The organism is Geomonas silvestris (genome assembly GCF_014193515.1).
Lineage (GTDB): Bacteria > Desulfobacterota > Desulfuromonadia > Geobacterales > Geobacteraceae > Geomonas > Geomonas silvestris.
In genome coordinates, this window is sequence record NZ_BLXX01000004.1 from 287788 (window position 1) to 345458 (window position 57671).

Annotated in this window: 37 protein-coding genes and 1 riboswitch (2 of these 38 only partly in view); of the genes, 13 read left to right on the top strand and 24 right to left on the bottom strand. The window is 64.0% G+C overall.

The genetic code is table 11. The features are described 5' to 3' along the window. Positions 1-304 carry the 3' portion of a bacteriohemerythrin gene (locus tag GMST_RS09310; RefSeq protein WP_246399364.1) on the top strand. 107 nt of this gene lie to the left of the window's left edge, so 304 of the gene's 411 nt are visible here — the last part of the coding sequence; its start codon lies off the left edge, out of view; it ends in the stop codon at positions 302-304. 93 nt (positions 305-397) lie between these two features. Here GMST_RS09310 and GMST_RS09315 read toward each other — a convergent pair whose 3' ends face one another. Continuing rightward, entirely contained in the window at positions 398-826 is a 429-nt protein-coding gene (locus GMST_RS09315; protein ID WP_183354361.1) for a DUF2141 domain-containing protein, read from the bottom strand. 144 nt (positions 827-970) lie between these two features. Then, positions 971-2998 carry a penicillin-binding protein 1A gene (locus GMST_RS09320; RefSeq protein ID WP_371873114.1) on the bottom strand — a complete coding sequence of 676 codons (2028 nt, stop codon included), beginning with the start codon at positions 2996-2998 and terminating at the stop codon, positions 971-973. A 417-nt stretch (positions 2999-3415) separates the two neighbouring features. Here GMST_RS09320 and GMST_RS09325 point away from each other — a divergent pair, with 417 nt between their 5' ends. From GMST_RS09325 to GMST_RS09340, 4 genes are all read left to right on the top strand, one after another. Then, on the top strand, positions 3416-3907 hold the full coding sequence (locus GMST_RS09325; RefSeq protein ID WP_183354362.1) for a hypothetical protein: 492 nt from the start codon (positions 3416-3418) through the stop codon (positions 3905-3907). Between the two features lie 238 nt (positions 3908-4145). Continuing rightward, positions 4146-4430, top strand: a complete 285-nt coding sequence (locus GMST_RS09330; protein WP_183354363.1) for a metal-sensitive transcriptional regulator — start codon at positions 4146-4148, stop codon at positions 4428-4430. A gap of 12 nt (positions 4431-4442) precedes the next feature. Further along, entirely contained in the window at positions 4443-6734 is a 2292-nt protein-coding gene (locus GMST_RS09335) for a heavy metal translocating P-type ATPase (protein WP_183354364.1), read from the top strand. 3 nt (positions 6735-6737) lie between these two features. Beyond that, positions 6738-6947: a heavy metal-binding domain-containing protein gene (locus GMST_RS09340; RefSeq protein WP_183354365.1), complete on the top strand. Its 210-nt coding sequence runs from the start codon at positions 6738-6740 to the stop codon at positions 6945-6947. A gap of 208 nt (positions 6948-7155) precedes the next feature. On the opposite strand, the gene GMST_RS09345 is transcribed toward GMST_RS09340, so the two are convergent. Further along, positions 7156-8340 (bottom strand): MFS transporter, encoded by a 1185-nt coding sequence (locus tag GMST_RS09345; RefSeq protein ID WP_183354366.1) that lies wholly within the window; start codon positions 8338-8340, stop codon positions 7156-7158. Between the two features lie 410 nt (positions 8341-8750). Between GMST_RS09345 and GMST_RS09350 the strand changes: the two genes are divergently transcribed. Continuing rightward, entirely contained in the window at positions 8751-10718 is a 1968-nt protein-coding gene (locus GMST_RS09350; protein WP_183354367.1) for a multicopper oxidase family protein, read from the top strand. A gap of 117 nt (positions 10719-10835) precedes the next feature. Here GMST_RS09350 and GMST_RS09355 read toward each other — a convergent pair whose 3' ends face one another. Then, positions 10836-11309 (bottom strand): SRPBCC family protein, encoded by a 474-nt coding sequence (locus tag GMST_RS09355; RefSeq protein ID WP_183354368.1) that lies wholly within the window; start codon positions 11307-11309, stop codon positions 10836-10838. Between the two features lie 322 nt (positions 11310-11631). On the opposite strand from GMST_RS09355, the gene GMST_RS22575 reads away from it, so the two are divergent. Next, positions 11632-11742 (top strand): rubredoxin-like domain-containing protein, encoded by a 111-nt coding sequence (locus tag GMST_RS22575; protein WP_371873115.1) that lies wholly within the window; start codon positions 11632-11634, stop codon positions 11740-11742. 200 nt (positions 11743-11942) lie between these two features. On the opposite strand, the gene GMST_RS09360 is transcribed toward GMST_RS22575, so the two are convergent. The 8 genes from GMST_RS09360 to GMST_RS09395 all read right to left on the bottom strand — a co-directional run bounded on the left by GMST_RS09360 (position 11943) and on the right by GMST_RS09395 (position 23728). Next, the gene (locus GMST_RS09360; RefSeq protein WP_183354369.1) at positions 11943-12959 is read right to left on the bottom strand and encodes a GGDEF domain-containing protein; all 1017 of its coding nucleotides are present in this window, start codon (positions 12957-12959) and stop codon (positions 11943-11945) included. Positions 12960-13421: 462 nt separating this feature from the next. Continuing rightward, the gene (locus GMST_RS09365; protein ID WP_183354370.1) at positions 13422-14687 is read right to left on the bottom strand and encodes a DUF3108 domain-containing protein; all 1266 of its coding nucleotides are present in this window, start codon (positions 14685-14687) and stop codon (positions 13422-13424) included. Positions 14688-14837: 150 nt separating this feature from the next. Further along, positions 14838-15038 carry a GSU3473 family protein gene (locus GMST_RS09370; protein WP_183354371.1) on the bottom strand — a complete coding sequence of 67 codons (201 nt, stop codon included), beginning with the start codon at positions 15036-15038 and terminating at the stop codon, positions 14838-14840. A 454-nt stretch (positions 15039-15492) separates the two neighbouring features. Continuing rightward, positions 15493-17148: a hydroxylamine reductase gene (gene hcp / locus GMST_RS09375; protein ID WP_183354372.1), complete on the bottom strand. Its 1656-nt coding sequence runs from the start codon at positions 17146-17148 to the stop codon at positions 15493-15495. Between the two features lie 305 nt (positions 17149-17453). Next, positions 17454-18398 carry an HD domain-containing phosphohydrolase gene (locus GMST_RS09380; protein ID WP_183354373.1) on the bottom strand — a complete coding sequence of 315 codons (945 nt, stop codon included), beginning with the start codon at positions 18396-18398 and terminating at the stop codon, positions 17454-17456. 300 nt (positions 18399-18698) lie between these two features. Beyond that, positions 18699-21041, bottom strand: a complete 2343-nt coding sequence (locus tag GMST_RS09385) for a hybrid sensor histidine kinase/response regulator (RefSeq protein WP_183354374.1) — start codon at positions 21039-21041, stop codon at positions 18699-18701. Positions 21042-21059: 18 nt separating this feature from the next. Continuing rightward, on the bottom strand, positions 21060-21923 hold the full coding sequence (locus GMST_RS09390) for an ABC transporter substrate-binding protein (RefSeq protein WP_183354375.1): 864 nt from the start codon (positions 21921-21923) through the stop codon (positions 21060-21062). Next, the gene (locus GMST_RS09395) at positions 21920-23728 is read right to left on the bottom strand and encodes a TonB-dependent receptor plug domain-containing protein (RefSeq protein WP_183354376.1); all 1809 of its coding nucleotides are present in this window, start codon (positions 23726-23728) and stop codon (positions 21920-21922) included. Before GMST_RS09395 ends, GMST_RS09390 begins: the two co-directional genes overlap by 4 nt. A 567-nt stretch (positions 23729-24295) precedes the next feature. On the opposite strand from GMST_RS09395, the gene gptM reads away from it, so the two are divergent. The 3 genes from gptM (at position 24296) to GMST_RS09410 (ending at position 29159) form a co-directional block, all read left to right on the top strand. Further along, positions 24296-25633: a geopeptide radical SAM maturase gene (gene gptM / locus GMST_RS09400; RefSeq protein ID WP_281380013.1), complete on the top strand. Its 1338-nt coding sequence runs from the start codon at positions 24296-24298 to the stop codon at positions 25631-25633. A 344-nt stretch (positions 25634-25977) separates the two neighbouring features. After that, on the top strand, positions 25978-27591 hold the full coding sequence (locus tag GMST_RS09405) for a methyl-accepting chemotaxis protein (protein ID WP_183354377.1): 1614 nt from the start codon (positions 25978-25980) through the stop codon (positions 27589-27591). A gap of 560 nt (positions 27592-28151) precedes the next feature. Next, the gene (locus tag GMST_RS09410; RefSeq protein WP_183354378.1) at positions 28152-29159 is read left to right on the top strand and encodes an aldo/keto reductase; all 1008 of its coding nucleotides are present in this window, start codon (positions 28152-28154) and stop codon (positions 29157-29159) included. Positions 29160-29305: 146 nt separating this feature from the next. On the opposite strand, the gene GMST_RS09415 is transcribed toward GMST_RS09410, so the two are convergent. From GMST_RS09415 to GMST_RS09460, 10 genes are all read right to left on the bottom strand, one after another. Then, positions 29306-29602 carry a P-II family nitrogen regulator gene (locus GMST_RS09415; protein ID WP_183354379.1) on the bottom strand — a complete coding sequence of 99 codons (297 nt, stop codon included), beginning with the start codon at positions 29600-29602 and terminating at the stop codon, positions 29306-29308. A gap of 180 nt (positions 29603-29782) precedes the next feature. After that, positions 29783-31192 (bottom strand): alginate export family protein, encoded by a 1410-nt coding sequence (locus GMST_RS09420; RefSeq protein WP_183354380.1) that lies wholly within the window; start codon positions 31190-31192, stop codon positions 29783-29785. 154 nt (positions 31193-31346) lie between these two features. Continuing rightward, positions 31347-33164, bottom strand: coding sequence for an amidohydrolase (locus GMST_RS09425; RefSeq protein ID WP_183354381.1), 1818 nt, complete (start codon positions 33162-33164; stop codon positions 31347-31349). 146 nt (positions 33165-33310) lie between these two features. Next, positions 33311-33991, bottom strand: coding sequence for a hydrolase (locus tag GMST_RS09430; RefSeq protein ID WP_183354382.1), 681 nt, complete (start codon positions 33989-33991; stop codon positions 33311-33313). Positions 33992-34245: 254 nt separating this feature from the next. Next, positions 34246-35067, bottom strand: coding sequence for an AraC family transcriptional regulator (locus tag GMST_RS09435; protein WP_183354383.1), 822 nt, complete (start codon positions 35065-35067; stop codon positions 34246-34248). 249 nt (positions 35068-35316) lie between these two features. After that, positions 35317-36552 carry a hypothetical protein gene (locus tag GMST_RS09440; protein WP_183354384.1) on the bottom strand — a complete coding sequence of 412 codons (1236 nt, stop codon included), beginning with the start codon at positions 36550-36552 and terminating at the stop codon, positions 35317-35319. 63 nt (positions 36553-36615) lie between these two features. Then, complete coding sequence (locus GMST_RS09445; protein ID WP_183354385.1) at positions 36616-41019, bottom strand: chitobiase/beta-hexosaminidase C-terminal domain-containing protein; 4404 nt, start codon at positions 41017-41019, stop codon at positions 36616-36618. Between the two features lie 486 nt (positions 41020-41505). Then, positions 41506-42063, bottom strand: coding sequence for a cohesin domain-containing protein (locus GMST_RS09450; protein WP_183354386.1), 558 nt, complete (start codon positions 42061-42063; stop codon positions 41506-41508). 12 nt (positions 42064-42075) lie between these two features. Continuing rightward, entirely contained in the window at positions 42076-44508 is a 2433-nt protein-coding gene (locus GMST_RS09455; protein WP_183354387.1) for a dockerin type I repeat-containing protein, read from the bottom strand. Between the two features lie 593 nt (positions 44509-45101). Next, positions 45102-45344 (bottom strand): hypothetical protein, encoded by a 243-nt coding sequence (locus GMST_RS09460; RefSeq protein ID WP_183354388.1) that lies wholly within the window; start codon positions 45342-45344, stop codon positions 45102-45104. Between the two features lie 522 nt (positions 45345-45866). Here GMST_RS09460 and gltB point away from each other — a divergent pair. Further along, positions 45867-50450, top strand: coding sequence for a glutamate synthase large subunit (gltB, locus tag GMST_RS09465; protein ID WP_183354389.1), 4584 nt, complete (start codon positions 45867-45869; stop codon positions 50448-50450). 137 nt (positions 50451-50587) lie between these two features. Further along, complete coding sequence (locus tag GMST_RS09470) at positions 50588-52069, top strand: glutamate synthase subunit beta (RefSeq protein ID WP_183354390.1); 1482 nt, start codon at positions 50588-50590, stop codon at positions 52067-52069. A 497-nt stretch (positions 52070-52566) separates the two neighbouring features. Here GMST_RS09470 and GMST_RS09475 read toward each other — a convergent pair whose 3' ends face one another. Then, positions 52567-53355 carry a PTS sugar transporter subunit IIA gene (locus tag GMST_RS09475; RefSeq protein WP_183354391.1) on the bottom strand — a complete coding sequence of 263 codons (789 nt, stop codon included), beginning with the start codon at positions 53353-53355 and terminating at the stop codon, positions 52567-52569. A 2-nt stretch (positions 53356-53357) separates the two neighbouring features. Continuing rightward, the gene (gene mgtA, locus GMST_RS09480) at positions 53358-56024 is read right to left on the bottom strand and encodes a magnesium-translocating P-type ATPase (protein WP_198424545.1); all 2667 of its coding nucleotides are present in this window, start codon (positions 56022-56024) and stop codon (positions 53358-53360) included. A gap of 441 nt (positions 56025-56465) precedes the next feature. Next, a riboswitch (M-box (ykoK) riboswitch) is annotated at positions 56466-56636 on the bottom strand. Between the two features lie 398 nt (positions 56637-57034). Between mgtA and GMST_RS09485 the strand changes: the two genes are divergently transcribed. Next, positions 57035-57671, top strand: the 5' end (the start) of a protein-coding gene (locus GMST_RS09485) for a sensor histidine kinase (RefSeq protein ID WP_183354392.1). Its footprint extends 773 nt past the window's final position; 637 of the gene's 1410 nt are visible here — the first part of the coding sequence; it begins with the start codon at positions 57035-57037; its stop codon lies off the right edge, out of view.

Sequence of the window (57671 nt, forward strand, 5' to 3'; positions counted from 1 at the left end):
ATCGGAGGCCGACCAGGACAAGGTGCACCGTCTGTTCTGGTTTCTGGAGGCCTACGCGGTAACCCACTTCACCGAGGAGGAGAAGCTCATGCAGGCCTCGGGGTTCCCAGATCTCCCGATGCACCGCAAACAGCACGCGGAGTTCGCTGCCGAGATCGCCAGGATCAAGGAGCGGCTGCGCTGCGAGGGGCCCTCCCCCACCCTGGTGAGCAGCCTCACCACCTTCATCAGCGACTGGCTCACCAGGCACATCTCCCAGATGGACCGGGCCATCGGCAACCACCTGCAGCGCAGCGCCCCCTAGGCTACCGTCACCGTGCGCCGCGCGGGCCTAGGCTGCTGCGGCAACGAAAAAAAAGGGACCGACCACTTAGCTGGTCAGGTCCCTTTTTCGCGTCTACTTGAAGATGAGCTGGATGGTCTGCACCGCCTGCTTCAGGTCGAAGGCGGCGTCCGAGAAACTCGGCGGGCCGACCAGGCCGCGGGCCCCGTTGGAGGCCGCGGTCGGCTCCACCGGCCACCCGAGCAGGCTGCGGTCCAGGGAGCCGTTGTTGTTCTGGTCGTGGTAGGCAGCCGCGGCGTAGTTCCCGCGTGAAAGGCCGGTAAAGCTCAGTTCCACTTCGGGTCCGCTGACCGGCGCGGACTTCTGGGCCACAGCCTTATCGGGCTGGGTGGGAAAACCGGCCGCCTCCTTCCAGAGCATGATCCGGACCGTGCCGAAAGGCTTGTGCAGACCGGAGATTTTGACGATGAGGGTTTCGGCTGCGGCGGTGTGTTGCCAGCCGAAGATAACCGCGAGGACCAGCCAGGAGACGGATCGCTTCATGTATCCCCTTCCGGAAGATGGAGTGGCTGCCGGCCCCGGTCGGGAGCGGAAGCCCGATTCTTGTAGCACAACTTCCCCCGCGGCGCGACCATTTTTCGGCTGCCGCGGCGCAGGTCATAGGTAGTGCGGCGCCGCGGCCGTTTCTTAGCGCAGCTGCGGCGCTCCGGCATCAGGCGGCGTGGCGGGTTCCTGCGTCTGCAGCTCCTGTTCCGGCGCAAGCTCCTGACCGGCAGGGGGTGCCGGGGCGCTGCCGTGTTTCGGGCAGTACTCGGTCGGCTCGGTCCCCGGGAGGAAGAACTCCTCGCGCGGGTGCGGGCACTCCGGCGTGGCGAGCTTCCCGGTCGACGGGTCGATGGTCGCCGTGACGACCGTCTCCGGTTTGGCGAAGTCGGGCGCGGGCTTGCCGGCCAGTGCCCCCTTCATGAAGCGTCCCCAAATCGGTGCGGCGACGGCGCCGCCGGTGAAGCCGCGCCCGCCGGGCTTCGGCTTGTCCTGGCCGACCCAGACCCCGGTGACGAGCTGCGGGGTGTACCCCACGAACCAGGCGTCGCGGTAGTCGTCGGTGGTGCCGGTCTTGCCGGCGGCAGGGCGCTCCTGGCTGAACTTCTTGAGCCCCTTGGCGGTCCCGTAGGTAAGGACGTCCTTCAGCATCTGGGTGGTCACGTAGGCGGTGGCCGGGGCCAGCACCGGGGTGACCGCGGGGGGGATCTCGGTCCAGGTGCGGCGCCTCTGGTCGTAGATCCGGATGATGGTGCGCGGCTCGGAGCGCAGCCCACCGCTGGCGAGCGGCGAGTAGGCCGAGACCAGCTGGCTCAAGGTCACCTCGTCGGTACCCAGGGCAAGCGAGAGCCCGTTTTGGGGGTGCAAGGAGAGCCCGAGGGTGCCGGCGAATCCCGAGAAATAGGGGACCCCGATGGCGTCCAGAAGCTTCACGGCGATCACGTTGTTCGAGTGCGCCAGCGCCTCGCGCAGCGGGAGCTCCCCGAACCCCTTGCGCTCGTAGTTCACCGGCGTCCAGCTCTGGCCGTTGCCCCGGTCGTAGGCGACGGGCGTGTCGTTCATGAGGGTAGCGGCGGTGAAGCCTTTCTCGAGCGCCGCGGCGTAGATGAGCGGCTTCACCGAGGAGCCGGGCTGGCGCTTGGCCAGGAAGGCGCGGTCGTAGGGGCTGGCGGCGAAGTCGACCCCGCCCGCGGCGGCAAGGACGTCGCCGGTGGCCGGATCCTGGCAGAGGAGCGCCCCCTGCAACTTGGGCGAGAGTTTTCTCACCCCGTCGCGCAGGGTATCCTCGGCCAGCTTCTGCAGGTTGAGGTCCATGGCGGCGATGACGTCGAGTCCCCCCTGTTCGAGGACTCCGGCGCCGAAGCGCTCGATGAGCTTCGCCTTGACGTGCGCCAGGTAGTAGGAGGCTTTGCCCGGCTTGATCACGGTCGCCGGGTGGGCCATCAGGTTCTGGCGCTCCCGCTCGCTGATCATCTTCATGTCGACCATGCGCTTGAGCACCACCGAGCGGCGCAGTGCCACCTTCTGGGGATCCCCCAGCGGGTTGTAGCGTCCCGGCGCCTTCGGGATGCCGGCCAAAAGCGAGCACTCCGCGTCGGTGAGTTCCTGGGGCTGCTTGTCGAAGTACAGGCGCGCCGCCTGAGCGATCCCCCAGGCGCCGTTACCGAAGTTGATCTCGTTGAAGTACATCTCGAGGATCTGTGCCTTCGAGTACTTCTTCTCGAAGTCCATGGCGAGCTGGGCTTCCTTCACCTTGCGGTCCAGGGTCTTCTCGCCGGTTAAGAACTTGTTCTTGATGAGCTGCTGGGTGATGGTCGAGCCCCCCTCGGCCATGCGCCCCTTGGCGACGTCCTTCACGAGGGCGCGCGCGATCCCCTTGAAGTCGATGCCGTTGTGCTCGTAGAAGCGGGAATCCTCCACGGCCACGAGGGCATCCTGCAGGAATTTGGGGATCTGGTTGATGGGGGTCCAGTAGCGGCCGGTGGGGAGGATGCGCCCGGCGAAGCGGCCGTCCCGGTCGAAGACCCGGATCGATCCGGTGCCGGCAGGGAGCAGGGGGAAGTTGGCGATCTTTTCCGCAAACGCGGAGGAAAGCGGAAGCACGATGAGAAAGGCCGCCAGGGCAAGACCCTTGAGCAGCCTCGAGGACAGCGGGGTAACGGGAGACGACAAGAGATGTTCTCCTTTTTAAGCGGGATGCGCTCGGTAATTTTTACTCCTTCCGGACAAGCCGCGTCAAGCTGCAAATCTCCCCGAAGCTCGCAGCCCCCCTCCCCCTTGACCCGGGAGTGCACCTGCACCGGATGCCGGGTGGTCCGATCCATCCCGCCTCCCCACTGCTCGCTCCCCGGTCCGGAAGCGAAGCTCGCTCCACATCCATCCCATCCCTGGGTAAAAGCCACAAGACGATCCAAAAGATGGCTTTGTAAAAGCAGCCAGTTAAGAGGAACCTTCAACAAGCTTTTTAGCCCCTAGAGGAGTCAAAAATCTTTGAACGTGGCATAAGAGGACACGATTTTTTTGGATGTAAGTCACCACATGGCCGATAAGAGCATTAAAGACGATACTCAACATCCATGAGGAGGCATCATGTCCGAACCAGTAACTGAAGAATCCCTTCGTGCGCGGGCTATAAAGATTTGTAACGATTTCATGGTCGACAAATATGTAGAAAGCGTAAAAGCATCAAAATGCCCTTGTCTGGATGAACCTGGCTATTTGATCTTTTCTCCGAATGATAATAACCAGATGGTATATATCTCCAGTGACACGATTTTTAGGGGTATGCTTGAGAGTCCCGAGAGCAAATTGCAGGCAGTTCCATTTTCAAACAGGGACGACATTGTTGAATTTATTAGATGGTTCTATGTAGCCAGAAAAAACAGTGGCATCATGGAAAGCCTCAAAGAAAATTGCTCTTTTGACGATTCTTGTATTGAGGATCTGTCCGATGAGGATATTGATGAATTTCTTTTCAATACATTTATCGGACCATCCAGCATGAACGGTTTATATTGTCAAAAGCAAGGGCTTACGGGCTGTTGTTTTTATACTACAGGGTGTGATGTACAAGGCGTTTGATCGCCTGTACCTTAATGGGGTAGCGTTGTCTCACCTTGGCATGCTGCCCCAGTTCTCGACCCCACCAGTTTGGCCGCTTAATTCTCCCTCATTTTGATCCTCTTGTATCCTCTGGGATTCACTTATACCTTTTACCCATCCCCCAGGTTGCGTCTCTCCAATTCCCCTTGACTCAAATACCCGCCAGGGGTATGTTTGATCTTACTGCATACCCCTACCGGGTATCCAAGGAGTCGTTATGGAAGAGAGTCAGAAAAAACTGCTGGCCCGGGTCAAGCGCATCGGCGGCCAGGTGGCGGGCGTCGAGCGGATGTTGAACGAGAAGCGCTACTGCGTCGATATCCTGAACCAGATCGCGGCGGTACGCTCGGCACTGGACGCGCTCGGGGTGGAGCTCTTGACGCGGCACCTGGAGAGCTGCGTCCTTGGTCACGGCAGCGACAACGAGCACCCGGAAGCTAAGGCCATGTCGCAGCAGGAGCTTCTGGCCGAGGTAAAGACCGCCCTGTCGCGGTTTCTCTAGAGGAGAAGGACCATGACTACAGCTAAGACTGCACGCTGCGAACTGCCGCTGGTGGGGATGCACTGCGCCGGATGCGCCGGACGCATCGAGAAAGCCCTGGCCCAGGCAGACGGCGTCGAAACGGCCAGCGTCAACTTCGCCACCAGCCGCGCCACGGTCAGCTACGACCCGCAGGCGACCGGGGTCGAGGCATTGAGCCAACTGGTGCGCGATATGGGCTACCAGGTGATCGATTCCCCGGCGGGTGCCGAGGGGGCCGACAGCGACGAGGTCCGGGCGGCCGAGAGCGAGGTGCGCGCGGCCGAGTACCGCGAGCAGAAGATCCGCTTCCAGCTCGCCCTGGCGCTCTCCCTGCCGGTGCTCATCCTCGCCATGGCGGGGCACCTGGTGCCGGCCTGGGAGGAGTTCTTCGATTTTCCTGGGCGCAACTGGATAGAACTCGCCCTGACCACGCCGGTCCTCTTCTGGGCCGGGCGCGGCTTTTACACCGGAGCCTGGGCGGCAGCAAAGCACCGGGTGGCCGACATGAACACCCTGGTTGCCCTGGGGACCCTCTCCGCCTACCTCTACAGCCTGGCAGCCACCCTCTTCCCTGCCTGGTTCGCCCAGGCCGGCGGCGCACACGCGGCCCACACTGGCGCCCCGGTCTATTACGAGGCGGCGGCTGCCATCGTGACCCTCATCCTCATGGGGCGACTTCTGGAGGCCCGCGCCCGCGCCAAGACCGGCGGCGCCATCCGGGCGCTCATGGGGCTGCAGCCCAAGCTTGCCCGCGTGGAGCGCGACGGGGTGGAACAGGACCTCCCGGTGGCGGAGCTTCGGGTGGGTGACCTCGTCCTGGTGCGCCCCGGCGAGAAGGTGCCGGTAGACGGCGAACTCGTCGAGGGGGGCTCCAGCGTGGACGAGAGCATGCTGACCGGCGAACCGCTCCCGGTGCAGAAAAAACCCGGCGACACGGTGATCGGCGCGACCCTCAACAAGACCGGCGCCTTCAAGATGCGGGCGACCCGGATCGGGCGCGACACGGTGCTGCAGCAGATCGTGCGCCTGGTGCAGGAGGCCCAGGGTTCCAAGGCCCCGATCCAGCGCCTGGCCGACCTGATCGCCTCCTACTTCGTTCCGGTGGTGCTCTGCCTCGCCATTGCCACCTTCGTCGTCTGGTTCGACCTGGCGCCGCCGGAGTCGCGCCTCACCATGGCGCTGGTCACCATGGTCTCGGTGCTCATCATCGCCTGCCCCTGCGCCTTGGGGCTCGCCACCCCCACCGCCATCATGGTGGGGACCGGTCGCGGCGCGCAGAGCGGCATCCTGATCAAGGGGGGCGAGGCGCTCGAGAAGGCACACCGGCTCACGACCGTCGTCCTGGACAAAACCGGCACCATCACCCGCGGCGTGCCGGCGGTGACCGACCTCCTGGCAGTGAACCTCGAGGAGAGCGCGCTCCTCACCCTGGCAGCCTCCGCCGAGGCCGGGAGCGAGCACCCGCTGGGCGAGGCGATCGTCCGTTCCGCCAAGGAGCGCGACCTTCCCCGCTACCCGGCCAGCGCGTTCCAGGCACTCCCCGGACAGGGGATCGAGGCCACGGTCGAGGGGCACCGGGTCCTGGTCGGGACGGCGGCGCTCCTGGCCGAGCGCGGCCTCAGCGTCAATGAAGGCGAAGCGCACCGACTCGCCGACCAGGGGAAGACGCCGGTCTACGTGGCTCTCGACGGCAATTTTGCCGGCATCATCGCGGTCGCCGACCCGGTGAAGGAAGGGTCGCGCGCGGCGATCCAGCGCCTGCACGAGCTGGGACTCGAGGTGATCATGCTGACCGGCGACCAGCGGCGCACCGCCGAGGCGATCGCCCGCGAGGTCGGCGTGGACCGGGTACTGGCCGAGGTGCTCCCCGAGGCCAAGAACCAGGAGATCAAAAGGCTGCAGGGGACCGGCAAGCTGGTCGCCATGGTGGGCGACGGCATCAACGACGCCCCGGCGCTCGCCCAGGCGGACGTGGGGATCGCCATGGGAACCGGCACCGACGTTGCCATGGAGGCGGCCGACATCACCCTGGTGCGCGGCGATCTAAACGGCGTGGTGGCGTCAATCGCGCTCTCCCGCGCCACCATCGCGAACATCAAGCAGAACCTGTTCTTCGCCTTCATCTACAACATCCTGGGGATCCCGATCGCCGCCGGCGCGCTCTACCCCTTTACCGGCTGGCTCTTGAGCCCGATCATCGCATCGCTCGCCATGGCGCTTTCCTCCGTGAGCGTGGTGAGTAACGCCCTGAGGCTGCGCGGCTTCAGCGTACAGAGGAGCTAAACCATGGACGGCATCCAGATCCTGGTAACCTTGGGCGGCATCGCCCTCATCGCGGCAACGCTCTGGTTCTTCTTCGGCAAGAGCGCCGGTCCCGGCACGGGGAAAAAGAAGTACTCCTGCCCCATGCACCCCTGGATCACCAGCGACGATCCGGCAACCCCCTGTTCCCTGTGCGGGATGCCGCTGGTGCAAAGCGACGGGCCGAAGCAGTAACCCGTCACCAGCGAGCCCGGAAGAAGGTTCCTCGGACCGTTCGGGATGCTGGGCGTAGTGCAACCGCATGCAGCTCTCCGCCAAGTCGGAGCGAATGATGATTCGCCCCTACCGGGCCCTTCTCCCTGAACTTCCCTAGGCACCCAAAAAAGGGGCCAGTCTCTACAGGCTGGCCCCTTTTCACGAGGCAGGTGCGTCTATCAGGTCCCTAGGGCTCCTTCGTGGGGGCAGGCTGCGCCTGCAGGCGGCGCCCCATGATGAGCGCACCGGAAACGACGGCCAGTCCCGCCAGCACCAGGTTCGAGATGAGGAAGGCGTGGCCGCTTCCCCGGTGCTCGAGCGAACCCCAGAGCACCCCGGCCATGAGGCTTCCCAGCGCCTGCCCCACCACCCGCGCAATGGAGAGGAGCCCGGAGGCGACCGAATCGGTCTCCTCGGGAGCCAGCGATAGGACGGCGGCGTTGTTCGCCGCCTGGAACAGCGCGCGCCCCAGCCCTATCCCGCCCAGCCCCAGCGCCACACTTCCGGTGATCCCCTGCAGGCAGGAAGCGAGCGCCATCACCGCGCTCCCCGCCCAACTCACCAAGGTGAACCCCTTGCGGTCCGAGAGCTTTCCGGCCCAAGGCCCCAGGAAGAGCAGCATGAGCGGCGGCACCAAAAGCACCAGGCCGACCCGCCCCGGGGTCATCCCCCCCGCCTCCAGATAAAAGGGCCACAGGACGTTGGTCCCGAAAGACTGGGCGAAGAAGAGGACCGTTGCCAACAGCGCCAGGAGAAAGCGCGGCGCCCGCGCCGCACGGCGCAGCCCCTCTTTAAGCCCCACGCCGCGCAGTTCGCCCAAACGCCCCGAGAGCGCCAAGGCCACCATCCCCAGCGGCAGGTTCAGGTAGAAGATGCTGCGCCACCCCAGGAGGTCGACCAGGAAGCCCCCCACCGGCGGCCCGGTCAGGGTCCCGGCCGCCACCGAGCCGGCCACCATCCCAAGCGCCCACCCCTTGCGTTCCGGAAAGGTCGCCGCGGCAAGCCCCGGCACCAGCCCGATCACCCCCGCCCCGGCGATCCCCTGCAGGAAGCGGAGCGTGAAGAGCCACCCAAGGTTGGGGGAGAGCCCCAACAACAGCGAGATGGCACTGAACGTCAGCAGCGAGACCCGGTAGACCCGCACCGTCCCGAAGCGCCCGGCCAGCCCCGACAGGGGGAGAAAGGCGAGCGCCGAGCCGATCAGGTAGAGCGATGCCGCCCACTGCACCCCGGCGGCGTCGCTGTGGAAATGGGCCGCCAGCGAAGGGAGCGCCAGGTTCAGCGCACTGGCATCGAGGGTGGAAAGGGTGACGCCGATAAGCAGCGCAGCCAGGCGCAGGTCGGCGCGAAAAATGGTGAACCGTCGAAACATCTCAAACATCCTCATTCCCAGCCGGGCACGGCGCCTGGGCGGCACCGCACCGATCGGGCTCTTCTGTTGGGGCAGCAACCAGCCGGGCACGCCTGCCCCGGGCCGCGGCTTTTTCGGCTCCTCGCGGGAAAACGGAAGGGTGCCCGATTAAAACAGCCCTCCGTTTTTTATCAGGGCTCCATTCACCCATATTCTAATGAGTTACCTGCCGCACCGGTCGAACAGGTGCAATCAGGGACATCCTTCCCCCGCGGCCGCCTCCCCATTCTACCCTTATCTTTCGACTAGTTACAAATTTTAACATTATGGCACCATTCCTGAAGTATCTCATGAAAGGATCCGGCAGACACCGGTAAGCCGGCAGACCGGCACCGGATCCCATGCTATGTCATTTAGAATGGGGAGGAAGTATGAAAAGGAGATCCGTCTTTCTGTTTTTGTGCCTTTGGGCGCTGCTGGTTGCCGGCTGCGGCAAGAGTTCCCCGGGAACCGTGGTCCAGGCGAGTTCCGGCAAGGATCTTTTGGATCCTCTGGCCCTGCAGCAGTTCGCCAACGACCTGCCGCTCATCCCGATCGCGGTGCCGGATACCACGACCGTGCCGGGGGCCGAGTCCTACACCGTGGTGGCCGAGCAGAGCGCCGGCTACGATTTCGGGCTGCGCAAGAAGGACGGCAGCGAGTTCGTCAACCCGGCCACCGGCGCCCCGATCCGCACCACGGTCTGGGGCTATACCACCAACGGGATCAAGGCGGGCTACCTGGGTGCCACCATCGAGGCGCGCTCCACCCTCCCCGGAGAGACCGGCAAACCGGTGCAGGTTAAGTACCTCAACAACCTGCGCAGCCCAAGCGGGCAGTTGCTCGTGAAGCACCTGCTCACCGTGGACCCGACCCTCGGGGGGGCGAACATGGGGGACCCCGAGATCCGCATCGTGACGCACCTGCACGGCGGCCACGTGGCACCCGAGTTCGACGGCCACCCCGAGGCCTGGATCACCAACAACCCGGCCGCAAGCGGGCTCCCCGCCGATCCCGTCAGCGGCCGTCCCGAGCGCCCCGCCAGCAACACGGTCAGCTACCGCTACACCAACGACCAACCCGCCAACCAGCTCTGGTACCACGACCACGCCATGGGGATCACCCGGCTCAACGTCTACGCCGGCCTCGCCGCCAACTACCTGTTGCGCGACAGCAGCGAAGATGCCCTGAACCTGCCGCGCGGCGCCTACGAGATCCCGCTGGTGATCCAGGACAAGTCCTTCAACGAGGACGGGTCGCTGCACTGCGACTCCAACGCCCTTTTGAACCCGGACGGCAACCAGGTCACCCTGGACGGCAAGCCGGTGTTCAGCTCCAACCCCGAGTTCTTCGGCAACGTGATCACCGTGAACGGCAAGGCCTGGCCCAAGCTCGAGGTGGAGCCGCGCAAGTACCGATTCCGCATGCTGAACGGTTCCGATTCCCGCTTCTACCACATCTGGCTCGAGCGCAGCGACGGGCTCCCGATCCCGGCTGGCGCCATCACCCAGATCGGCAACGACGGCGGGCTCCTTCCGGCTGCGGTCTCCGGCATCGGCAGCCAAGAGGAACACGGCTTGCTGCTCGCCCTGGCCGAGCGCGCCGACCTGATCGTCGACTTCTCGAAGTTCCCGGCCGGCACGAAGATCACCGTCCGTAACGACGCCGCCACCCCCTACCCGAGCGGCTCGGAGGTGAACCCGGCCACCACGGGGCGGATCATGCAGTTCAGGGTCACGAAGCCGCTCGCGCAGGCCGATACGAGCCAGCTCCCGGCCAACCCGCGCGCGCTCTCCGCACTGGCGGCACCTGACAACGTGCGTCTGGTCGACCTGCAGGAGACCGAGGAGAACGGTGCCTACCTGTACGACCCGATGACCGGCTCCATCTCGAAGCGGCTCAAGATCCTTTTGAACGGGCTCCCCTTCGACGCGCCGGTCACCGAGAACATCCGGCTCAACGACGTGGAGGACTGGATCATCATCAACAACACCGTGGACATGCACCCGATGCACCTGCACCTGGTGCACTTCGAGGTGATCGAGAAAGGGAGCATCACCCCGGGGGCCTACACCCCGGCCGACGGTGCAGGCGGGATGCCGCAGGTGGCGCCCGGCGGGCTGCGCCCCTCCACCAACCCCGACGGGACTGCCGCGGACGCCGATTCGCCCTACACCGTGCAGCCACAGGAGGGGGGCCTCAAGGACACCGTTCGGGTCCCCCCAGCCGACGACCTGCTGGGGAGCCAGGGGTACGTGCGGGTCCGGGCGAAGTTCGACCTGATCGGGACCTACATGTGGCACTGCCACATCCTGGCCCACGAGGACCACGAGATGATGCGCCCGTTCCGGGTGCAGTAGCCACGGTCACTCGACCAGCACAGCAAAAAAAGAAGCGGCGTTCCCTGAAGGAGCGCCGCTTCTTGTTTGGCAGGACAAGCGAGGTTCCATGCAAGGTCCCTATCCCTATCCCAGCCCCTAGTCCCTAGCCCCTGGTTCCAGCCCAAAGAGCCGCTCGACCACCTCGCGCCGGTAGTCGAAGATGGCGCCGATTTTCCTGCGCACCATCCCGGATGCCAGGCTTCCCAACGGTCCCAGCGGCAGGGCGAAGTGCACGATGTCGCGCATCTCCACCCCCTGGGGGACCTCCCGGAACAGGTGCTGGTGGTGCCAGAGCCGGTAGGGCCCCAGGCGCTGCTCGTCCACGAAGTAGTGCGGTGCCTCGCAGTGGGTGATCTCGGTCACCCAGGAAAGCGGCAGCCCCAAAAGCGGGGTCACCGTGTAGGTTATGATCATGCCTGCGTACATCTCGCTCTGGGGTGGGGAGGTCACCTTGAAACCGAGCCAGGGCGGCGTGATGGTGGCCAGGTTCTCGGGGCAGCCAAAGAAATCCCAGGCCTTGTCGAGGGTGATGGGGAGCAGGTGCACCTGTTCGAAACGTTCCACTGACATCGATACCTTCCTCTGCAGCACCAGGGCCTGAATCTTCCGGATACCATGACGATTGCCGATTCTTTCCAGGACCGGCGTCACTGTCTCAACCACCCGAAGGTGATGGCTTAAAAGCTACCAGAGTTCGCTTCCGACTCAACCGGCACGGCCGCCTTCTCTTCAGGAAAATCGCTAGCTGGTCGCGGTTTGTTTAACATTGACATCGCAAAGAGCTTGTCCTACCTTACCTGCGCGAGGTTCCTTCGGCGATCGGCGGTACTGGCCACAGATCCAGTCTGCCGGCACGCGAAGCTCCGCCATCCCACACAAACCAGGAGGTAGTATGAAGAAGTGGCGCTGCATCATCTGCGATTATGTCCACGAGGGCGACGATCCGCCGGCAACGTGCCCGGTGTGTGGGGTGGACTCCAGCAATTTTGAAGAGGTAGCTTAGCGGCAGGGCCAGCCCCTAATCGGGCGACCGGCTGGGCTGGAAGATGCGAAAGGCGCACCGGGTGGTGCGCCTTTTTTTGTTTTTGCTTCAGGGTCTCTCTGGCGCCGAGCCGCGCCACGGTACTCAGGTTGGACGGCACCCGCCGGTGCGGGATGGAAGGCTTTCGTGTCCGGGAACAGCTGGGGGGTGCCGGCCGGGGATCAATTCGTGGCAGTATCGTCGAGGACGCTTACGTTTTTGCCGCTGCGCTTGGCGCGGTACAGCGCCTGGTCGGCCCGGGCCAGCAACTCCTTCAACGAGCACTCACGCTTGGTGCTCCGGCTCGCCACGCCGAGACTGGCGCTGACCTGCACCTTGATGGGGCCAATCGTCAGCCCCAGCCCCGCGATCCGGCTGCGTATCCGCTCCGCCACCCGCAGTGCATCCTTGGCGCGGGTCCCCGGCAGGAGCACGGCGAACTCCTCGCCCCCGTAACGGGTGGCAAGGTCCGCGCCGCGCAGGGCGTCCCTTATTACTCCTGCGACCCCGGCGATGACCTGGTCCCCGGCGGGGTGGCCGAAGGTGTCGTTGAGCGCCTTGAAGTCGTCGATGTCGATCATGATGAGTGCCTGGGGGTGCTCCTCGCGGCGCCCCTCCTCGATTTCCAGGAGTTCCTCGAAGGCGCGCCTGTTCAAAAGCCCGGTGAGCGCGTCGCGCAGCGAGAGTTCCTGGAGTTCCCGGTACTCGTGGGCTTTCTCCAGGGCGGCAGCCAGGCACTCGCCGATGCTGGAGAGGAAATCGGTGGAGACCGCCGGACCGCCGGCCTCGCTCATCCTGAGGTTCCCCAGACCGACGGGGAACTGTACGGTGATGTCGTAACCCTGGTCGCCGCGCCCGGCCGGAACGCTGAAGCGCCGCTGCCGGGCGGGACCGGTTGCCGGCTCGGGGACCAGGCAGGCCCCTAAGGGACCCGGTTGGCCGAGGAAGCTCAAGCTCTCCATGCTGCCGCCGGGAAAGGCGAACTGGGCTCTGCTGAACCCGAAGTAGCGGTAGAGCCACTGCGCCGCGGTCGAGCAGACCTTTTTGGGGTCTCGTTCGCCGAAGATGGCGCAGCAAAAGGCTGCCAGGAAGCGGGCCTCGTTGAGCTGCTGCAGATCGCCCCGGCTCGGCTCCATCCCTTCCACGAAGTTCCAGGCAGGTGCAGACTCTTCGAAATCGTCGTATACCTGGTACGCCATTTCTGAACCACACGTTCTCGGACTCACTCTCGGTCCTTTCGTTGGGGCTGGCACCCTCTGGAAAATCAGCTACGGTCCCCGTAATGAGCAACCACCGTGCCAATGTAGCCGTAGATCTTACAGGGAGAGCTACGGAGGATGGAGGGTTCCCGGCGCAGCGGACCACCTGGTGCCCCAAGGCGCCGCCAGGAGCTGGGGGCGCGGCGCTGTCCGGAAAGCTCCTGTCCCGCCATGTGGCCGCAGATCCCCGAAAAAACCTAAGCACCCGGCGCGGGCGGCTCGCCCCCTCCGGCAGGACAGATCTTAGATCCGTCTTACCAAACGCTCCGGGCTTTCGTTGCCCTGCTGCTTCGCGAAGCCGCAAAAAAAAGGCGCCGTCGTCACGGCCTTTGTCAAAAAACCGTCACACGTCGCCTTTTTTGTGTCAGAAAGTGCGCCAAACCGGGCCGCAGCAGGGTGCGATCACCTGGCCTGTTGCGGGACCGGGAGGCTCGAGGAGAGCGAGGGCGCCTGTTTCTCCTGGTGCGATTGCGACTCCGCGGAGATGAGCTCCGCGGTGACCTTGCCCAGGGCGATGGTGGTCTCCATCTTCACCGGAACCTTGCGGGCATCGTCGGTCATCCAGATCAGGAGGTCGCCGGTGCGCCGGAAGATGCCGGCGGTTTTCTGCAACGGTTTCACCACCAGGGTCGCCACCTTGTTGAAATTGGCGAGCCGGATCTCCTCTTTGCGCAGGATCTCCACCGGTACCTCGGCGTAAACCTCGGAATCGTAGATGTGCAGGTACTCGGTCCTCCCGACCTCCAACTGCCGGTTGCGCAGGTAGTAGATACCGGAGAGCGAGTCGAGCACGTCGTCGTCCGGGACCGCGGTGCGCAGTGCGCGGCGCTGCAGGAAATCCACCCAATCGACCTGCTTTTTCCCGGGGTTGATCGTGATGAGCTCGTCGCTTTGGAAGTTCCCCTCGGTCTGGCGGATCTTGGTCATGATGTACTGCCCGTCCACGTGGCGGGTCTCGATCAGGTCGTCGACCGGGTAGAAGCTGGAGATGGCGGCGTTGGATCGGACCCTCAGGACGATGCTGGTGATCCCCTTTTCCTGCTTGGCCTCGAGCTCCGCGCTGCCGATGGGGACCCCGTGCATGGTCAGGACATAGCTCAGCTTTTCCTGCTGGGAGGAGAGGAAGTCGCTCCCCTTCAGGCGCGGTGCCGGAGTCGGCCAGGCGGCCTGGCGCACCGTAGAGACCGCCGGCAGGGCGGGGAGCGGCGGAACCGGACGTGCGACCCGGGTCCCGGCGTGGCGCACCCTCGGCTTGCGGATCCGGGTCTGTTCCTCTTCCGGATCGGCGGCCGGCTCCGGGGGCGCGTCCTGGGCAACTGCCGGCGGCTCGGGAGCTTTCGGCGCTTCCTGCTTTGCCTGCGGTTCAGGCTCCGGTGCGGGCTTGGATTCAGGCTTTGGCTCAGGATGAGTTGCGGGGAGCTGCGCCGGCCCTGCAGCACGCGGCCTAGCCTCCGCTGCCGGCTCGGGGGCGGGTTCCGGTTCCTGGCGCGGAGCGGCCACGGCTTTCGCCTCGGCGAGGTCGACCATGACAACCGGAGGCTGCTGGACCGGCGCCCCGAAGTTGTAGCTGGCGAACATGCCGAGGAGCAGCCCGGGGAGGAAATGGAGCAGGAGCGAACAGGCGAGGCAGAGCGCGAAGGTGCGTATCTTGTGCAGGCGGAGTGTCATAACCTCATTATTGCAAGTTCTGCACCGTCCAAGGGACATGCGGCACTGCGCGTGGGCGCCTGAAAAAGCGTGGCACCGGACGCAGCACTCCCCGGCTCCGGCCCCTGCTGATCCGGCACAAGAATCGGGCGATCAGGGCGCAAGCGCAGACTAAAGGCAGCTCAGCTGGCGCGTGCAGCAGCGGGTACGGGGCGTGACGGGGAATTTCGGACAGGGCTTCAGTGAGGAGACGGCGATCCACCCCGTGGCACCCAGGAACTCGCTGATCAACCCGTTGTCGATCAGCTCTTCCAGCTTGGACGCCAAAGCAACGGTTACACTCTGATCGGGGCAGCGCACGAGGATTACCATGACAAGTCTCCTGGGCCGTCAAAAAACGGCGCTAGATGCAGCTGTTACGGGGTAGTGGCTTCAGTGGGGAACAACTCAGTTTTATACACAACCTGCGATCAATAGTAAAGTTTAAAATACACTAACCATATCCGATACCCTGGCCTCACCAGGATCCTCACCCAGCGCGCCCCTTCAGCGGGGTCATCGAGGCCTGCCAACCTGCGGCCTGCGCAAAGAGGGGTGGCTCAAGGTCCGGCTCACTTTCGGTTGAGCCACTCCCCAAGGCAAAAAATGAGGGGCGCCCTTTAAAGCACCCCTCCCTTTCCAGCTTCGCTCCATCTTGTCCCGATCCTGCGAAAGTCCTCCCAGCCGCTGAGAAGCCTCTCGTTTCAGGCCCCGCATTCCGGGCGATCAATCCACACACCCTTCAGAGCCTTATCTGCTACTTCCTCAACCTCAACCTTAACCTGTTTCAAGCCCCCAGCGCGTGCTGCAGGTCCTGGTCCGCGGTGGTGATCGGGCCCAGGTCGTAGTTCTTCACCAGGACGTCCAGAACGTCGGGCGAGACGTAGGCCGGCAGGGACGGACCCAGCCGGATCCCCTTCACATCCAGGTAGAGCAGGCTCAAAAGGATGACGTGGGCCTTCTGCTCGTACCAGGAGAGGATCATGGAGAGCGGCAGGTCGTTCACCCCGCAGTGGAAGGCCTCGGCGAGCCCGGTGGCGATGCGGATCGCGGAGTAGGCGTCGTTGCACTGCCCCACGTCCAGAAGGCGCGGGATCCCGCCGATGTCGCCGAACTCCAGCCGGTTGAAGCGGTTCTTGCCGCAAGCCAGGGTCAGGATCACGCAGTCCTTGGGAACCTTCTCGGCAAGCTCGGTGAAGTAGTTGCGCCCGAACTTGGCGCCGTCGCAGCCGCCGATCAGGAAGAAGCGCCGGATGGCGCCGTTTTTCACCGCATCGATGACCCGGTCGGCCACCTTGAAGACCGCCTCGTGCCCGAAGCCGACCAGGATCTGCTGCCCCGGCATCTCGGGGAGGTCGGGAAGCGCGAGCGCCTTGTCGATCACCGGGGTGAAGTCGTACCCTTCCAGATGCGGGATCCCCGGCCAGGCCACCTCGCCCCAGGTGAAGAGCCGGTCGGTGTACTCGCCGGCGGGCTTTTGGATGCAGTTGGTGTTGAAGACGATGGCCCCCCTGAAGTCGGGGAGTTCCTTCACCTGGTTCTGCCAGGCGGTGCCGAAGTGCCCGGCGAAGTGGGGGTACTTCCTGAGGCCCGGGTAGCCGTTGGCCGGGAGCATCTCGCCGTGGGTGTAGACGTTGATCCCCTTCCCGTCGGTCTGCTTCAGGATTTCCTCCAGCATCGGGAGGTCGTGCCCGGAGACCACGATCCCCTTGCCGCGCCGGGTTCCCAGGTTCACCAGCATCGGCTCGGGAGCCTGGAAGCGCTGCTCGTGTCCCTGGTAGAGGAGCTCCATGGTGCGCAGGTTCCACTTGCCGCATTCAAGCGAGAGGTTCACGAAGTCGTCCAGGGTGGCCTGCGGGTTCTCGGTCATGGCCATCGAGCGGTGGATGAAGGCGTAGATCTCGTCGTCCTCCTGACCAAGCTCCGTGGCGTGCCAGGCAAAGGCCGCCATCCCCATCAGCCCGGAGATCAGGATCTCGATCCCGGAGAGGATGTTGGGATCCTGGTGCCAGGTTAAGACGCCGTGCTGGCGCCCCTGTTCGACGAGCCCCTGGGTGTCGCCCGCCGGGGTCCACTGGGCCGGCCCCTCGGTCAGTTCCGGTGCGGCGCTCCCGTTCTTTGCCTGGAAGGCGTCCTGGTAGAGGACTTTGGCCCGCTCCTTCATCAGGTGGCACTTCCTGAGCCGGCGCGCGATGTCCTCCGGGTCGAAGTTCACGTTGGTCACCCGGGTGAAGAAGCCGTCCAGCATGAAGCGGTCCACCTCTTGGTCCTTCTGCCCCAGCCGGCGCGCCTGGTCCGCGTAGAGCGCGACCCCCTTCATGCCGTGGATCATCAGGTCGAGCAGCGCGGAGACCTGCGGGTCCTTGCCGCAGTTCCCGATCACGTCGCACCCCACCCCACGCGCCGCCTGTTCGCACTGCCGGCAGAACATTTCCTTTTCCATAGTTCGTCCTCTCTTAAGATTAGAGTTTGCCAACCGGAAGAGTGTTGCAGATGCGGCGAGATTTTCAAGGATGCGGGGCAGAAAGGGGCAGATAAGAGGGGAAGGAGAGCGGCGGGTTACCAGGGGGATCTGTCGAGGGAACGAGCAAAGTTCTTGTCCACGCAGTTTTGTGGCCGAATTCTCGTCCCCCCCTTTGTGAAGGGGAGGACGTGACGCCAGCTGGATGGCCTGCATTTGGGAAAGTACCTTAGTTTGGGGAATGGCCCGGCGAGCCGGTTGGCGCGCAACATGCGCCATCCGGTGCATCAGAGGTCGATGAGCTCGAAGAGGAGTTCCACCAGTTCGGGGTCCAGGTTCTTCCCCTTCATGCTGGTCAAAAGGGCGCGCAGCTCGGCGCCGCAGAGCCCCTTGCGGTAGGGGCGGTCCATGGTGAGAGCGTCGCAGATGTCGGCGGCCGCCACGATCTGGGCCGGCAGGGGGATCAGGTGCGCCTTGAGGCCGAAAGGGTAGCCGGTGCCGTCGAAGCGCTCGTGGTGGTAGAGCACGATGTCCTGCACGGTCTTCGAGAGGTTCGCCTTGCGCACCACCTCGGCCCCCCATTCGGGGTGCTTCATGACCACCTTGAACTCGTCCTCGCTGAGCGCCCGCTCCGCGTTCAGGATCGCCTCGGGAACCCCGATCTTGCCGCAGTCGTGCAGCCAGCTGCCGTAGCGGATCTCCTTGCGGGTGCGCTCGGGGATGTTGCGCGCCTCGGCGAGCCTCAAGGCGAGCGTGGCCACCCGGTCGCAGTGCCCCTTGGTGGAGGCGTCCTTAAGTTCGATGGTCTGGGCCAGGGAGTGCAGGATGAACTCGTCCTCGCGCTGCAGGGACTGCAGCACCCGGTAGCGGCGGATGCCGTCCTTCACGGCGAGGAGCATCTCCGATTTCTTCCACGGTTTCAGGACGAAGCGGAACACCTCGCCCGAGTTGATGGCCGCGAGTGCGGTAGCGAGGTCGGCGCTGCCGGTCATCATGATCTTCACCGTGTGCGGCGAAATCTCCTTGATGTGGCTGAGCAGCTCCACCCCGCGCATCCCCGGCATCTCGTTGTCGGAGACCACCACCGCAACCGCCTGTTCCTCCACGATCTGGAGCGCCTCGAGCGGCGAATTGGCCGTCAGCACGTTCAGGCCGCGGTTGCGGAACATGGCGCTGGTATAGGTCAGCACGCTTTTTTCGTCGTCGACAAAGAGCACGGTTTCCTGACTCATGCGCTCCCCTCCCCTGTCGACGTTACAACTCCCTTACTCATTGCGAGCTCCGATTCACAACCTGCGTTTGCCGGCACTGGATGAGACGGCCAGAGCCGGCTTGTAGACTCATCGGCAGGGTGCCACAAAACTGAAACGAAATCGGGGAATATCAGAAAATCTAAGCTATGCATGACGCAGCTGTGTCTAAACGGCCACTCATATGACGAGCGTTGCCCCGTTCAGCCCGGCAGGACTGCAAGAGGTTGCTGGGTGAGAGGTGGAAAAGGGGAGTTTCGGAAGCGGGTGCAGCAGGGCGCCTCAGCCGTGCAGCAGGCGCAGCTCGTAGCTGAGCTCCTCGGCCTTGTACGGTTTGGCGACGGCGGCACAGAAGCCGTACTCCTTGTGCCGCGCCATCACCGGATCGTAGGAGTAGCCGCTCGAGACGATGAGTTTCGCCGCGGGGTCGATGGCGAGGATCTGCTGGGCGACCTCCACCCCTCCCATCCCGCCGGGGATGGTGAGATCGAGGATCCCGGCCAGGAACGGCTCCCCCGCCTGGAAGCGCTCGCGGTACAGCTCGACCGCCTCGGCCCCCTCCGCGCAGACCACCGTCTGGTACCCCAGGAAAGCCAGGGTCTTTCTGGAGAACTCGCGGATCATCTCCTCGTCGTCCAGGATCAGCACGGTCCCGCCCGGTCCGGCGGCAAGCGGCCGCACGGGGAGCGCCTCCTCCGCCGGCTCGCCCGCACCCGCGGTCACCGGGAGGCAGATGGTGAAGGTGCTGCCCAAGCCCGGGGTCGACTCGACGGTCACGTGCCCGCCGTGCTTGTAGATGATCGAGTGCACCGAGGCGAGCCCCAGCCCCGTGTTGGTCTGCTTGGTGCTGAAGTACGGGTCGAAGATCCGGGCGAGGTCGGCCTCGGCGATGCCGTGCCCCTGGTCGGCAAAGGAGATGCTCAGGTAGGTTGCCAGCTTGCCGTGGTTGGCATCCTGGCAGCAGCGCGACCCGGCCTCCGCGCTGACGGCGATGGTCCCCCCCTCGGGCATCGCCTGCATGGCGTTCAGGACGATGTTGCTGAAGGCCTGGATCAGCTGCCCCTCGTCGCCCCGGATCTGGGGGAGCCCAGTGGGGAGCTTCAGCTCGCAGCGCACGTTGGAACCGTTCAGGGTGAGCGAGACCGCCTCCTCGATCAGCCTGCCGAGCGCCACCGGCTTTTTCACCGGGGCTCCGCCGGTGGCGAAGGTGAGCAGCTGCTTGGCCATCCCGGCGGCGCGCTGCGACGCCTTGGTGGCGAACTGCAGGTACTCCTGGGCGCGGTGCCCGGAGTCCACCAGGTTGGCGGCCAGCGAGATGAAGCCGAGCACCCCGGTGAGCGCGTTGTTGAAGTTGTGCGCGATCCCCCCCGCCAAGACCCCCAGCGACTCGAGCTTCTGTACCTTGATCGACTGCTCCTTGATCAGTTCGCGGTCGGTGAGGTCGATGACGATGAAGATGGTCTCTTCGCCGTGGCGCTGGTTGGACAGGATGACCCGGCGCACCCGGCCGTTCCTGCAGGTGACCCGCGCCTCGAGCGGCTCGCTCTGCTCTCGCGCGAGCGCCTCGGCCTGGGCGCGCGACATGGCGAGGTGGTACTCGGGATCCGGGAAGACCCGGGCGAACCAGTCGTCGATGCTCCCGATCTCGTCGATCCCGTACCCGAAGCATTCGGCGAAGAAGCCGTTTAAGTACTGCACCCGCCCGTGAAGGTCGGCGGTCAGCACCCCCACCGGCATGACGTCCATGAGCGCCTTCAGGGTCTGTTCGGAATTGCGGGCGGTCTGCTCGGCGTGGATGCGCTCGGTGATCTCCTGTTCCAAAAGCGCGTTGGTCTGGGAGAGTTCCTCCTTGGCCTGCACCTCCATCTCGATGGAGGCGACCAGCTGCCGGTGCAGGCGCTGGTTCTCGGCCTGGCGCTGCTCGAGGGTCTGGGCGAGCCCGTTGAAGGCCTGCGCCACCCGCCCCGACTCGTCGCTGGAGACCACCTCGATGCGCGAGGAGTAGTCACCTTCCTTGATGGACTGGACACCCTTGACGAGGGCGTTATAGGAGCGCGTCACCCGCCGCAGGACCGGCAGGCTCAACCCGGAAACCGCCAGCCAGAAGCAGAGGGTAAGCAGGCCGGAGAGCACCACGTCGTGGTAGAGGGCGAGCTTCAGATCGTCGGTCTGCCGCACGACCTGCACCGTACCGATGAGCGCACCGCTCCCCGGGACCGGGAGCCCGTTCTCCAGGGAGGGCTCGGAGGCGAGGCTCAAGACGTCCTGGGTCTCGGAGATCACCCTGCCGGCAAGGGGGACATCGACGGCGGGAAAGCGGGCCAGCACCCGGCCGTCCACGGTGCGGATCACCACCTTGGCGATGCCGGGGACCTGCCCCGCCTTTTCGGCAACCGAGAGGAGCGCGTCCACGTTTTCGGCGAAAAGCGGCAGGCGCACCGCGTCGGCCAACTGCCGGGCCAGGAGGTGCACCTCTTTTTTGGCGTGTCGGCGCAGGGTACTCGCCTTGTCGAAGCTGTGCAGGGTGATGAAGAGGCAGGAGATCAGGAAGGTCACCACCGTAAAGATGGTAAAGAGCGTGGTCTGCAAACTTCCGGTGCGGTTCGAACCTGGTTGAGTTTGCACAGCTATCCTCCGGCGGCGCTACTTCCTGATGAGAGATTGGATCAGTTCTAGCGGGTAGTTGAGGCGTTTGGCGACCGCCTCGTTGGCCTTGAGCGTCACCCGGCGCGGCGCGGCGAAGGCGGGATCGGGCACCTCGCCCTGGACCAGCTGTTGCGCCATCTCGCCGGTCTGGCGGCCCAGGTCGAAGCGGTCCACCTCGAGAGCCACCAGGGCCCCCAGTTTCAGGTGCGCCGCGGAGAAGGAGAGCACCGGCACCGCCTGGGACTGCGAGAACAGGAAGTAGGCCTCCAGCGTCTCGCTGGTCACCGCGGTCGGATCGGGCAGGAGCCAGAGCGCATCCACCTTCCCTTTCAGGCTCTCCAGCTGGGCGATGGTCTGGCGTGGGTCGTGGACCTCGCGGGTCACCAGTTCCATCCCGTGCTGGCGTGCCGCCTGGCGGGCGAGTTTCAGGTACCACTCGCTGCGCGCCGGATTGTAGACGATGCCGATCCGGTGCGCCCGGAGCCTCTTGGCTACCAGGAGGTACTGCTCGGGCTTCACGGCGAGCCCGACGCCGGCCACCGGTCCGTTGTGGTTCCCAAGCCCCAGCGCCATGAGCGAGATGACCGGGGTGCCGCGCACCTTGCGCAGGGCGGAGAGTGCCGTGTCGCCGACGGCGACGATGAGGCGCGGGCGTTCCTCGCGGACCACACGCGGCAGGTCCGGGTCGGCGTAGTCGGAGAGCACCAGGGTGCGCGAGCGGGCGGGGAAGCTCTCCCTAAGACCGCGCAGCGCCTCGTCGTAGAGCGGCGAGCGCAGGCTCTGCACCACGAGGATGTCGCTGGCGAAGGCGCCTGACGCGGTGACCAGGAGGGTCAGTATGAGAAGGAGGAGCGCTCTCAAAACTTGAACCTCGCTCCGCCTTCCAGCCAGCGTCCGGCATTGGTGTACAGGGTGGTGTTGGTGGTCTGCACACCGCCAAAAAGGTTGTGCCCAGAAAAGAACAGTTCCGGCGAAACGGGGTTGTTCGGGAAAAGCGTCCAGGTCAGGTGGAGGTCCCAGATCATGCCGGCAGATTTCGCCGCATACCCCGGGGCCTCGTTCCAGATGACGTAGTTGGAGGTCAGAGCTCCCCTAAGCCCCAACCGGTTCTCGTCATAGTTCAGCCCGAGCTTGATTATGTGGGGAGGAACGGTCTGCTGGCTGTCCGTTTCCAGCCGTTTGCCGGTGCTGACGTCCTTGGCAAAAAGGTAGGTATAGCCGCTGGACAGGGAGAGTCCGTAGACCGGGACCGTTTTCGCTTCCAGCTCAAACCCCTGGCGGTTCTGGTCCGATACCGTGGCGCTACCCAACGACTCGTTATTCCTCAGGGCGTTGAAGAAGTAGGTCCCCTTAAGCCAGAGGTAGGGGACGAGACCGGTCTCGATGCCACCCTGAACGGTCTTCACCTTTTGGACCCCGGTGTCCGCAGCCAGCATGGGGAGCGAGAAGCCGCGTGCGCCGTAGGCGCGCACGGTTGTCTTTTCACCCAACTGATAGGTAAGCCCAAGGCTGTAGCTCAGGTGTTCCCCGGAGATCCCGGTGATGTCGTAGCGCACACCGGGCAGCACAGAGAAATCGCCAAAGGTGAAGGAAGCGTTCCCGTACCAGGCGTACTGGTCCCAGGTGCGCACGTAGTAGGGGGGATCGGAGCTCAGTTCGTCCCGGGAACTCGCATGCACGTGGGCGTATTCGAACCCCGAAACGAGGTTGGTTTCCCGGTCGCCCAAGGTGACATTAGCATTGAGGCCGCGACTGTTTTCCCGCACCGCGACATCGTTGCTGAAGGAAAGGACGCCGTTTCCGTCGAAGCCGCCGTATTTGGTGTGATCGGCACGCCCGGTCAGGTACCCCAAAACCTCGAGATTGACCCGGTTTGCCACGGGCTGTTGAAGTTTAAGGAAACCGTAGGTGCGACGGTTAAAGTTGTCGTCATGCACAACGCCCCAGGGCGGCAGGTCGCCTTCATCGAGCCCGGGAGCGGCGGTGAGGTGCGAAACGCCGGCGGTGAGCAGCCCGTTACCGGGAAGATTCAAGGAGAACTTGCCGTAGAGGTTGTCCACCCGGGTCCCGGTATTGGGGGTAAGACCGTCGGAGCGCAGGTGCCCGGCATTGAGATAGTAGCCGAAACGCTCCTTGGTACCGCTTACTTCCCCTGTGGTATCTGCCGTGAATCGGGAACCGATCGAGGCGGAAACTTGACCGGAAACCTCACGCTCCGGATTGGGGCTCTTGGTCACGATGTTGATGACCCCGCCAAGCGCCGAGCCCCAGGAACCCGAGGCGGCACCTTTCACGATCTCGATCCGCTCGATCTGCTGCACCGGGATAAGTCCGGGAGAAACGAAGTTCTGGTTGAAGTCGTTTTGGCGGATCCCGTCGATCAGCACCAAAACCGTGGAGTTCAACGCTCCTTGAATGCTGAAGAAGCTGAAGCTGCTGGGGGTGCGCAGGTTGAAGTCAAGCTGGATACCGGGGACCGTCTGCAGAACCTCGGCGAGTGTGTGTGCGTTGAGCCGGGCGATATCCTCAGCCGTGATGACTGTGACATTTTCGGCGATTTTGGAAATGGGACGGGGGATGGGTGAGGTAGTGACAACATTCTCTTCGTCGTCAAACAGTTGAAGTATCCTGCCATCATCTGTCTCCTGGCCGTAAACGGCCCTCACAGTCGTAGTCGATACGACAATGAGTAAGAAACAAATCTGAAGGAATCGGCAGTACCTCAAAAAGGACCTCAAGAAAAACAAGAAAGTGACGATAGCAGCAAACTACTTACTGATTGTTAGTATTTCAACATCCTTCGGGATGACCAATAAAACAAAGGAGAAACTAAATGGAAAACAACGACCAAGAATTCGTAATCATCGAAGAAGGCAGTGAGCACTCCGAAGATCTCTTCGCGTGCTGCACTTCCGGTAGCGCACGGCTGTAAGCATTCAGGTAGTGGAAGGGAGGCTATCTCCCTTCCCTTCCCCTCAACCGACGCGCCCATGGCTTCCGTCACTCCCTCATTGAAAGGGTCCTAACAGCGGAAGCACGATCATAAAATTAAAATCTTGAGAGGGGCATGGCGACGACACCCGTTTGAGCGTCGCGGATGGCTCGCTAATGAAGGCAGAACCTACCACACCGGCCAGCCCCATGTAAACACTTTCATCATAAGGAAGTCTTGTCGAAATATGGCTCATGATCGTTCTCTCGCGGCGGTCCGGCGCAGACTCTGAGGAACACCGATGCATTTGCAATTGTCTCGTTACGTTAAGATCTACCCCTTGTCAGACGGCTCTAACAATTTCTTGGTCTATTCCACTAAAAAGGGTTCGCTGGTGCGGCTCTCCAAGACTCTCCTCGACGCCCTGAACCAAGGGACGCTGAGCGAAGAGCACTGCGAGGCTCTGCGCCGTGTGGAGATTTTGGTGGACGACCCGGCCGCCGAGCGCGCCGCCATGGAATCGCTGGTCAGCCGGGCCAACCAACGCAACAACAAATTCAAGGCCATCGTAGTGCTGAACCTCGATTGCAACCTCGCCTGCCCCTACTGCTACGAAGATTTCTACCGCGGCAAGAAGTACATGGACGGCTCGGTGGCCCGACAGACGGCGGAATACATCATCCGAGAGCAGGTCCAGCGGGGACGCGACGTGAAAATCGGTTTTTACGGTGGAGAACCGCTGCTCAGCGTTCCCACCATCCGCGCCATCGCCGCACCGATTCAGCAGGCGGCGCGGGAGGCAGGTGTCGATTTCCGTTTCGCCCTTACCACCAACGCAACCCTGCTCAACCGCAAAACGGTCGAGCAGCTACTCCCCTTGGGGTTGAGGGAGGCAATTGTCACCCTCGACGGCACGCGTGAGATCCATAACCGGCAGCGCCCCTTCGTTTCCGGCAAAGGGAGCTTCGACACCATCGTCCACAACATAAAAGCGGTCTGCGATCTCATCACCGTCCAACTTGGCGGAAACTATTCGCAGGAGGAGTTCCGCGACTTTCCCAAGATGTTGGACCACCTGCTCGCCGAAGGGGTCGGGCCGGAGCGGGTCGGTTTCGTACAGTTTGCCCCGATCACCGCAAAGTCAGGGCAAACAACCGGCGCAGACACCCACGGCACCTGCGTCTCGGGCTCTGAGGCCTGGGTTTCCGAGGCCGCTCCGTTTCTGCGTGAAGAAACCCTCAAGCGCGGCTACGCTACCTACCGTCCCGCCATGTCGGCATGCATGGTGGAATTCGAAAAGGACCTGGTCATCAATTACGACGGCACTCTCTTCAAATGCCCCGCCTTCATCGGATGGCCCGAGCTCTCCATCGGCACCTTGAGCGAAGGGGTCAAGGACTACCGCGAGAGCCACAATCTCGACGTCTGGAAAAACGATGAGTGCCTGGACTGCCCCTACCTGCCGCTTTGTTTCGGCGGCTGTCGCCTGTTTACCCAACTGCGCAACGGGTCCATTGACAGCGTCGACTGCCGCAAAGCCTACTACGACCAGACGCTGGAAGAGATCCTGCTCCAGGACCTGCGCTACGCGGGCAAGACCGCCTGCACGTCGCGCTTCGCCTCCGCCCCGGCCAGCTGAGGAGGGTGGGGCTTCCCTCACCCCGGTATCCGCACCGGAACGTGCCCCCACCCTCCCTTGTAGCTGACGCCTTTCGGGCAGCAGCGGCGCCACACGCCGCTTAAGGCCCTCCACTACCTCCTGTCCGCACCTCGCCTGTCGGAATCTTCGTACTTTAGAAAAGGTCAGCATTCGACGATGGGGAAGGGAGTGTGTAACGGTTCACAGACCGTTCCGAGGAAAACGGAGTCAGCGTCCCAAACGGTACTGCGCGGACAGCGGCCCTCTTTTCGGTCGGACGCAGCGGGCGTTGCAAACACCTTCATGAAACAGCAGTTGCACAAATCGCGGGCAGGGAGAACTCAATGAGAATCGGGGTAAGACTAGGTATCGGCTTTGCAGCCATCATCGTCATCATGCTGGCAGTTAGCGCATTCACGGGCAACAGGCTTTCCTACATCAACCAGAAGGTCAAGGTCATCACCGAGGACGAGTACCCGAAGACCGTGCTGTTGAACCAGGTCAGCGAGAACATCAACGTCATCGCCAGGGTAATACGCAACGCAGTCATCATAGAGGACCCCGCAGAAGCCAAGAAAGAGCTGGACCGGATCCCGCCCCTCAGCGCCCAGACCGTGCAGTGTTTCGAGAAACTCGGGAAGGTTGCCCACACCCCGGAAGAAAAGGCTGCTCTCGAGGAGATCAACGCCGCCCGAGCCCCCTACAAGAAGGCTCAAAAAGAGGTAATCACGCTCATCGATGCGGGGAAGAAGAAGGAGGCAGGGCAGCTCCTGCTGGACCAGTACCGCACGGCGCAGAACCAGTACATCGCCGCGTTGAAGAAGATGATCAGCGTACAGGAGAACGATCTCACCAAGGCAGGCAAGGCGGTCGAGGATGCTTACTGGTCCACCAGGAACCTCAGCTTCTGTTTTTCCGCGCTGGCCTGCCTGCTAGGAGCGATCTTCGGCTTCCTCGCCACCCGCAGCATCACCCGCCCGGTGGCCCAGTTGGTTGCCGCCAACGCACGGCTGGCCCAAGGGGATCTCACCGTCAACATCGAGCTTGAAAGCCGCGACGAGGTCGGCCAACTGGCCGACTCCTCCCGCACCGTGGTCGCCAGCATGCGCGCCATCCTGGGCCAGGTCGCCGACGCCTCGCAATCGGTGGCCGCAGCCTCCCGGCAGCTGCAGCAGACCGCGCAGCAGATAGCCAGCGGCACCGACGAGATGGTCTCCGAGATCAGCACCGTCGCGGTCGCCAGCGAAGAGATGGCTGCCACCAGCAACGACATCGCCTGCAACTGCGGCATGGCCGCCCAGAGCTCGCAGTCGACCAGCAGCTCCGCCGGCAAGGGGAGCGCAGTGGTCCAGGAGACCATCGCCGGGATGGGGCGCATCGCCGAGCAGGTCAAAGCGAGCGCCCAGACCGTGGAGAGCCTGGGGGTGCGTTCCGAGCAGATCGGTGAGATCGTGGGGACCATCGAGGACATCGCGGACCAGACCAACCTCTTGGCCTTGAACGCGGCCATCGAGGCGGCGCGTGCCGGAGAGCAGGGGCGCGGCTTCGCCGTGGTAGCCGACGAGGTTCGTGCTCTTGCCGAGCGGACCACCAAGGCGACCCGCGAGATCTCCGGGATGATCCTGAGCATCCAGAACGAGACCAAGGCGGCGGTAAGGGCCATGGAGGAAGGCGTGGCCGAGGTGGAGCGCGGTGCCGCCAGTTCCGAGAAGTCCGGCGAGGCGCTGGAGGAGATCCAGAGCCAGGTGAACGAACTCTCCCTGCAGATCAACCAGATCGCGACCGCGGCGGCCGAGCAGACCGCAACGACCAGCGAGATCACCGCCAACGTGCAGCGGGCGAGCGGCGTGGTCCAGGAGACCGCCCGTGGTGCCGGCGAGACCGCCGCCGCCTCAGCCCAGTTGGCAAGCAGCGCCGACCAGTTGCAGGACCTGGTGCGCCGCTTCAAGCTCGCCTGACGGCAACCAAGAACCGGGGACTGGCACCACAAGCCAGTCCCCGGTCCAGTCCCAGCCAGTTCCCGCCCTCCCCCCCCTCAGTTCTCAGCCATCCGTTCCCCGTTCCCCGTTCCCCGTTCCCCGTTCCCCGTTCCCAGCCCCTCCCGCATACCCTTGCCTGTACGAAAAACCCTGATAGCCTTTGCGCTTGTCAATTTACAATCCCACATCACCTGCAGGAAGTTCAGGATCGAGCGGCTCACGCCTTGTGCCGACGGACCCGGTCCACACCCAAGGAGGAGTCATGAAGTACACCGTTCATTTCGATCCCGTGGTCCCACGCCAGGCGGTCTCCATCCACGCCTGGGAGGAGAGCTCCGCCCTTCGCCGTTGTAAAGTAAATCCCCGATCTCGGAGCATTGGGCAAAAATAACACAGGATCGCGCTACCCCCTTTCCGTTACCGGCGCTACACTTGGACAGTCTTCGGGCACCGGGCGAACGGCGGTGGCGGCGGTTTTCTGCCGCGCGCCGCAGGCGCCGAAAAACGTCACACCTTTTCAGCTCAAAGGAGGAGATGAAATGCAGAAACGTGTACTGGGAAAAAGTGGTTTGGAGGTTTCGGCACTGGGGCTGGGCTGCATGGGGATGAGCTTTTCCTACGGTCCCCCCAAGGATCAGAAGGAGATGACCGCCCTGCTCCAGGCCGCCGTCGAGCGCGGCATCACCTTCTTCGATACCGCGGAGGTCTACGGGCCGTTCATCAACGAAGAGCTGCTTGGCGAGGCACTCTCGCCGTTGCGCAACAAGGTGGTGATCGCCACCAAGTTCGGCTTCGACCTGAACCCGAACGCCGACGTGCGCGGCATGACCGGCTCCCCCGCCCTGGACAGCCGGCCGCAGCACATAAAGGAAGTCGCCGAGGCCTCGCTCAAGCGGCTGAAGATCGAGGCCATCGACCTCTTCTACCAGCACCGGGTCGATCCGGCGGTCCCCATCGAAGAGGTGGCCGGCGCGGTGAAAGAGCTGATCCGGGAGGGAAAGGTGAAGCACTTCGGCCTCTCCGAGGCGGGAGTCGACACCATCCGGCGCGCCCACGCGGTGCAGTCGGTTACCGCGGTCCAAAGCGAGTACTCGCTGTGGTGGCGGCGCCCCGAGGAGGGGCTTTTGCAGACCCTCGAAGAGCTCGGCATCGGCTTTGTCCCCTACAGCCCGCTGGGGAGGGGTTTCCTCACCGGCAAGATCGACGCGAACACCAGCTTCGACAGTTCCGACTTCCGCAGCAGCCTGCCACGCTTTACCGCCGAGGCGCGCCAGGCGAACCAGGCGCTCGTCGACCTGATCGCCGGCATCGCGGACCGCAAGCGCGCCACGCCCGCCCAGGTGGCCCTCGCCTGGCTTTTGGCCCAAAAGCCCTGGATCGTCCCGATCCCCGGCACCACCAAGTTGGAGCGGCTGGAGGAGAACATCGGGGCCGTGTCGTTGCAGCTGAGTCCCGACGACCTGCGCGAGATCGAGGAGGCTTCCTCCAAAATCCACATTGAGGGAGAGCGCTATCCGGAGAAGTTGGAAAAGATAACCCAACGCTAGCCCGCCCGCTCCAGGGCGGCGACCTGAAACACCCCGGCTGCCGCTCGGCACATGCGACACCAAACGTGACGCAGGATCGATGTCGAGGAGCTGCGAACCAAGAAGTAGTGACCAGAGGGGCCGACGCGCTCGGCCCCTCCAGTTTCCTACACTACCTCAATATAGGGGCGCATGGCGATGCGGCACTCCTGGCGCCCGCCCGATCTCACGATAGAGCTTAGGGCGGCCACGATCGCCTCGGCGGCGTCGTCCGAGGAGATGATCTCCAGCTTTACCTTTTCGGCGACGTTCGCCACCAGCTTGGCGCCGCGAAAGACCATCACCCTCCCCTTCTGGTGGCACAGGATGGAGCTCTCCATGAAGTCCACCACTCCCAGCTCCTCGAGAACGCCTCGGACCTCCTGTACCTTCAACGTGTTCACCACGGCCTCGATCAGTTTCATGACACCCCCCTTGCACGCTGTGCTGGACCTGCAGCTTTGCCGTTTCATGGGATATACCAAGGAAACTTCCCCGATGAGCCCTTGCGGATCGAGCACTTATCAGATTCAGCACAGCCTCGGCTGGCGCCGCTGCCGCTAACTTGTGCAGCGAGGCGACCGCTGCCCGGCAAAGCGGCAGTTTCAGAACTTGTAGGTGACCCAGGTGGTCAGGTAATCGACGTCCCGTCCCGGACCGGATTCACGCAGAAACGGACCGGCCAGGAAGTGGGCGTAGATTCCCACCAGGCTCAGGTGGCGCTGCACGTTCCATTCGCACTGCAGCTGCGGCTGGCTTCCGATGTAGCGGGCGGAACTGGTCCGGCCCGAGCGCACCAGCACCACCGAGTTGTTGTAGATGCCGTCCTGGATGCTCTCGCGCCAGAAGAAATCCCAGTTGATGCTTAAGATGACCCGCTGGGGAAGGTGGAATTCGGCCGAGGGGTTGAGGTTTATGAAGTTGCTTGGTCCGATGAGCCCGTTCTCGCTGAAGTAGGCTCCCTTGGGAAAAAGTGGATTGAAGGTCTCCAGGTTACGGTTATTCGGATCGCGGTCGCCGCTGGCGACGTCGGCCTTCAGGGCGAGGCGTGGGGTGGTGGGAAGCCCCTCCAGCCAGTATCCCGTATCGGAAGCCGCGGTCCAGGCCCGAATGGAACCGTCGCCGAAACTCCCCCACTGGTAGAGGAACTCGAAGTTATAGTCCAGGGGCTTTGCGCTACGCCAGATGCGGGTACCGATGGAGTGGCGGGTCTCGCGGGCACTCCCCTGATCGAAGACCGCCTGTTTCTTGTAGAGACCGAGGTAGTAGAGGTCCAGGCTGGTCCTGGTTCTTTCCGGCAGCGCGACCACCGAATAGGCGCCCCACAGCGCCTGGTTGTGGTTGGTGGGGTCGTCGAAGGTGTAGCGGTTACTCTGTACCGGCCGGGTGGCGAGGCCGTCCAGCGCGAGGCCGCCGGCGCGGTACATGATCCGGAAGCCGTCGAAGCTCTGGCGTACGTTGGGTCCCTCACGTACCGAGACGAGACGCTGGGAGCCGAAGCTCAGCTCCTGCCGCCCGGTGCGCAAGGTCACGGTCCGCTGCGGGTCCCTGACGAGATCGAGATCGAGAAACCCCTGGTGCAGGTCGAGCTGGTTGCGGTCCACGCCAGGTCGGGGGCCGCCGCTGCGGCCATACTCCAGGCTGCTTTGCAGCTGCCCGAACAGCCGGACCCGCTCGCCCAAATGCAGATCGGCATGGAGGAAGTAGCGCTGCAGCGAATAGCCGCTGTCCTGAGGTTGTTCCCGCCAGTTGTAGTTCTCGAAGAACTCGTAGCGCTCGCGCAACTCGCCGCCGAGGCTCAAGTACCAGTCCCCTTCCCTGTTGAGCGGCAGGTACTTGACCGGGTCCCAGAAGTCGGTCCTCCGCGCGGGATCCTTCAGGTAACGGTAATCTTCGTCGGCCCGGTTCAACTGGTAGTGTGGCACCTGCGGCTCGGTCTCCTGGGCAGCGACCACGGTCGGTGTCCAGGAAGCCAGGAAGAGCGCTACGACACCCGTCAGCAGCAATCGGCTCATGTTCCCTCCCCCTCTTCAGCGGTTCCGATCACCAAAAGCACCGGGAGTGCCACCAAGTCCTTGGCTCACGTCTTCAAACGAGCCGCGGCTCGGGATCCTCACTCCCTCACTCCCAGATCCCTCCCCCCTGATCCCCTGTCCCCAGCCCCTGCCACTAAAACGCGAAGCAGTCGCAGCCGATCCCCCACAAAGGGAGGTGCCGCCGTTCCGCGCGACTCGCCGCAGTGCAGCCGCAGGACAGACTGCCGCCCCCCTGCTTGGCGTGCCCGTCGGCCGCCGCGTGGTGGTATCCACCGTAGTGCCCCACCGGCGACCAGTCCGGGCTTACCGGCGAGGACGGGGGTGCGAGGTTGCCGAACTTTCCTACCCCGTAGACCACCTTGCCGTCCACCATGGTCAAAAGCGACTCGATCCCCTTGATCTCCTGCTCCGGAACGCCCAGATAGTCCGCGGAGAGCACCGCGAGATCGGCGAACTGCCCCGGGACAAGCCGCCCCTTCGCGTCCTCCTCACCCGAGAACCAGCTGCTCCCCACGGTGTAGAGCCTGAGGGCCGTGAGGCGGTCCAGTCGGTTTTTTTCCGGGTACAGCTGCAGCCCCCCGACGGTTCGGCCGGTCACCAGCCAGTACAGAGAGACCCAGGGGTTGTAACTCGCCACGCGGGTCGCATCGGTACCGGCACCAACCGGGATCCCCATCTCCAGCATCCTCGTCACCGGTGGGGAGTGCTCCGCCGCCTCCCGACCGTAGCGCTCTCTGAAATACTCGCCCTGGAAGGCCATGCGGTCCTGGATGGCGATGCCGCCTCCCAGAGACCGGACCCTTTCCAGGTTCCTGGGGGTGATGGTCTCGGCGTGATCGAAGAACCAGCGCAGGCCGTCGAAGGGGACCTCGCGGTCGACCGACTCGAACACGTCGAGGAACCGGCTGATCGATTCGTCGTAGGTGGCATGCAGCCGGAAGGGCCAACGGCGCTCCGCCAGCAGGCGCACCACCCGGGTCAGCTCCTCTTCGAGCTGGGGTGCCAGGTCGGGGCGCGGCTGCAGGAAATCCTCGAAGTCGGCCGCCGAGAAGACCAGCATCTCTCCGGCGCCGTTGAGGCGGTAGAAGTCGTCCCCCTGCCCCGGCGTCACGGAATTCACCCAGGTGCTGAAGTCTTCCAGCTCCGCCTTGGGGTGCTGGGTGAAGAGGTTGTAGGCGATGCGCAGGGTCATCTCGCGGTCCCGGGCCAGTTGGCCGATCACCTGGTAGTCGTCCGGGAAATTCTGGAACCCTCCTCCGGCGTCGATGATGCTGGTGAGCCCGAAGCGGTTCAGCTCGCGCATGAAGTGGCGGGTCGAGTTGACCTGGTCTTCGAAGGAGAGTCGGGGCCCCTTGGCGAGGCTCGCGTAGAGGAGCATCGCGTTGGGCTTGGCGATGAGGAGCCCCGTCGGGTTGCCGGCGCGGTCGCGCTCGATCTCGCCCCCCGGCGGGTCCGGGGTGTTGCGGTCGTAGCCCAGTTGGTTAAGCGCCGCCTTGTTGATAAGCGCGCGGTCGTAGAGGTGCAGGACGAAGACCGGGGTTTCGGGGGCAGCTTCGTTGATCTCCGCGAGGGTCGGCATGCGGCGCTCGGCAAACTGGAACTCGGTCCAGCCGCCGATGACCCGCACCCACTGGGGCGGGGGCGTGCGTTGTGCCTGATCGCGCAGCATCTTGAGGGCGTCGGCGAGGGTAGGAACCCCGTCCCAGCGCAGTTCCATGTTGAAGTTGAGGCCGCCGCGGATCACGTGGAGGTGTGAGTCGTTGAGTCCCGGGATCACCCGGTGCCCCTTCAGGTCGATGCGCTGCGTCTGTGCGTCGGCAGTGTCGAGGAGTTCCTCGCCCCCAATGGCCGTTATGCGTCCCTCGCTGACGGCGACGGCCGATACTTGCGGAGTATGCTCATCCAGAGTCGTAATGGCTCCGTTGTATAGAATGGTCTGTGGTGCGTTCATAACTCCCTCCCTGCGAAGAGCCGTCACCGCACACCCACCGGAAAGGGCAGGCCCGCCGGCAAAGGCCGGCGAGCCCGTCATCGGTTGGGTCCCGTGTGATCACACGGCAGGGCCGCAAGCGGCTCTCCGCTTCCGGTACTCTATGATCACTTGCCGAGGTCCTGTTGCCCCTCGCTGGCATGTTCGCCGAGCATGGTCTTCGCGTAGTTGATGCCCAGACCGTAGCCGCCGGCATGCTCCTTAGCGAGGGTCATCACGGCGTTGTAGGTCTCCTGGCGCGCCCAGTCGCGCTGCCACTCGAGCATCACCTGGAGCCAGGTCATCGGGACGGCGCCGGCCTGAATCATCCGCTGGATCGCCATCTCGTGCGCCTCGCTGGTGACCCCGGCAGAGGCGTCGGTGACGATGTAGACCTCGAAGCCGTCGTCGAGCGCCGAGAGGGCGGCGGTTGCGAGGCACACCTCGGTCCAAAGCGCCGCCATGACGACCTTCTTGCGATCCGTCGCGCGTACCGCCTCGACCACCTTGGGATCTTCCCAGCTGTTCATGGTGGTGCGGTCGATGGGATCCTGCTTGGGATAGACCTCCTGGATCGTAGCGAAGAGCGGGCCGCTGAAGCTTTTGGCCGCCACGGTGGTGAGGACCACGGGGACGTTGAAGATCTTCGCCGATTTGGCGAGGCCGGTTACGTTGTTGATGAGCAGTTGAACATCCATGGAGTGGGAAGCGAAAGCCATCTGGGGCTGATGATCGATGAGCAGCAGTGCGGAGTTCTGGGGGGTCAAAAGGCGTGGGCTCGGCCCACCCTTTGCGATCGAGTTTGCCATGGTAGTGCCTCCTTTAGTTGCACCTGTCGGCCGATTGCCGACTTCCACATTTTACTCCTGTTGCCGCAAAGGGGCCCCCCCCTTTCTTTGGCGATACTTTGCGCCCTGCGCCAGCCGCAGCGCTGCAGGCAGCTCCGCCCGCGCCGAGGCCCTCAAAGGACCGTCGAAAGCCGGCGGCCGGCTCGGGACGCTGCCGGGTAGGTGCTTTTTCAGGATGGGGAGTAAGGAGACGGGGGTTGGGGAAAACCGGCGGCTCAGAGCACAAGGCCCGGCAACGCGGCTGAGGCACCCCGCAGCGCGGCCTGCTTGTAGGTGGAAGGGGTGACGCCGAGACACTTCTTGAAACTCTTGGTGAACTCACTTTGGTCCGGAAACCCGGTCTTAAGCGCGACCGCCGAGATGGGGAGGTGCTTGCTCCTTAAAAGGCGGGCCGCCAGGTCGATGCGCCGTTGCATCAGGTACTGGATCGGCGTGACGCCCAGGTATTTCTTGAATTCCCGGCAGAAGTGAAACTTGCTGAAACAGGCCTCCTCCGCAAGTCGCTCCAGCGAGATGGGGGCGGCAAGGTTCTCTTCCAGGTAGCGGATGGCAGCACGAAGCCTTTCGGGCAACTCCTCGGGGATGGCCGGCGCACCCGCCTCCCCTTCCCGCCAGGCAAGCCCACCTGCCGCCGCTCCGCAGCTCTCCTGGTACCTTTCCAGCGCCCGGTCCAGGCACTCCACCAGGCGCTCGAACGAGATCGGCTTGGTGAGAAAATCGGCCGCGCCCAACTTCATGCATTCGACAGCGGTATCGAGCTTACTGGAACCGGTAACGATGACCACGCTCATGCAGGGGCGGCAGGCGCGCACCATCTTCACCAATCCGGTACCCGAGACCCCGGGCAGGTGCAGGTCGAGCACCAGTGCCCCGACCTCGTTGCCTGCCAGATACTCGAGCGCAGCTTCACCGCTGCCTGCGGCGACCACGTTCGAGTACCCTTTGCGCTTTAAGAGCGACTCAAGCAAGGCAAGGCATTCGACATCGTCCTCGACGATGAGGATGGGCAGGCTGTCTTTGCTCACCGGTATTTTCATCTTTTACTCAAAAAACGTCGGATATTTCTGACTCAACTTGAAGGAAAATACATTAGATACTGCTTTGTCAGCGCCCGCACTATATCTAATCTATTTGTTGTTGTCAAACTACTTGAGCGTTATCACTGTGCAGTTACTACGCTTAACATTAAATGAATCTTTATCATAACCGCAAAAGGGTTCCCCGCCGACAATTGTCAGACAAGGAACCCTTTCATCCTACGTTAATACAGCAAACTTTTTTCTGCGCTATTTCAGGACCAGGCTAACTCCCGTTATGTCGACCCCGTTTACGTCGGTGATCTTGACGCTCCCGGCAGCCAGGGCGAAGTCGGCCGCCGTCACGGTCGCCCCGTTCACCACCTCGTAGGACAAGGTGGCGATGTCGCCGGTGCCGAAACCGGTTGCGGAAGCGTTGAACACCAGGCTGAAGCTCAGCATTCCTTGCGGCGCCTGGAAGTTGGCCAGTGACGTGGTGCCGCCTGCCGCCAGCGCGGCATCGGTGAACTCGAACTGTTTGGCCAGGACCTGCCCGGTGCTGTCGGTCAGAAACGACACGCCCAGCAGGTTGTTGGCGGTGTTGACCGGCAGTACCAGGTTACCCTGGACCGAGTGGATCCGGGTCCCGGTGGGAAGGGTCCCGGCAATCGACAGGGTGAGCGTCTGGGACTTCTTCCCGACGGTGGCGAACTGGTCGCGGGCCGCCGAGAAATCGGTGGAGAGCGGCAGCGCGGCGAGGGCGTTTTGGAAATCGCTGATCGCGGTCGTGCTCATGCTGCCGTTGGTTTCTGCGCCGGCTACCTCGGTCTCCATGCTGCTCAGCCCGCTCTCCAGCTTGTCGAGGTCGGTCGCGCCGGCAGCCGTAGAGCACATGGTCGAGAAGGCCGACAGGGCCAGGGTATAGGCCTGGGCCTCCTGGCTTGCGTTGGCCATGGAGGCGTTGTCCGCGCGTACCGGTTCGATCCCGACCACGTCGGAGATCTTGAAGAGGTCGTCAACCAGATGGTTGGCGCTCGTCATGGCGGCGGGAGTGGTGGGGGCGCTGCCGTTGCCGCTTGCCTTGCGCCAGGCAAGTTCGGTAAGGGGGGTGACGGCCACGGTGCGGTTGTTGTGGGTCGAGTTGTCGACCACTTCCACCATCGCGTGCAGGGGCTTCGCCGGGGCGATGCTGACCGAGTGCCCGGTGGCCTCGTCGGTGTAGGTCCCGCTCGCCTCTACCAGGATCGCGCCGCTGTAGGATCCCAGCGAAGCGCTGTAGGTTCCATCGATGCTGGTGGGAACCGGTCCTGCCAAAAGGGCACCCTTAGCACCAGTCGGACTGACGGCGAACACCTTCACGGATCCGGGGTAGATGATCCCCGCGGCTGCCGTGCCGCGGATCGCCGCCGGCTGCCCCCCCTGCACCGTAGTTCCCCCTCCGGAGCCGCCGCACCCGAAAAGAGCGATCGTTAAAACTGCCAGTATCCATCTGCCAAAATTTTTCATAGCACTCTCCAGTTGGTGGCTTCCCCGGCCCCCGCTCCGGCAGACCGGGGAAGCGTAGATGATCTAGAACTTGGCCAGCCCCACGACTTTCTGCATGATCGCCATCACGTCGCCGGTGGAGACCTCCCCGTCGGGTACCGGTTTTCCCTGTACCAGTGGCCCGACGTCCGCACGGGCCTGCTCGGCCGGGAGCAGTTTTCTCAACCCGGCACTCGCCGCGAGTGCCTTGGAGACGTCGGCGAGGTCGACCTTGCCGTCGCCGTCCAGGTCGCCGCAGGCCAGCTTCACCCCTTCAGCCAGGATGATCTTGTCGGTGAAGGTGTAGGTGATGGGCGCCACACCCTGGGTCCCCTTGTCGGTGAGGCGGAAATAGACGGTCTTCACGCCGTCGCCGGAGGAAGAGATCTTCCACGGCAGGGCGGCCGTCTGGGCATAGGGGACCGGCGCCGTGAAGTTGATGCCGTCCTCGGAGAAGGACATGGTGGCGACTCCGCCGCCGATCGGGTCGGAGGCGGTCACGTTGAGTACTACGTTGCGCGAATTGGTGTAGAAGGCATTGTTGTTGATGCGGCAGTCGGCCGTCATGTCCGGCTTCGCCACGAAGCTGTAGGTCGCGGTCTGCACGGCCCCGACGTTGCCGGCCATGTCGACGGCGAAGTACTTAACCGTGACCGTCTGCCCCGCGCCGCTTAGGGAGATCGGGGAGCTGTACTTCGCCGAGGATTTGCTCGGGGTGCTGCCGTTGGTGGTGTAGTAGATGGTGGCTCCCTCGGGCTCGTTGGGGGAGAAAAGGGCCACCGAGATCTTGCCGGCATAGGTTCCCGGAGCCGGGGTGATCGAGACCGTCGGGGTCTGGGTTTCCAGGGTGATCTGCGCGGTTACCGGCGGGTAGACCACGCCGAGACCGTCGGTGAACCGGACGTAGACCGTCTTGAGGCCGTCGCCCGCCGGCAGGGTGACCGCGATGTTCTTGGCCGAGAACACGGTGACGACCGGGGAAATCGCCACGGTCTTCGGGAAGTTGACGCCGTCGGTGGATATCGCGTAGGAGGCCACCCCTTTCACGTCGCTTGCGGACAGGGAGAGGCTTGCGTTGACGGAATTGGTGTACAGGCTGCCGTTGTTGAGGGCGATCTTGGCGACCAGGTCGGCCACGTGGATAGTGTAGGACGCGCTCTTCACGGTGGTTTCCACGTTCCCCGCCTTGTCGACGGCAAAGAACTTGACCGTCAGGGTCGCGGCGGCCGACGAGGCGAGCACGATCGGCGCGGTATAGATGGTCGACGCGGTGGTCGGGATGCTGCCGTCGGTCGTGTAGTAGATGGTCGCAGGCTCGTTGGCGGTGAGCCCCACGGTCACGGAACCGGCATAGGTACCGGCGGCGACCGTGGTCGAGGAGACCGGAGCCGTCGTGTCGGTCACGATCTGCACCATGTTCGAGATGTTGGCGCCCGCGGGGACCGCGGGGTTCGCGGTTACGTTGCCGGAGGCATCGGTGATGCTGCCGGTGATGGAGGCGATCTCCAGGAACTTCCCGGCCGGGGTATCCTGGCCGGCCGCCACCACGAAGGAACCGCTGAAGGAGGTGGCGTTGGCAAGCGCCCCGGTGTTAACGGTCACGCCGTTGTTGAGGGCGATGGCGAGCCCGGTGGAGCTGACCGGCTGGTTGAAGGAGAGGCTCACGTTCACCGAGCTCCCCGCCTTGTAGTAGCCGGTGCCGGTGGTCGAAGTGGCTCCGGAAACAGCGGCTGCGGCTACGGTGTAGCTCAGGGTCGTGCTCGCAGAGTTCGCCGTGCTCGGCGCCTGCCCCATCGGCTTGGCGGTCACGGTGATCTGGTAGGTTCCGGGGACCGCGGGCGGGGTCCAGGTGACCTGGCGGACCATGGTGTAGCCCGGGGTGGAGGTGGGCGGCACCATCGACATCGGGGTCAGCACCGTGGTGGCCCCGCCGGGGGCGGTGACGGTGAACTGGTACTCGAAGGCGTTGGAATCGGTATGTGCGGCGATCCCGGTCTTCGCGTCGGCGTTAAGGGTAACCATGGTCGGAGCGCCGGCAGCCTGGGATGCCGGGGAGGCAGTCAGCTGCACCGAGGCGGCCGGGGTGACCACCGCGACGGGGCGCATCATGTCGTTCTCCTCGTGGGAGAGGATGTGGCAGTGGAAAACGTAGAGTCCAGGGATGTCCCAGGTAGCCCTGATCCGGGTCACCTTGCCAGGGGGCATGAAGATGGTGTCCTTCCATGCGTTCACCTCGTTGGCCTCCGGCGGGTAGATGGCGCCGGTGGCGGTCGGCAGGGCCGGGTTGGGGGCCACGCCGGTAAACTGGGCGGAAACCGGGGTGTTGACCAGGGGCAGGTTCATCGGTGCCGCAAAGGGGAGCCCCGTCGCCGGGTCGATGAGGTCCTGGCGGTTGATGACCTGGAAGGCGACCTGGTGCGGGTGCATCGGGTGGCCGTCCGGGGTGAGGTTCACCACGTCCCACTCCTCGGTGTCGCCCAGCTTGATGAACTCGTCGATGGCGCTCATGTAGTCGACGCCGTTCAAGGTCAGGGTGAGCCGGCCGAAGCGGTCGACGCGCTCAGCCAGGTAGATGGTGCGCACCGGGGTCCCCACGGTGGTGTTCAAGGGGACGATCGGCGTGCGCAGCGAGGTGATCGCCGAGGGGGTCATGGTGTCGGGGGTGGCGCTCAGCGTGGGGAGCACGTTGAAGAGCATGACCTCGGGGACGATCGCGCTCGGGGTCTGGCCGTTGGCGGCGTTCGGGGGGTACTCGCCCGTGTAGGGGAATTCGGGGCCCAGGTTCTGGAGCAGCACCTGGGTGGTCCCCGCCGGCACGTTCTTGAAGTCGATCAGGACGTCGACGCGCTCGCCCGGCATGATGACGATGCCGTTGGTCTGCGGGAAGGGAGCCACGGCGGGGGGGGCGACGGCGCTCGGGTCGTTGATCATGACCTTGACCGGCGCGTTCAAGAAGCCCTGGTCGGTGCCGATCTGCCAGATGTCCAGCCCGGGGATCGGCTGCTTGGTGACCGCGTCCACCAGGCGCAGGACATAGCTGCGGGAATCGGAGCCGTTCAGCCAGCGAAAGCGGTACACCCTTTTTTCCACGTCCTGCTTGGGCCAGACCTGGCCGTTCACCAGGATCACGTTGCCCCAGTACTCACCGGTTATCGACGGGAAGGTCACGGCACCGGCCGGAGGGGTGGTCCCGGTCGGCACCTCGACGAGCGAGCCGTCCGGGTTCACGGTGAAGTACTTCACCGGGCAGGCGTAGGGGCTCACCGGGGCGACGATGGATGCGGCAGGGTCGCACGGCGTGGTGGGGAGCAGGATGTTGCCGGTCCCCCCCACCAGGTTCGCCGCGGCGCAGGCGTACGGGGAGACGACCGGGTTGGCGGGGCTCACCACCGTCGGCAGGGTCGCGTCGCAGGCGACGCCGGTAAGCGTGGCGCCCTGGTCCTGGATCGGGCGGTCCGGGGAGTACATCTTTCCGCTGGTGTCGAAGACGCGGTCCTGGATCGCGAGGAGGTTCTCGAAGGGGTACTTGGGGAGCACTGCCGGCCCGCCACCCGCCGGCGGGGTCTGCATGGCGAGCTCGTTCGCGTCGCGGATGATGTTGAAGCCGGCAAGCCCGGCGAAGACGTTCAGGTGGGTAAGCCCCATGGCGTGGTCGTGGTACCAGACCGTTGCGGCGTCCTGGGTGTTTTCATAGCGGTAGGTGCCGAGCGTGGCACCCGGGATGTGGGTGTTGGGGCGCCAGTTGTGGCCGACCACGGACCACCCCGGGTTGAACCACTGGTCGGGGTTGCCGTCGCTGTCGTCGGCGACGTGCGCGCCGTGCACGTGGGGCACCACCCGGTTGAAGGGGAAGCAGCCCGGGGCGTTGGGGCCGCAGTCTAGGGTCGGGTCGACGTTCGCCGGGTGGCGGCGCGGGTCGATGTTGGGGAGCTCGTTGGTCCAGAGCACCCGGTGCGGCACGTTACTCATCAGCTCGAAGGTCGGGCCCGGGAAGCTGTGCGCTGCGGTGGGGGCCGTGGTAACCCCGTTGTCGCGGGCGTCGCCGTAGGTCCAGACCGTGTTGGGGGCCGCGGTACAGCCGTTGTTCGCCGTGTCCGCGGGGTTGTTGTAGACGACCCCCAGGCTCTGGGTGATCTCCCGCATGGAGACCGTGTACAGCGTCTCCCCGCCCTGGGTGCCGTTGGGGGTGTAGATGAAGCCCGGGGCGAGCGGGTTGGGGACCGGTGTCGCGTACTTGAGGAGCTTCGTCGAATCCAGGATCGGGTTGTTGAAGGTGAAGAGGTTCGAGAGCCCCGCCTGCGGGTCGGTCAGCGACGTAGTGACCACCCCGGGGAAGATGTTGGGGGGACACTGGGCGGCGTAGCCGGGTGGAACCGCGAGGAGGAGCAGCATGGCGATCACGATGAGTGCGCGCCATGGTGCTTCAGCGATACGTCTGTCTGTTTTCATTGGGCCTCCTGTCATGCTCAGATGTGTGTTGCAGGATTACATTTCATGCACCGCGGTGATCGGTGCTTTGGACACTCTCTTAGGACACAGAAATTCCTTCATCAGCCTGCGCACGCACAGAAGCGGAGGTGGTAACCGTAGGCAATGGCTCCTGCAGCGACGCCAGCTTTATTGTATTACGCGTTAATTATCGTGTATTAAATTCAGAGTGGGTATTTAAGAGAAAGTCTTAACAGGATGACGTAAACAATAATAGTGAGGCTCTTTACCGTGTCTTGGTGAATTTTGCTCAATATTAGGGGAATATTGCTTTTTTTTGGCAGGGCCGTGAAGTTTGACGCGTGCGGCAGGCGGAAACTGGGGGGAAAACCGGGAGCTGGCAGGCGCCCCTCCAGAGGCCATCGGGCCGCTCGGCGCAAAAAAAGCCCCGAAGAGATCGATCTTCGGGGCTTCCCGGCCCGGCTCGGACGCGGCCGCGCCGTCAGGCTAGCTTCTCAGGCGCCGCAGTCCCAGGCAACCGGCCAGGCCGGTCAGGAGCAGCAGGAAGGTGCCAGGCTCCGGCACGGTAACCTGGTTGATTTCAGCGTCGACGATCTCCAGGTCGGCGTAGTTCCCGTCGAACCTCATGAACCCCTGAACCGGGTCGAGCAGATCGATGGCCATCCCCAACCTCGTGGTCCCTACCCCGAGGCAGGCGAAGGTCAGCTGTGCCAACTGGAGGTCCTGTCCGCTGGCCCCGGGGTCCGGACTGGTCGGGTTCGGCAGCAAAAGGGTAACCAGGGTGTCGCCGCCTAGGTACAGGGCGGAATCCCACAGCAGTCCGAAGCTCACCCCGTCGAGCCGCACCAAGGACGGGTCGTAGAGCAGCGTCCCTCCCCAGCCGACCAGGGCATCGGCGTTCGGGACGTCCGCCCTGAGATCCATGGTGAAGGTGCTTCCCACAGCCACGTCCTTGGTGCCTGGCGTGAACTGCAGAACAACCGTGGCCTGGGCGACACCGCCCCAGAGGAGCACGGCGGCAAGTACTGTCAGCAGTCTTCTCATGATGTTCCCCCTTTAACGGAATTTGAGATAGCAGGCATACCACAAGGAGTAATCCTTGAGCGATACCACTCCGTCCCCGTCCATGTCGGCTGCGGCGGAATACCCTGCCTGGCCGGTCCTCTTGCCGAGCGCCTTCTGGAAGATCAGGTAATCGGAGGTGTTGGTCTTGCCGTCCCCGTTCAGGTCGCCGCAGATCTGCAGCGGGATGGTGAAGGCGGCCTCGGCCCACGGACCCCAGTCCTGACCGTCGTTCGCCTGTACCCGGGCGTAGTAGGTCCCTCCCGGCTGCAGGGCGCTCCCCGCGTAGGCGACGGACTGGCCGGTTCCGGTGAACTCGGGCGGGTTCCACAGGATGGTTCCGGTCGCCCCTGTCCCGGTCCAGACCTGCACCTGGGCGCGCGCCTGCGGGCTCCCCTCAGGATCGCGGTAGTTCCAGGAGATGGTGGGCGAGGTCCCGCCGCTTGCCTGTACCGGGTTCACGGTGGGCGGTACGTTCGCCACCCCCGGGGGGGTGAAGGAGACGTCGACCACGCGGTTCCTCGGGCAGGAAGACCAGTTGTCGGTTACCCCGTCCAGCGCCAGCAGCTTCCCTAAGACGCTCGCGTTGTAGCGGTTGTCAAAGGCGCTCGCCAAGGGTGCCGCGATCCCCCCTACCTTCATCGCCACGGCGTCGATCCCGGCCGACTCGTACTGGAAGTCCTGCCAGATCCTGACCCGGTACTGTCCGGTCGGGTCGGGAAGGAAGAGCGAGAGGTCGAAGTCCATGCTGACGGTACTTCCGGGATAGGAATGGCCGTCGCGCTGCACCCAGGAGTTGCCGTCCCAGGTGTACACCAGGTAGCTGCCGCTGGTCGGCACGTAGTACCCCTTGGAGACCAGAACGAACTCCCGGACGTTACCCGCGGCCAGCGGGAGCACCGGGAACTCGAGGGCGGCCTTGTCGCCCGGCGCGAGCCTTAGGTAGTTGCCGTCATCGGACGTGAGGGTTGCCAGCACGTCCCGGCCCGAGAAGGTCGCCTTGCCGGGAGCTACCGGGCTCACCCGGAACCCCGGGGCAGCGCCGGCGTAGAGGGCAACGAAATCGACCAGGTGGTACTTGATGTCGTGCGAGATGGCGCGCAGCCTCACGTTGACCGGCTGCCCTTGGGTCAGGTACGGTCGCAGGTCGAAGGCCGCCACCGAATAGGCGTACCGGGGAAGGAGCCTCCCCCGCTCGACCCATCCGCCACTGCCGTCGGCAGTCTCCACGACCACCGCCGGGGTGCCGCTGTAGGGCTGCACCGTCCCATCGCCCAGCACGAACCCCGTTACCCCCAGCACCAGGGTGGCCCCGCTGGCGATGTTGGCCGAACCGAAATTGACCGTCACGGTATCGCCGTTGTAGGCGGCAACCCCCTTGCCGTCCGCCGCGCTAAGGGAAGCTGCCACCTCTTTCCCCTGCGCCGTCGCCGTCAACGGGGCGCTGAGCGCCGCCGGCCGGTAAGGGTGCAGGACCCCGGCCTGGTCCGGGGCGACGGCCACGTCGGCGGGATGGTCGATCTCCCACAGCACCAGGGAGTCGGTGTAGGAGACCTCGCTCTCGCGCTCCAGCAACTCCATCGGGTAGAAGCCGTCGCGCGCGGCAAGCGGCACCCCGAGGCGGTAGTAGTCGCGGTACTCGTTCTCCGGCATGCGGGCCACCGAGTAGATGTCGTTGTCGACCTCATAACGGGAGCCGTTCCAGGGAGCGATCCACGGGCAGGAGGCCCAGGCGGAGGGGTCTTCCCAGGCGGTGAGGGTAAAGATCTTCTTGGTCGCCTCGATGTCGTAGTAGGTTATGGCGAGGTCGTCCACGAACAGACCGGACCGGTCATCCCCGCCGCCACAGTAGAAGTTGTAGCTTGAGTAGGGAGTGCCCAGCCTGAACCGCAGATAGATGATGTTCTGATTCGGGTCGGCGTTACTTGCGTAGCTGTTGCTGACGGTGAACTCGTATTTGTGCCACCCGGGGGTGGTGTAAGGAGAGGTCTCCATGTTGTTGTAGAACTGGGCCAAGGAGTCCCAGCTCACCCGGTCCTTGGAGACGAAGAACTGCCCCCGGTCGTACATGCCGTCGATGCTCACGAAGGCCCAGAAACGGACCCTGATGATCTGGTCGGCGGAGACCTGCGGCAGCTTGAGGGGCGGGGAGACGATCGACTCGTCCACCGGCCGGGGCATCTGGGCGCCGAAGTTGGTACCCCAGCATTTGGTGCCGCCGTGCGCCCCACCGGGCCCGGGCGCAGCCGGAGGGGTTCCCCACTGCCAGTTGGCGCTGGGGCCGCTGGTCAGCAGCGTATAGCCGCCATTGCTGGCCTCGAACCCCTCGGAGTAGACGATGGTCTCGGCCGCCGCCGCGAGAGAAGCGAACAGCCAGCCGAGTAACAGCATGGTTATGATGCCTGTTAGTGACGTCTTTGGTTTCATAGCCTCCTCCCCCTTTTGTTCTCGGTGTCGGTGAAACATCGCGGTCGATAACCGGCATCACCTCCTGTCCATGCACCTCGCACTCATCGGGTAGGGGGCCACGACAACACCGGGGGAACGGTGGCAGATCTAATAGGTCATTGAGTCAGCAGCGCAGCATGCACGACATACCCTCTCCGGTGGTATAACCGGCGCAGCAACGGCAAAAGGCCCCTCGTTGGCGCCAAGCACCTGTTCCTGTGAAAAGCTTGCAATAACCGCTCCTCGCTTAACTGGCTGATTTCATGAAGATGCAAGCGCCGCGAGGCAAGAAGGTGTAAATTATTCCGACGCCCGGACCGATAACCGCAGGCAATCCTTGGCACAATAACGCCGACAGCGCTTGTAGGATAATGTCGAAATACGTTACAGATCGGTAGTTTTCATGTTAGGGCAAGTAAAAAAGAGGACAATGCAGTCCGTGCTGAGGGGGGAGGTGAACGCAGGGGCCCAGCGCAAAGAGGGGGGACGTGACGACGCGGCAGCCAGCTGCGCCGACCGGCAAGAGAGGTTTTGGTAACGGGATCACCTACCCCCTCACGGGGCTCCAGGCCCTAGACCGCCGCCGCTTCGAGGGCCGGCCCGAGCGGGGTGCCGCAGTACGGGCAGACGGTGCAACTTGGTGAGACGTAGCGCCGGCAGTACGAGAAGCTGCACTGTTTGGGGCGCACCCTGGCGACGAAGCTCATCTCGTTCTCGGCGGCCTGTTTCACCGCGAGGCACTCCAGCGCCTCTTCCATCTGGCGGCGGCGCTTCTCGACGTTTTCCGCCTTCTTCTCTTTACCGCGTTTGGACATCTCTCCCCGGCTCTTCCATCCCTCGACGACCGGATCGCTCGCTCTCGGAAATGATAATGTATTTGCGACGATAGTAGTGTATGTGCGACGACGTACGAATGGCTGCATGCCAGACCACAGCGGCCGAACCCTCGTTCCCCCCGTTGCGAAGGGGAGGACGTGGGGTCACCTCCCCTGCTTTAGGGAAACCGAAGGTCGTGCCGCAGGCTTCTCCAGATAGACGAAAAGAAATTCGCCGCGTCGTTCGTTGGTATCACGCAGAGCTTCGTTGGTATCACACAAACCCGACCGAGCCAAGAACTCTCTGGCGCTCCAGTTCCGTGTACCCCGCCCTACTCTCCCCCGCCCTGAGTACTCAAATGAGTACCCCAGCCACTTCAATCTTTCCGTTTACACAGGGCAGCTCTGCGGCGCCTCGCGCTAAAGCCCCGGAAAACCGTCCGCAGCACAAATCGGCACTGTTATTGCTAGATTGGACCGTCATTCGCTCGCAGGAACACTACCCCCAAAAGGTTGCATCACATGAAAACTACCGGATTACCCAAGAAGCAGGGGATGTACGATCCCCAGTTCGAGCACGACGCCTGCGGCGTCGGCTTCGTCACCAACATCAAGGGGAAAAAATCCCACGAGATCGTCCAGCAGGCCATCACGGTCCTCGCCAACCTCGACCACCGCGGCGCGGTGGGGAGCGAGCACAACACCGGCGACGGCGCGGGTATCCTGCTCCAGATGCCGGACGCCTTCTTCCGCAAGGTCTGCCCCGAGCTCGGCATCGAGCTGCCGGCTGCCGGCGAGTACGGCGTCGCCATGCTCTTCACCTCGGCCGACGCCACCGAGCGCAGCGCCGCGAAACACATCTTCCACCGCATCATCACCGAAGAAGCGGTGGAGGTGATCGGCTGGCGCGAAGTCCCCACCGACAACTCGCTTCTGGGCGACACCGCGAAGGCCGGCGAGCCGCTCATCCGCCAGATCTTCTTCAAGCGCCCGGCCTCCTGCGCCGACGAGGACGCCTTCAACCGCAAGCTCTACGTGGTGAAGCAGCGCGCCCTGCACGAGATCCGCGACAAGGGTGTCGATCCCTACTGGTACTTCCCCAGCATGTCGACCCGCACCATCGTCTACAAAGGGATGCTGATGCCGGCGCAGCTGGACCAGTACTACCCGGACCTCAAGGATGAGGCTGTCGAGTCCGCGATCGCCGTGGTGCATTCGCGCTTCTCCACCAACACCTTCCCGAGTTGGGACCGCGCCCACCCCTACCACTACCTCGCCCACAACGGCGAGATCAATACCCTGAGGGGCAACGTGAACTGGATGCACGCCCGCCAGTCCATGTTCTCCAGTGAACTCTTCGGCGACGACATCAAGAAGCTCTTGCCGGTGATCGACAACAACGGCTCCGACTCGGCGATGTTCGACAACTGCCTCGAGCTCCTGGTGAAGTCCGGCCGCTCGCTCCCGCACGCCATGATGATGATGGTCCCGGAGCCCTGGGAAAACCACGAGGGGATGGGGAAGGACAAGCGCGCCTTCTACGAGTACCACTCCTGCCTCATGGAGCCCTGGGACGGCCCGGCCGCGCTCACCTTCACCGACGGTCGGATCATCGGTGCCATCCTGGACCGTAACGGCCTCAGACCCTGCCGCTACTACCTGACCGACGACGACCTGGTCATCATGGCCTCCGAGGCCGGCGTCCTCCAGGTCCCCCCCGCAAAGGTGATCAGGAAGGGTCGCCTGCAGCCGGGCAAGATGTTCCTGGTCGACACCGAGCAGGGTCGCATCGTCTCGGACGAGGAGATCAAGAACGAGCTGGCCACCTCCAAGCCGTACGCGGACTGGGTCAAGGTGAACCACACGCTGCTGGCGGACCTCCCCGGTGCCGGCAAACCCGCGCCCCTCGAGCCCTCCACCCTCGTGCAGCGCCAGAAGGCATTCGGCTACACCTTCGAGGACCAGGAGACCATCATCGGCCCGATGGCTACCGACGGCATCCAGCCTCTGGGCTCCATGGGAACCGATACCCCGCTTGCGGTCCTCTCCGAGAAGCCGCAGCTCCTCTACAGCTACTTCAAGCAGCTCTTCGCCCAGGTGACCAACCCGCCGATCGACCCGATCCGCGAGGAGATCATCACCGCGACTGCAGTTCGTATCGGCAGCGAGTCGAACCTCTTGAAGCCCTCGGCCATAAGCGCCCGCGTGATCCGCCTGGAGCACCCGATCCTCACCAACGCCGAGCTCGACAAGCTGCGTGACCTGAACCAGCCGGGCTTCAAGAGCGCCACCCTGTCGCTCCTCTTCAAGGCCTCCGACGGCGCCGAAGGGATGGAGAAGGCCCTGGAGAGCCTCTTCAGTACCGCCATCCGCCACATCGAGATGGGGACCACGATCCTCATCCTCTCCGACCGCGGCGTGAACGAGGAGTACGCGGCGATCCCGGCGCTTCTGGCCTCGGCCGGCCTGCACCACCACCTGATCCGCACCGCGACCCGCACCCACGCCTCGCTCATCCTCGAGTCGGGCGAGCCGCGCGAGGTGCACCACTTCGCGGTCCTTTTAGGCTACGGCGTCACCGCCATCAACCCCTACCTCGCCTTCGAGAGCATCGAGGACATGATCCGAGAGGGGATGCTCCCCGGCCTCGACTACAAGAAGGGGGTCAAGAACTTCCTGAAGGCCTCGGTGAAGGGGATCGTGAAGACCATGGCGAAGATGGGTATCTCCACCATCCAGAGCTACCGCGGTGCCCAGATCTGCGAGGCGGTCGGCCTGCACGAGTCGCTCATCGAGCGCTACTTCACCTGGACCCCGTCGAGGATCGGCGGCATCGACCTAAACGGCATCGCGGCCGAGCTCTTGGAGCGCCACCGCAAGGCCTACCCGAAACGGGTACCGGTCGATCCGACGCTGGAGCCGGGTGGCCAGTACGCCTGGCGCCAGGATGGCGAGGAACACCTCTTCAACCCGCTCACCATCCAGTCGCTGCAGAAGGCGACCCGGACCGACGACTACCAGGAGTACAAGGTCTTCTCCAAGCTCATCGACGAGCAGAACGAGCAGCTCTACACCCTCAGGGGTCTTCTGGACTTCAACACCGAGATCCGCATCCCGGTCCCCATCGAGGAGGTCGAGTCGGTCGAGGAGATCATGAAGCGCTTCAAGACGGGCGCCATGTCCTACGGCTCCATCAGCCAGGAGGCCCACGAGGCCTTGGCCATCGCCATGAACCGCATCGGCGGCCGCTCCAACACGGGCGAAGGTGGCGAGGACCCCGAGCGCTTCACCTGGACCAACGAGCTGGGCGACTCCAAGAACTCCGCCATCAAGCAGGTCGCCTCGGGGCGTTTCGGCGTCACCGCCAACTACCTCACCAACGCAAGCGAGCTGCAGATCAAGCTCGCCCAGGGTGCCAAGCCCGGCGAAGGCGGGGAGCTTCCGGGTCACAAGGTGTACCCGTGGGTGGCGAAGACCCGTCACACCACCCCGGGCGTGGGGCTCGTATCGCCCCCGCCGCACCATGACATCTACTCCATCGAGGACCTGGCGGAGCTGATCCACGACCTGAAAAACGCCAACCGCCGCGCCCGGATCAGCGTCAAGCTGGTCTCCGAGGTAGGGGTCGGCACCATCGCGGCCGGCGTCGCCAAGGCACACGCCGACGTGGTACTCATCTCCGGGTACGACGGCGGCACCGGCGCCTCGCCGCTCTCCTCGATCAAGCACGCGGGTCTCCCCTGGGAGTTGGGCCTCGCCGAAACCCACCAGACCCTGGTCCTCAACAACCTCCGCTCCAGGATCATCGTCGAGGTCGACGGCCAGCTGAAGACCGGCCGCGACGTCGCCATCGCCGCCCTTCTGGGCGCCGAGGAGTTCGGCTTCGCCACCGCGCCGCTCGTCACGCTTGGGTGCGTCATGATGCGCGTCTGCCACTCGAACACCTGCCCGGCAGGGGTGGCGACCCAGGACCCGGTCCTCAGGGCCAAGTTCGCAGGGAAGCCCGAGTACGTGGTCAACTACATGCGCTTCATCGCGCAGGAAGTCCGCGAGATCATGGCCGAGCTCGGCTTCAGGACCTTCAACGAGATGGTGGGCCGCGCGAACCGCCTGGAGCCCAAGCGCGCCATCGCACACTGGAAGGCCCAGGGTCTCGACTTCTCCAACATCCTCTACCAGCCGAAGCTTGCCATCAACGGGAGCCGCTACTGCGTCGAGGCCCAGGACCACGGCATCGACAAGTCGCTCGACATGACGAAGCTGCTCGCTATCTGCAAGCTGGCCATCGAGCGCGGCGAGAAGGTGCGGGCCGACCTCCCCATCACCAACGTGGACCGCGTGGCGGGAACCATCGTCGGCAACGAGATCACCCGCGCCTACGGGGCCGAAGGGCTCCCCGACGACACGGTACGCCTCAAGTTCCACGGCTCCGCAGGCCAGAGCTTCGGCGCCTTCGTCCCCAAGGGGATGACCCTGGAACTCACCGGCGACGCCAACGACTACGTCGGCAAGGGGCTTTCCGGCGGCACCATCGTGGTCTACCCGCCGGACGGCTCGCCGTTCAAGGCCGAGGAGAACATCATCGCCGGCAACGTCGCCTTCTACGGCGCAACGAGCGGCACCGCCTACATAAGCGGCATCGCCGGGGAGCGCTTCTGCGTGCGTAACTCCGGGGTGAACGCGGTCGTCGAAGGGGTTGGCGACCACGGCTGCGAGTACATGACCGGCGGCATCGTGGTTGTCCTGGGCGAGACCGGCCGCAACTTCGCGGCCGGCATGAGCGGCGGCGTCGCCTACGTACTCGACGCCGAAGGTGACTTCAAGAACCGCTGCAACACCGAGATGGTGGCCCTCGAGCTGCTCACCGAGAAGGACCTGGAGACCTTGAAGGAGATGATCGAGCAGCACGCGAAACGGACCGGCAGCGCCCGGGCCACCAGGATCCTGCACGACTGGCGCACCGCTGCGCACCACTTCGTGAAGGTCATGCCGAAGGACTACAAGCGCGTCTTGCAGGCGATCGAGCGTGCCGAGGCGGCCGGACTCTCCGGCGACGCGGCCCTCGAGGCGGCCTTCGCCGAGAACGCGGCGGTCGGGGCACACTAAAAAGGCAGGTTGAGGTTAAGAAAAAACCTCGACGGGATTCTGATCACACTAAGAGGCAGGCAAGGAGAAGGTTGGGGGTTCCAGAAGTTCCCTCAACCGTAACCTCGACCTCGCCTCGATTTAATAGGATTTGAGCTATGGGAAAACCAACCGGATTCATGGAATACCTTCGCGAACTCCCCGCCGACCGCGAGCCCCAGGAGCGGCTCAAGGACTGGAACGAGTTCCACCTGCACCTGCCGGAAGAGAAACTCCGCATCCAGGGGGCCCGCTGCATGGACTGCGGCATCCCCTTCTGCCACACCGGCAAGCTGGTGAGCGGCATGGCCTGCGGCTGCCCGGTCAACAACCTGATCCCCGAGTTCAACGACCTGGTGTACCGCGGGCTCTGGAAGCAGGCCCTGGCCCGGCTCTTGAAGACCAACAACTTCCCCGAGTTCACCGGCCGGGTCTGCCCCGCCCCGTGCGAGGGTTCCTGCACCCTGGGCGCCACCGAGCCGGCGGTCACCATCAAGAACATCGAGGTGAGCATCATCGACCGCGGCTGGGAGGAAGGGTGGATCGTCCCCAACCCGCCGCAGCTGCGCACCGGCAAGAAGGTGGCGGTGGTCGGTTCCGGCCCGGCAGGTCTCGCCGCGGCGGCACAGCTCAACAAGGCGGGGCACCAGGTGACCGTCTTCGAGCGCGCCAGCCAGCCCGGCGGCCTCCTCATGTTCGGCATCCCCAACATGAAGCTCGACAAGAAAGATGTGGTGCTGCGCCGTATCAGGCTCATGGAGCAGGAAGGGATCGCCTTCGTCTGCAACACCGCCATCGGCGGCTCCGACTATCCCGTCGAAAAGCTCAAGGGGGAGTTCGACGCGGTGGTCATGGCGACCGGCGCGACCGTTCCCCGCGACCTCCCCATCGAGGGGCGCCCCTTGAACGGCATCCACTTCGCCATGGACTTCCTGACCGCCAACACCAAGTCGGTACTGGGAGAGACCACCGAGTTCATCTCCGCTGAAGGGAAGAACGTCATCATCATCGGCGGCGGCGACACCGGCACCGACTGCGTCGGCACCTCGCTGCGTCACGGCTGCACTTCCGTTACCCAGCTCGAGATCATGCCGCGCTTCCCCGACACCCGCGCCGAGGACAACCCCTGGCCCGAGTGGCCGAAGACCCACAAGGTCGATTACGGGCAGGAGGAGGCCGCGGCCAAGTACGGATCCGATCCCCGCGTGTTCCTCACCACCGCGACCAAGTTCGAGGGGGATGCCTGCGGCAACGTGAAGGCGGTGCACACCGTCGAGGTGAAGTGGGAGAGAAACGCCCAGGGTCAGTTCGTGCCGAGCCAGGTACCGGGTACCGAGCAGGTGCGCCCGGCCGATCTCGTACTCTTGGCGATGGGCTTCCTGGGACCCGAGGGAGAGCTTCCCCAGGCCCTGGGAGTCCAGCAGGACGGCCGGAGCAACATCAAGGCCGAGTACGGCAAGTACGCCACCAACATCCCCGGCGTCTTCGCCGCCGGCGACTGCCGTCGCGGCCAGAGCCTCGTCGTCTGGGCCTTCAACGAAGGACGCGGCGCCGCCCGCGAGTGCGACCGCTTCCTCATGGGCGAGACCGAACTGCCGTAAGGCACGGAAGCTTCCGTAAGATACGCCAGACTTTCCGGCAATGAAAAGGCCCTCCAGATCGCGCAGATCGGAGGGCCTTTTTTTGCGGATAAAGCCGGGAGTTCGTCGCTGCGTCCACAAAGCGCTGCCCCCGCCCCACGTCCCCTCCTTTGCAAGAGGAGGGACAGGGTGGATTCGGTTTTCCCTGCAACAAAGGCGAATCCCCCCTCGCCCCCCTTTTCCAAAGGGGGGAACGTAGCGCACTGTTACCGACTGAAGATCACCCTTTCGGGATATCCCAGAAGGACCTACCAGTAGATTGCGCCTGCTGTTTTGCCTCCGGACTCAGAGGGAATCAGAAATATGCCGTCCACAAAGCGACGCCCCCGCCCCCCCACGTCCCCTCCTTTGCGAAGGAGGGACAGGGAGGATTTGACTTCGGCAACAAAAAAGGACCGCCGCAAGCGATTGCGAGGGTCCTTTAGTTTGTGCCGCCGGAAGTCAGGCTGCCGGTAACGCTACTTCTTCCCCGAGGTCTTCAGCGCCAGGCAGTCGATGAGCAGCCGCTCGCCGGTGAAGGAGGCGTCCTTTCGCTTCACGATGCGCCAGCCGCCGGTGTTGAAGGCGCTGTGCGTGGTGACCTCCTCGGCCAGCCCCGAGAGCCCCTCCAGGTGTTCCACCAGCCCCTGGTCGTGCCCGAGCACCACCGGCTTGAACCCCTTCCCCACGATGATCGTGATCGGCTCGACGATCAGGTTGGCGAGATCGTAGGGGGTCGGCTCCACCGGGGCCACCTTCCCCTGCAGCCGGATCATCCTGGCCCGCGAGTCGGGCCCGACGGTCCCCTTGGTGGTGGAGATCAGGTCGAGCAGGTGGTCGCGGATGTCGTTCAGGCTGTCGGCCGAATCGAGCTTCTCCACCGGGTAGATCTCGAGCGCCTTGGCGAGCAGCGAAACCTCCCTTAAGTAGTTGCTGCGCTGGTTCTCGGGGACCAGGTACATGGCGATGATCTTCACCGGTCGGCCGTCCGGGGCGCCGTAGGCGATCCCCTTGGGACTCCAGCCGACCACGCAGATGAGGTCCTCGTCGAAGGCGACGCGCGCGTCCGGGCAGGCCCACCCCTTCCCCAGCGAGGTCCGCGAGGACTCCTCACGGGCGAGGATCAGGCCGGCTATGTCGGTATCGGGAGGGAGCGAGGGTACCGCCTCCAGGATGTGGGCCAGGAAGCGGAGGGAATCCTCCTTGTCGTAGTCCTCGGGAATCTCGAGAAGACGTCCTTCCTGCAGGGCATCGAGCAAGCTGTCCATAATCAGTCACCTCCAAAACGGTTGAAGAACCAGGTCTTCACAAAGTGGGTAATAAGCGAATAGCTGAGCAGGAACCCGACGATCCAGACCCAGTATACCGCCGGAAGCGCCACCAGGCCGAGCGCCGCGGCAAACGGGGAGTACGGCAGCCAGGCGCCCACCCCCATGATGGCCAGGGTGGTCAGCGTCATCGGCACCGAGGCGCTGGAGCCGAAGAACGGGATGCGCCGGGTGCGGATGATGTGCACGATGAGCGTCTGGGTCAAGAGCGACTCCACGAACCAGCCGGTCTGGAACAGGTGCGCAAGCCCCTCCTTGGTGGCGGCCGTCGCCCCCGGCGCGTTGTAGGCGCTGCAGGCGAAGAAGTACCACATAAGCGCGAAGGTCGCGTAGTCGAAGAGTGAGCTGATCGGTCCCACGCAGATCATGAAGCGCTTGATGTTCTCGATGTTCCACTTAAGCGGCTTCGCCACCAGCTCTTCGTCGACCCGGTCGGTCGGGATCCCGGTCTGCGAGAAGTCGTAGAGCAGGTTGTTGGTCAGGATCTGGATCGGCAGCATGGGGAGGAAGGGGAGCAGGTAGCTCGCGCCCAGCACCGAGAACATGTTGCCGAAGTTGGAGGAGGCCCCCATCCTGATGTACTTGACGATGTTGGCGAAGACGCGCCGCCCCTCCATGATCCCCTCTTCCAGGACCAGGAGGCTCTTTTCCAGAAGGACGATGTCCGCGGTCTCCTTGGCGACGTCGACACCCGAGTCCACCGAGATCCCGACGTCGGCGGCCTTAAGCGCCGGCGCGTCGTTGATGCCGTCGCCAAGGAAGCCGACCACGTGCCCCGAGCCGCGCAGCGAGCGGACGATCTGCTCCTTCTGGGCCGGGCTCAGTTTCACGAAGACATCCACGTCCTGGACCACCTGGTCGAACTCGCTCCCCGAGAGCCGGGAGAGATCGGCGCCGGTCAGCATCCGGTCCGCCTTGAGCCCCACGTTGGTGCAGACGCGCTGGGTCACCAGGCCGTTGTCGCCGGTTAAGACCTTGACGCGGACCCCTGCCTGCTGCAAGAGCCCCAGCGCCTCGCTCGCCTGCGCCTTGGGGGGATCGAAGAAGGCCACGAAGCCTAAAAGCACCATCTTCGACTCGTCCTCGACGCTGAACGAGGTCTTCTGGCGCGGGAACTCGCGGTAGGCGATGGCCAGGACCCGGAATCCCTCGCGGTTCTCGCGCTCCACCTCTTCGAAGAGGTTGTTGCGGATCATCTCGAAGAGCGGGAAGACCTCCTCGCCGTTTTGGTAGTGGCTGCAGCACTCGTAGATCTCTTCCACCGCCCCCTTGCAGATGAGCACGTGGTCTCCCTCGTAGTCGACGACCACGGACATGCGGCGCCTCTGGAAATCGAAGGGGAGCTCGTCCACCAGGCGGCAGTACTCCACGTTCAGCTCGGTGTGGTCCATGATGGCGCGGTCGATCAGGTTCCTTAAGCCCGTCTGGTAGTAGCTGTTCAGGTAGGCGTAGGTGAGGACGTCCTCGTCGGTGCGCCCGGTGATGTCCACGTACTTCTCCAGGACGACCTTGTCCTGGGTGAGCGTGCCGGTCTTGTCGGTGCACAGGATGTCGATGGCACCGAAGTTCTGGATGGAGGGGAGCCTCTTGATGATCACCTTCTTGGCCGCCATGGTGAGCGCGCCCTTGGCGAGGTTCACCGTGACGATCATCGGAAGCATCTCGGGGGTGAGGCCGACCGCGATGGAGAGGCTGAAAAGCAGCGCCTCGAGCCAGTCTCCCTTGCTGATCCCGACGATCAGGAAGACCGCCGAGGTCATCACCAGCATGAAGCGGATCATGAGCCAGGTGAAGGAGCGGGTCCCCTTGTCGAAGCTGGTCTCTTCGGCGCGCTCGGCGAGCGAGGCGGAGATGGAGCCGAACAGGGTGCGCATGCCGGTGTTGATGACCACCGCGCGGGCCGTGCCGCTGTTCACGCTGGAGCCCAGGTAACAGGCGTTGGGGAGCTCCCAGGCGCTGTGGTCGGTCTCGTGCCCCTTCTCGGCGTGCGCGCTCTTCTCGACCGGCATCGACTCCCCGGTGAGTGCGGACTGGCTGACGAAGAAGTCTTTCGCCGACAAGAGGCGGACGTCCGCGGGGATCACCGAGCCGGCGAAGAGGAGCACGATGTCTCCGGGCACCACCTCGGAGATGCGCACCTCGATCTCCTTGCCGTCTCTGACCACCAGGGTGCGCGACTGCACCCTTTTCCCCAGGGATTCCACCGCGCTGCTCGAGCGGCGGTCCAGGATGAAGGAGAGCCCCACCGACAAAAGGATCATCGCCCCGACCACGAGCGCACTCTTCAGGTCGCCCATCACCCCGGAGATCGCCGCGATCACCAAAAGCTGGATGACCAGCGGGCTCCTGGAGCGCTCCAGGAGGTCGGCCACGATACCCAGCCTCTTGGCGTGGGCCAGCTCGTTGGGACCGAACTCGCCCAGCCGCTTTTCGGCCTCCTCGCTGGAGAGACCTTCCTTGGCCTTGCTGTCGAGTTCCTTAAGCGCGTCGCGCACCGAGATCGAGCAGAGCTCGACCAGGCGGCGCTCGCTTTGTCCTTGAGAAGCGGTTTTACTTGCGGTCGGTGCCCCGGCGGAACGGCCGGTTAGCATGCTGGAAAACATGAACATCTGAAACTCTCCTTCAACTGCAACGAGTTCGTGCAGGCGGCAACGCTGCCGGGTGAACCGGGCGGCGGCCGCGGACACTGCCGGTAAAACAGGACGCAGTCCGGACGCAGCGGTCCATAAAGGACCTGACGCCCAAGCGGCGCGCCTGTTGGGCAGAGGATCTGCGCAAGGCTCGAACCGATGGCTGAATCTGTACAGAAGGGGGAGTTACTTATAGGCTAGAAACTCCCTGCATCTATTGGGTCCCGTTCCGGAAAACGGCAACCGTCAAAGCGTGCAGGAAGAGAGGGGGCTTTGAGGGGGTTACCGCCAGAGGAACGGGATGGGTAACGGATATTCGCTACTATGACTGTCCAATGTGTAGAACCACCACCTTTTCTTTTCGACGTAAACGGCAACAAAAAAGGCCGCGGGGGAACCGCGGCCTTGGTCTGCCGAAATCCGATTCCCCACTCGTAGTTTTTTCAGCAGTGCACAACGTAGGTCCCGAGGGACCAGCTACCTTAAGTAGAGCCTTAAGCCGGCAATACCTGGTCTACCCATTGGCGTCTTTCGACGTTTCCGGGCAGTAGCCTGTGTTTGTGCAAACGCCTCATGCTAACGAGGAACGTTACTGCCGGCCGAGGCCGGCTTACTTTTCTGTAAGTGCCGGTCCATCTTCAGGAAAATGGACCGACCACCTGTTTGTGTAACAGATTCGGGAGCCGATTGCAAGCTCTTTCATTATGATTTTTCCCAGCCTCCCCGTACAGTTGCCGGCTGCCGGGCGCCCCGTCCGGGGGAGCGCACGCCGGGCAGCCGCGGACCTGCAGAGAGATCGGAGCGCGGCGGCAGGAGCTGAAGGTACATGTTCCGCGGGCCTCCGCCTTGCCAAGGAGGTACGCTCAGCGGGCACAAAAGCGACCATCCCATGTACTTTGCCCCTGATTGCTGGTATAGTGCGACCTTGCCGGCTGCTTGAAGGCCGCGTTTTCGTTCACCGGTCGCTTGTCCCTCGACAGGAACTCCCCATGAACAACCTCGCCCCCCACGATGATCGGACGACTTCCTGCGCACGATTTTACGACCTCTCCCCTGTCCCCCACATCGCCCTGACCGGCGCCGGCACCATCGTCGACCTGAACGGCGCAGCGGGCGAGCTGCTCGGTAGCCACACGGCGCGCCCCGGAGTTTCCCTGGCGGCCGCGGTCGCGGAGCAGGACCTCCCCGCCTTCCGGGACTTCCTCGGCAAGATCATGGCGGGTGACTCTGCGGGGTGCACGGTAACCCTGCTGCGCGCTGGCGCCGCCCCGGTCTCCCTCCGCCTCGCCGGACGCCACGTCGCCGGAGCCGACCTTGTCCTCGTGGCGCTGTTCGAGCTTTCCGGCCCCGACCACCAACCCCGGGAGATGCTGGAGCGCGGCATCCTGAAGGTCATCGACGAGCAGACCAACATCGTCATCTGCGTGAAGGACCGCGAGGGGCGGGTCAGGTACCTGAACCAGGCGATGTCGCGCTTTCTGGGGAGAAGTCCGGAGGAGGTCCTCGGCCGGTGCGACCTCGAGCCGATCGCCGACGCGGAGCAGGTGGTCCAGATCCGGGCCAACGACCGGCGCATCATGGATACCGGCTGCACGGAGTGCTTCGAGGAGAGCGGCACCTCTGCCG

What these genes read in the sequence shown, in the direction of transcription:
- GMST_RS09335 (WP_183354364.1), top strand. Translation starts at nt 4,443, where the DNA reads ATGACTACAGCTAAGACTGCACGCTGCGAACTGCCGCTGGTGGGGATG.
- GMST_RS09340 (WP_183354365.1), top strand. Translation starts at nt 6,738, where the DNA reads ATGGACGGCATCCAGATCCTGGTAACCTTGGGCGGCATCGCCCTCATC.
- gptM (WP_281380013.1), top strand. Translation starts at nt 24,296, where the DNA reads ATGCATTTGCAATTGTCTCGTTACGTTAAGATCTACCCCTTGTCAGAC.
- GMST_RS09420 (WP_183354380.1), bottom strand. Translation starts at nt 31,192, where the DNA reads ATGAGCCGATTGCTGCTGACGGGTGTCGTAGCGCTCTTCCTGGCTTCC.
- gltB (WP_183354389.1), top strand. Translation starts at nt 45,867, where the DNA reads ATGAAAACTACCGGATTACCCAAGAAGCAGGGGATGTACGATCCCCAG.
- GMST_RS09325 (WP_183354362.1), top strand. Translation starts at nt 3,416, where the DNA reads ATGTCCGAACCAGTAACTGAAGAATCCCTTCGTGCGCGGGCTATAAAG.
- GMST_RS09405 (WP_183354377.1), top strand. Translation starts at nt 25,978, where the DNA reads ATGAGAATCGGGGTAAGACTAGGTATCGGCTTTGCAGCCATCATCGTC.
- GMST_RS09450 (WP_183354386.1), bottom strand. Translation starts at nt 42,063, where the DNA reads ATGAGAAGACTGCTGACAGTACTTGCCGCCGTGCTCCTCTGGGGCGGT.
- GMST_RS09355 (WP_183354368.1), bottom strand. Translation starts at nt 11,309, where the DNA reads ATGTCAGTGGAACGTTTCGAACAGGTGCACCTGCTCCCCATCACCCTC.
- GMST_RS09360 (WP_183354369.1), bottom strand. Translation starts at nt 12,959, where the DNA reads ATGGCGTACCAGGTATACGACGATTTCGAAGAGTCTGCACCTGCCTGG.
- GMST_RS09475 (WP_183354391.1), bottom strand. Translation starts at nt 53,355, where the DNA reads ATGGACAGCTTGCTCGATGCCCTGCAGGAAGGACGTCTTCTCGAGATT.
- GMST_RS09350 (WP_183354367.1), top strand. Translation starts at nt 8,751, where the DNA reads ATGAAAAGGAGATCCGTCTTTCTGTTTTTGTGCCTTTGGGCGCTGCTG.
- GMST_RS09425 (WP_183354381.1), bottom strand. Translation starts at nt 33,164, where the DNA reads ATGAACGCACCACAGACCATTCTATACAACGGAGCCATTACGACTCTG.
- GMST_RS09370 (WP_183354371.1), bottom strand. Translation starts at nt 15,038, where the DNA reads ATGGTAATCCTCGTGCGCTGCCCCGATCAGAGTGTAACCGTTGCTTTG.
- mgtA (WP_198424545.1), bottom strand. Translation starts at nt 56,024, where the DNA reads ATGTTCATGTTTTCCAGCATGCTAACCGGCCGTTCCGCCGGGGCACCG.
- GMST_RS09365 (WP_183354370.1), bottom strand. Translation starts at nt 14,687, where the DNA reads ATGACACTCCGCCTGCACAAGATACGCACCTTCGCGCTCTGCCTCGCC.
- GMST_RS09460 (WP_183354388.1), bottom strand. Translation starts at nt 45,344, where the DNA reads ATGTCCAAACGCGGTAAAGAGAAGAAGGCGGAAAACGTCGAGAAGCGC.
- hcp (WP_183354372.1), bottom strand. Translation starts at nt 17,148, where the DNA reads ATGGAAAAGGAAATGTTCTGCCGGCAGTGCGAACAGGCGGCGCGTGGG.
- GMST_RS09415 (WP_183354379.1), bottom strand. Translation starts at nt 29,602, where the DNA reads ATGAAACTGATCGAGGCCGTGGTGAACACGTTGAAGGTACAGGAGGTC.
- GMST_RS09430 (WP_183354382.1), bottom strand. Translation starts at nt 33,991, where the DNA reads ATGGCAAACTCGATCGCAAAGGGTGGGCCGAGCCCACGCCTTTTGACC.
- GMST_RS09440 (WP_183354384.1), bottom strand. Translation starts at nt 36,552, where the DNA reads ATGAAAAATTTTGGCAGATGGATACTGGCAGTTTTAACGATCGCTCTT.
- GMST_RS22575 (WP_371873115.1), top strand. Translation starts at nt 11,632, where the DNA reads ATGAAGAAGTGGCGCTGCATCATCTGCGATTATGTCCACGAGGGCGAC.
- GMST_RS09345 (WP_183354366.1), bottom strand. Translation starts at nt 8,340, where the DNA reads ATGTTTCGACGGTTCACCATTTTTCGCGCCGACCTGCGCCTGGCTGCG.
- GMST_RS09315 (WP_183354361.1), bottom strand. Translation starts at nt 826, where the DNA reads ATGAAGCGATCCGTCTCCTGGCTGGTCCTCGCGGTTATCTTCGGCTGG.
- GMST_RS09455 (WP_183354387.1), bottom strand. Translation starts at nt 44,508, where the DNA reads ATGAAACCAAAGACGTCACTAACAGGCATCATAACCATGCTGTTACTC.
- GMST_RS09330 (WP_183354363.1), top strand. Translation starts at nt 4,146, where the DNA reads ATGGAAGAGAGTCAGAAAAAACTGCTGGCCCGGGTCAAGCGCATCGGC.
- GMST_RS09380 (WP_183354373.1), bottom strand. Translation starts at nt 18,398, where the DNA reads ATGAGTCAGGAAACCGTGCTCTTTGTCGACGACGAAAAAAGCGTGCTG.
- GMST_RS09435 (WP_183354383.1), bottom strand. Translation starts at nt 35,067, where the DNA reads ATGAAAATACCGGTGAGCAAAGACAGCCTGCCCATCCTCATCGTCGAG.
- GMST_RS09470 (WP_183354390.1), top strand. Translation starts at nt 50,588, where the DNA reads ATGGGAAAACCAACCGGATTCATGGAATACCTTCGCGAACTCCCCGCC.
- GMST_RS09410 (WP_183354378.1), top strand. Translation starts at nt 28,152, where the DNA reads ATGCAGAAACGTGTACTGGGAAAAAGTGGTTTGGAGGTTTCGGCACTG.
- GMST_RS09445 (WP_183354385.1), bottom strand. Translation starts at nt 41,019, where the DNA reads ATGAAAACAGACAGACGTATCGCTGAAGCACCATGGCGCGCACTCATC.